Origin of the sequence: Streptomyces zinciresistens K42 (genome assembly GCF_000225525.1) — a bacterium.
Classification (GTDB): Bacteria; Actinomycetota; Actinomycetes; order Streptomycetales; family Streptomycetaceae; genus Streptomyces; species Streptomyces zinciresistens.
Map to the genome: position 1 here is coordinate 1 of NZ_AGBF01000036.1, position 49487 is coordinate 49487.

The 49487-nt window shown below is 72.0% G+C and carries 38 protein-coding genes and 1 pseudogene; 23 read left to right on the plus strand and 16 right to left on the minus strand.

From position 1 onward, the window contains the following. Window positions 1-163 precede the first annotated feature (163 nt). From SZN_RS13885 to SZN_RS13895, 3 genes are all read left to right on the plus strand, one after another. Window positions 164-1021, plus strand: a complete 858-nt coding sequence (locus SZN_RS13885) for a hypothetical protein (RefSeq protein WP_043730551.1) — start codon at window positions 164-166, stop codon at window positions 1019-1021. Further along, window positions 1018-2277: a type VII secretion-associated serine protease mycosin gene (gene mycP / locus SZN_RS13890; RefSeq protein WP_007495394.1), complete on the plus strand. Its 1260-nt coding sequence runs from the start codon at window positions 1018-1020 to the stop codon at window positions 2275-2277. Before SZN_RS13885 ends, mycP begins: the two co-directional genes overlap by 4 nt. 220 nt (window positions 2278-2497) lie before the next feature. Beyond that, window positions 2498-3229, plus strand: a complete 732-nt coding sequence (locus SZN_RS13895; RefSeq protein WP_043730556.1) for an SseB family protein — start codon at window positions 2498-2500, stop codon at window positions 3227-3229. Between the two features lies 1 nt (window position 3230). On the opposite strand, the gene SZN_RS13900 is transcribed toward SZN_RS13895, so the two are convergent. Then, window positions 3231-3602, minus strand: a complete 372-nt coding sequence (locus SZN_RS13900; protein WP_007495399.1) for a DUF1844 domain-containing protein — start codon at window positions 3600-3602, stop codon at window positions 3231-3233. A 337-nt stretch (window positions 3603-3939) separates the two neighbouring features. Between SZN_RS13900 and infC the strand changes: the two are divergent. The 10 genes and pseudogenes from infC to SZN_RS13950 all read left to right on the plus strand — a co-directional run bounded on the left by infC (window position 3940) and on the right by SZN_RS13950 (window position 14769). Then, a pseudogene (infC, locus tag SZN_RS13905) lies at window positions 3940-4636 on the plus strand (translation initiation factor IF-3). A gap of 110 nt (window positions 4637-4746) precedes the next feature. Then, window positions 4747-4941, plus strand: coding sequence for a 50S ribosomal protein L35 (gene rpmI / locus SZN_RS13910; RefSeq protein ID WP_003977225.1), 195 nt, complete (start codon window positions 4747-4749; stop codon window positions 4939-4941). A 100-nt stretch (window positions 4942-5041) separates the two neighbouring features. After that, the gene (rplT, locus tag SZN_RS13915) at window positions 5042-5425 is read left to right on the plus strand and encodes a 50S ribosomal protein L20 (RefSeq protein WP_007495403.1); all 384 of its coding nucleotides are present in this window, start codon (window positions 5042-5044) and stop codon (window positions 5423-5425) included. Window positions 5426-5528: 103 nt separating this feature from the next. After that, a complete protein-coding gene (locus SZN_RS13920; RefSeq protein WP_007495404.1) occupies window positions 5529-6377 on the plus strand; it encodes a TrmH family RNA methyltransferase in 849 nt (282 codons plus the stop codon). Between the two features lie 52 nt (window positions 6378-6429). Next, window positions 6430-7554 (plus strand): sensor histidine kinase, encoded by a 1125-nt coding sequence (locus tag SZN_RS13925; protein WP_007495405.1) that lies wholly within the window; start codon window positions 6430-6432, stop codon window positions 7552-7554. 136 nt (window positions 7555-7690) lie between these two features. Further along, complete coding sequence (gene pheS, locus SZN_RS13930) at window positions 7691-8812, plus strand: phenylalanine--tRNA ligase subunit alpha (protein ID WP_007495406.1); 1122 nt, start codon at window positions 7691-7693, stop codon at window positions 8810-8812. After that, window positions 8812-11325: a phenylalanine--tRNA ligase subunit beta gene (gene pheT, locus SZN_RS13935; RefSeq protein ID WP_007495407.1), complete on the plus strand. Its 2514-nt coding sequence runs from the start codon at window positions 8812-8814 to the stop codon at window positions 11323-11325. The genes pheS and pheT overlap by 1 nt, the downstream gene beginning before the upstream one ends. Window positions 11326-11482: 157 nt before the next feature. Further along, the gene (locus tag SZN_RS13940; protein ID WP_007495408.1) at window positions 11483-12559 is read left to right on the plus strand and encodes a PP2C family protein-serine/threonine phosphatase; all 1077 of its coding nucleotides are present in this window, start codon (window positions 11483-11485) and stop codon (window positions 12557-12559) included. 248 nt (window positions 12560-12807) lie between these two features. Next, the gene (locus SZN_RS13945; protein ID WP_007495409.1) at window positions 12808-14148 is read left to right on the plus strand and encodes an NsdA family TPR-like regulatory protein; all 1341 of its coding nucleotides are present in this window, start codon (window positions 12808-12810) and stop codon (window positions 14146-14148) included. 75 nt (window positions 14149-14223) lie between these two features. Next, a complete protein-coding gene (locus SZN_RS13950; RefSeq protein WP_043730526.1) occupies window positions 14224-14769 on the plus strand; it encodes an NUDIX domain-containing protein in 546 nt (181 codons plus the stop codon). Window positions 14770-14831: 62 nt separating this feature from the next. On the opposite strand, the gene SZN_RS13955 is transcribed toward SZN_RS13950, so the two are convergent. Next, complete coding sequence (locus tag SZN_RS13955; RefSeq protein WP_007495411.1) at window positions 14832-15089, minus strand: hypothetical protein; 258 nt, start codon at window positions 15087-15089, stop codon at window positions 14832-14834. A 194-nt stretch (window positions 15090-15283) separates the two neighbouring features. Beyond that, window positions 15284-16156 carry a 3-hydroxybutyryl-CoA dehydrogenase gene (locus SZN_RS13960; protein WP_078508573.1) on the minus strand — a complete coding sequence of 291 codons (873 nt, stop codon included), beginning with the start codon at window positions 16154-16156 and terminating at the stop codon, window positions 15284-15286. Between the two features lie 197 nt (window positions 16157-16353). Here SZN_RS13960 and SZN_RS13965 point away from each other — a divergent pair, with 197 nt between their 5' ends. The 3 genes from SZN_RS13965 to SZN_RS41370 all read left to right on the plus strand — a co-directional run bounded on the left by SZN_RS13965 (window position 16354) and on the right by SZN_RS41370 (window position 19106). Further along, the gene (locus tag SZN_RS13965) at window positions 16354-17616 is read left to right on the plus strand and encodes a glycoside hydrolase family 10-like protein (protein WP_007495414.1); all 1263 of its coding nucleotides are present in this window, start codon (window positions 16354-16356) and stop codon (window positions 17614-17616) included. A 150-nt stretch (window positions 17617-17766) separates the two neighbouring features. Further along, a complete protein-coding gene (locus SZN_RS43490) occupies window positions 17767-18006 on the plus strand; it encodes a helix-turn-helix domain-containing protein (protein ID WP_425274433.1) in 240 nt (79 codons plus the stop codon). Then, on the plus strand, window positions 17946-19106 hold the full coding sequence (locus SZN_RS41370; RefSeq protein ID WP_007495416.1) for a hypothetical protein: 1161 nt from the start codon (window positions 17946-17948) through the stop codon (window positions 19104-19106). Before SZN_RS43490 ends, SZN_RS41370 begins: the two co-directional genes overlap by 61 nt. Here the strand turns inward: SZN_RS41370 and SZN_RS38575 are convergent. Both SZN_RS38575 and SZN_RS13975 read right to left on the minus strand, forming a co-directional pair. Next, window positions 19019-19213, minus strand: a complete 195-nt coding sequence (locus tag SZN_RS38575; RefSeq protein ID WP_078508578.1) for a DUF1918 domain-containing protein — start codon at window positions 19211-19213, stop codon at window positions 19019-19021. The genes SZN_RS41370 and SZN_RS38575 overlap by 88 nt on opposite strands. An 88-nt stretch (window positions 19214-19301) precedes the next feature. Then, the gene (locus SZN_RS13975; RefSeq protein ID WP_043730531.1) at window positions 19302-20249 is read right to left on the minus strand and encodes a DMT family transporter; all 948 of its coding nucleotides are present in this window, start codon (window positions 20247-20249) and stop codon (window positions 19302-19304) included. Between SZN_RS13975 and SZN_RS13980 the strand changes: the two genes are divergently transcribed. From SZN_RS13980 to SZN_RS13990, 3 genes are all read left to right on the plus strand, one after another. Next, entirely contained in the window at window positions 20248-21705 is a 1458-nt protein-coding gene (locus SZN_RS13980; protein ID WP_007495423.1) for an aminotransferase-like domain-containing protein, read from the plus strand. The genes SZN_RS13975 and SZN_RS13980 overlap by 2 nt on opposite strands. Before the next feature lie 88 nt (window positions 21706-21793). Then, window positions 21794-22234 carry a GNAT family N-acetyltransferase gene (locus tag SZN_RS13985; protein ID WP_007495425.1) on the plus strand — a complete coding sequence of 147 codons (441 nt, stop codon included), beginning with the start codon at window positions 21794-21796 and terminating at the stop codon, window positions 22232-22234. A gap of 73 nt (window positions 22235-22307) precedes the next feature. Beyond that, the gene (locus SZN_RS13990) at window positions 22308-22901 is read left to right on the plus strand and encodes a histidine phosphatase family protein (protein ID WP_043730535.1); all 594 of its coding nucleotides are present in this window, start codon (window positions 22308-22310) and stop codon (window positions 22899-22901) included. On the opposite strand, the gene SZN_RS13995 is transcribed toward SZN_RS13990, so the two are convergent. Beyond that, window positions 22883-23335 (minus strand): DUF6314 family protein, encoded by a 453-nt coding sequence (locus SZN_RS13995; protein WP_007495429.1) that lies wholly within the window; start codon window positions 23333-23335, stop codon window positions 22883-22885. The two genes, SZN_RS13990 and SZN_RS13995, sit on opposite strands and share 19 nt — an antisense overlap. A 190-nt stretch (window positions 23336-23525) precedes the next feature. Then, window positions 23526-23729, minus strand: a complete 204-nt coding sequence (locus SZN_RS14000) for a DUF397 domain-containing protein (RefSeq protein WP_007495431.1) — start codon at window positions 23727-23729, stop codon at window positions 23526-23528. 553 nt (window positions 23730-24282) lie between these two features. On the opposite strand from SZN_RS14000, the gene SZN_RS14005 reads away from it, so the two are divergent. Further along, window positions 24283-25377 carry a barstar family protein gene (locus SZN_RS14005; RefSeq protein WP_007495433.1) on the plus strand — a complete coding sequence of 365 codons (1095 nt, stop codon included), beginning with the start codon at window positions 24283-24285 and terminating at the stop codon, window positions 25375-25377. 106 nt (window positions 25378-25483) lie between these two features. On the opposite strand, the gene SZN_RS14010 is transcribed toward SZN_RS14005, so the two are convergent. The 7 genes from SZN_RS14010 to SZN_RS14050 form a co-directional block, all read right to left on the minus strand. After that, the gene (locus SZN_RS14010; RefSeq protein ID WP_007495434.1) at window positions 25484-25882 is read right to left on the minus strand and encodes a DUF5958 family protein; all 399 of its coding nucleotides are present in this window, start codon (window positions 25880-25882) and stop codon (window positions 25484-25486) included. A 45-nt stretch (window positions 25883-25927) separates the two neighbouring features. Further along, window positions 25928-26305, minus strand: coding sequence for a hypothetical protein (locus SZN_RS14015; RefSeq protein ID WP_244313354.1), 378 nt, complete (start codon window positions 26303-26305; stop codon window positions 25928-25930). A 152-nt stretch (window positions 26306-26457) separates the two neighbouring features. Beyond that, complete coding sequence (locus SZN_RS42535) at window positions 26458-27387, minus strand: hypothetical protein (protein WP_007495436.1); 930 nt, start codon at window positions 27385-27387, stop codon at window positions 26458-26460. Between the two features lie 1115 nt (window positions 27388-28502). Beyond that, the gene (locus SZN_RS14035; protein ID WP_007495437.1) at window positions 28503-31544 is read right to left on the minus strand and encodes a pPIWI_RE module domain-containing protein; all 3042 of its coding nucleotides are present in this window, start codon (window positions 31542-31544) and stop codon (window positions 28503-28505) included. A gap of 81 nt (window positions 31545-31625) precedes the next feature. Then, on the minus strand, window positions 31626-35396 hold the full coding sequence (locus tag SZN_RS14040) for a pPIWI_RE_Z domain-containing protein (protein WP_007495438.1): 3771 nt from the start codon (window positions 35394-35396) through the stop codon (window positions 31626-31628). Then, window positions 35389-36657, minus strand: coding sequence for a pPIWI_RE_Y domain-containing protein (locus tag SZN_RS14045; protein ID WP_007495439.1), 1269 nt, complete (start codon window positions 36655-36657; stop codon window positions 35389-35391). The genes SZN_RS14040 and SZN_RS14045 overlap by 8 nt, the downstream gene beginning before the upstream one ends. Next, window positions 36650-38395: a PD-(D/E)XK nuclease family protein gene (locus tag SZN_RS14050; protein WP_244313355.1), complete on the minus strand. Its 1746-nt coding sequence runs from the start codon at window positions 38393-38395 to the stop codon at window positions 36650-36652. Before SZN_RS14050 ends, SZN_RS14045 begins: the two co-directional genes overlap by 8 nt. A gap of 182 nt (window positions 38396-38577) precedes the next feature. Here SZN_RS14050 and SZN_RS14055 point away from each other — a divergent pair, with 182 nt between their 5' ends. Continuing rightward, the gene (locus SZN_RS14055; protein WP_007495443.1) at window positions 38578-40059 is read left to right on the plus strand and encodes a serine/threonine-protein kinase; all 1482 of its coding nucleotides are present in this window, start codon (window positions 38578-38580) and stop codon (window positions 40057-40059) included. A 30-nt stretch (window positions 40060-40089) separates the two neighbouring features. On the opposite strand, the gene SZN_RS14060 is transcribed toward SZN_RS14055, so the two are convergent. Both SZN_RS14060 and SZN_RS14065 read right to left on the minus strand, forming a co-directional pair. After that, complete coding sequence (locus SZN_RS14060; RefSeq protein ID WP_043730547.1) at window positions 40090-42141, minus strand: N-6 DNA methylase; 2052 nt, start codon at window positions 42139-42141, stop codon at window positions 40090-40092. A gap of 179 nt (window positions 42142-42320) precedes the next feature. Beyond that, window positions 42321-43334, minus strand: a complete 1014-nt coding sequence (locus SZN_RS14065) for a serine/threonine-protein kinase (protein ID WP_007495447.1) — start codon at window positions 43332-43334, stop codon at window positions 42321-42323. Window positions 43335-43556: 222 nt separating this feature from the next. On the opposite strand from SZN_RS14065, the gene SZN_RS14070 reads away from it, so the two are divergent. After that, window positions 43557-48827 (plus strand): DEAD/DEAH box helicase, encoded by a 5271-nt coding sequence (locus tag SZN_RS14070; protein WP_007495449.1) that lies wholly within the window; start codon window positions 43557-43559, stop codon window positions 48825-48827. 124 nt (window positions 48828-48951) lie between these two features. Continuing rightward, on the plus strand, window positions 48952-49487 hold a 536-nt coding region (locus SZN_RS14075), incomplete at its 3' end, for a DEAD/DEAH box helicase family protein (RefSeq protein ID WP_007495451.1).

The following is a 49487-nucleotide window of genomic DNA, read 5'->3' on the forward strand; positions in this document are numbered from 1 at the left end:
CCGCGCTGCCACGCCGCCCGGTGTGGTGCCCGGCGGCAGCGGGCCGCCGTTCCCCGCCGCCCGCACCGGTTCCGCGCCGCCCGCCCCGCCCCGCCCCCGGCAGGCCCCCACCGTGGGAGGGGCGTCCCCCCACGGCCCGCACACGTTCGCCCCGGACCCGGCCCTGTCCTGGAACGCCCCCGTCACGCCCGGCGCCGGGCGCCCCGTCGTCTCGTTCGGACAGCCCGAGGGATACGACGAGCGGGCGCGACCGCGGCCCCTCGGGGTGCGTCTCCCGCCCCGGATCGCCCTGGCCGCCGCCTGCGGTGTGCTCGGGCTCGGCCTCATCGGCGGTGCGGTGACCGGGAGTTGGCTGGTCGGCGAGCCCGGCGGCGGCGCGGCGCGGGACACCTTCACCGCGGCCGGCAGCCTGTGGCACAACATCCCCGTCGACCGGCTGTTCCCGCCCACCGTGGCCGGCAACGGCGCCGGACCCGGCGGTGCCGACCGGTCGTGGACCAGGGTCGCCGTCGCCCCGGACACCGGCTGCGCGAACGCCTTCGACCCGCTCCTGCGCAAGGTGCTCGCCCCCGTGGGCTGCGGCCGCCTGCTGCGCGCGACCTACGTCGACGCCACCCAGAGCAACGTCACCACCGTCGGCCTGCTCTTCACCAAGGCCGACGCCGCGGGCATGCGCGCCCTCGGCGACCGCTTCACCACGGAGGGCCTGGACCGCCGTACCGACCTGGTGCCCCGCCCCTACGCCGCCGAGGGCACCGCCTCCGCCGGGTTCGGCGACGACCAGCGGGCGTCCTGGACCGTGTCCGTCCTCACCGACGCGCCCGTCGTGGTCTTCGCGGTCTCCGGCTGGGCCGACGACCGCAGGGCCGGCGAGCCCGAGCCCGCGCGGCAGGCCATGCGGTCCGGCGCCACCTCGGCCGTCGCCCAGGCCGGACTCGGCCACGAGGCGAAGGGCCTCGCCGACCGCGTCGAGCGCGCCCTGCGCAAGAACGTCGGCCCCGCACCGGAGAAGACGCCATGACCCCCCGAACGCGCCCCGGCGCCCACCACGGCGCGCGTCCCGGACCGGACAGCGCGCCGCCCACCGCCGTGCCCCGTGCGCGCAAGACCCGCACGCCCCGGCGCACCGCTCCGCTCGCCGCCCTCCTCGGCGCCTGCCTCGCCGTACTGCCCGCCACCGCCGCGCACGCCGACTCCATCCGCGCCCAGCAGTGGGCCCTGGAGGCGATGCGCACCCAGGAGGCGTGGCAGACCACCAGGGGCAAGGGCGTCACCGTCGCCGTCCTCGACACCGGTGTCGACGCCGAGCACCCCGACCTTGCCGGGAACGTCGTCCAGGGCAAGGACATGGTCGGCTTCGGAGCCCGGCGCGGCGACCGCGCCTGGGCCCGGCACGGCACCGCGATGGCCGGCATCATCGCCGGCCGCGGTCACGGCCCCGGCAACAGCGAGGGCGTCATCGGCGTCGCGCCCGAGGCCAGGATCCTCCCCGTCCGCGTCATCCTGGAGGACGGCGACCCCGCGCGCGCGAAGGCCCGCAGCACCCGCGGCAACGCCCTCGCCGACGGCATCCGCTGGGCCGCGGACAACGGCGCCGACGTCATCAACCTCTCCCTCGGTGACGACTCCAAGGCCGCCCACGCCGAGGCCGGCGAGGACGAGGCCGTCCAGTACGCCCTGCGCAAGGGCGCCGTCGTGGTCGCCTCGGCGGGCAACGGCGGCGAGAAGGGCGACCACATCTCCTACCCGGCCGCCTACCCCGGCGTCATCGCCGCGACGGCCGTCGACCGCTACGGCACCCGCGCCTCCTTCTCCACCCGCCGCTGGTACGCCACCGTCAGCGCCCCCGGCGTGAACGTCGTCATCGCCGACCCCGACCGCAAGTACTACGAGGGGTGGGGCACCAGCGCCGCCGCGGCCTTCGTCTCCGGCGCGGTCGCCCTGGTCAGGGCCGCCCGACCGGGCCTGAGCCCGGCCCAGATAAAGAAGCTCCTGGAGGACACGGCCCGCAACGCCCCCGCCGACGGGCGCGACGACTCCCGCGGCTACGGCTTCATCGACCCCGCGGCCGCCCTCAAGAAGGCCGCCGCGACCGAGCCGCGGGCCCTGAAGCCGGCCGCGTACGGCGACCGGTACTTCGGCGCCGGGCCCGACGGCGACGCCTCGGGCAACCGCGGCACCGCCTGGACCGCCTGGCTCGCGGGCGGCGCCGGCGGCCTCCTGCTGGTCGCGGCGGTCGCGGTCCTGCGGGGCCGCCGCAGCCGCTACGACCTGTAGCCGCACCCCGAAGCGCAGACAGGCCCCCCGGGCCGCCGCGCGATCTCCGAGGACGCCCCCCGCGTCACCCAGGCCCCCGCCCGCCCTCCGCCGGCGCGGCGGCGGTCCCGTCCACCCCGTCCCCCGCCGTGGACACCGCCACCCCCGCCACGGCCGCCGCCTCCACCGGGGCGATGCCCCGCTCCCGGGTCGTCCGGCCCCCCCGATAGGGTCGGTGACCGTGGCGAACAAGAACATTCCCGACTCCCCCTTCACCGACGACGACGGCTCCGCCGACCCGGCGCTGAGCGCCGCGCTCGCCGTCTGGGCCGGGGACCGCGCCGCCGAGGGAGCCGTCCTGGCGGCGCTCAGGGGCGCGCGGCTGCTCGTCCCGGTGGTCGCCGTGCTCGGCGAGGTCGAGGAGGACGGGAACGGACTGCGCCGCGAGAAGACCAGCGACATGGCCGTCCCCACCCTGAAGGCCGGCGACCGCACCGCGCTGCCCGCCTTCACCTCCACCGCCGCCCTGGCCCGCTGGGACCCGGCCGCCCGCCCCGTGGCCGTCCCCCTGCCCCAGGCCCTGCGGGCGGCGGCCCACGAGAAGGCGGACACGATCGTGCTCGACATGGCCGGTCCGGTGCCCTACGAGCTGACCGGCCGGGCCCTGCTCGCGCTCGCCGAGGGGCGTACGACCACCGATCCGCTGGCCGACCCGGCCGTCCGGGAGGCGGTCCGGGCCGCGGTGGCCGCCGAGCCGGCCGTGCTCAGCGCCCACCTGGGGCCGGGACAGGCCGACGGCACGCTCGCCCTCGTCCTGGACCCCGCAGCCGTACCCGCCCGGACCGCCCGCGCGGTGGCCGAGCGGCTCGCGGCCGACGAGACGCTGAGGGCCCGCCTGGTGCGCGGCCTCGACCTGGCACTGCTGCCGGCCGGGGCGACGCCGCCGGGCGAGCCCTTGTACGTACGCGGATGACTCAGCCGTAGACCGGGCCGGTGTACTTCTCGCCCGGACCCTTGCCCGGCTCGTCCGGCACCAGCGACGCCTCGCGGAAGGCCAGCTGGAGCGACTTCAGGCCGTCGCGCAGCGGTGCCGCGTGGAAGGAGCTGATCTCGGTCGCGCTCGCGTCGAGCAGCCCGGCCAGGGCGTGGACCAGCTTGCGGGCCTCGTCCAGGTCCTTGAACGCGTCGCCCTCCTCGGTCAGACCGAGCTTCACGGCCGCCGCGCTCATCAGGTTGACGGCGACCGTCACGATCACCTCGACCGCCGGGACCTCGGCGATGTCGCGGGTCATGGCGTCGAAGTCGGCGGGGGGCTCGGGGACGTCCGAGGGGGAGGTGTCACTCATGCCCCACACGATAGGCCCCGGTGCAGGCCGGTTCGCGCCACCCCCGGGGAGCTGCTAACCTTGTGTGACGACCGGCTGGAGATGTATGTGTCCAGCCCACAAGTGGAGGCTCCGATCTCCCACCCGACCGTCCTGCGGACGGCGGGTCACCCCGGTCAGGCGGCCACCATCGTTCCGTACGGACGATGGAGTCGCCCGAAAGCGCGCCCCGCGGTCATCGCGGCGGTGCTCCGGCAGTGTTGTGGAGCCCCGCCTGTGACCGTCCGGGGCGTTTTTTGTGCGCCGGCGCGGTGAGGTCTCAGGAAAACAGACGTACGCGGCGGTCCGCCAGACCGCCGTGTGGTGCTAACCGAGGAGGATCCATCAGCGCCGAGCCCCGCATCAACGACCGGATTCGCGTTCCCGAGGTGCGACTTGTCGGTCCCAGTGGCGAGCAGGTCGGCATCGTGCCGCTTGCCAAGGCACTGGAGCTTGCGCAGGAGTACGACCTGGACCTGGTCGAGGTCGCGGCGAACGCCCGTCCGCCGGTCTGCAAGCTCATGGACTACGGGAAGTTCAAGTACGAGTCGGCCATGAAGGCCCGTGAGGCGCGCAAGAACCAGGCGCACACGGTCATCAAGGAGATGAAGCTCCGGCCGAAGATCGACCCGCACGACTATGACACCAAGAAGGGTCACGTCGTCCGGTTCCTCAAGCAGGGCGACAAGGTCAAGATCACGATCATGTTCCGTGGTCGCGAGCAGTCCCGGCCCGAGCTGGGCTACCGACTGCTGCAGCGTCTCGCGGAGGACGTCCAGGACCTCGGTTTCGTCGAGTCGAACCCGAAGCAGGACGGCCGGAACATGATCATGGTTCTCGGTCCGCACAAGAAGAAGACCGAGGCGATGGCCGAGGCCCGCCAGGCGCAGGAAGCCCGCAAGGCGGACGCGAAGGCCAACCCCGGCAAGTCGCAGAACGCCGCGGAGGCCGACCACGCCGCGGACACCGAGGCCGTGGAGACCGAGGCACCTGCCGAGGCTTCCGCCGAGGCGTGATCCCGGGGGCGCGAGCCCTCAGGACGTCAACCGAAACAAGAGCGACGTTCCACCGTGCCCGGTTTCACGACCGGGCACCGGAACGCCACCTACGAGGAGAGAACGGCGCTATGCCGAAGAACAAGTCGCACAGCGGTGCCAGCAAGCGCTTCAAGATCACCGGCTCCGGCAAGGTGCTCCGTGAGCGCGCCGGCAAGCGCCACCTGCTCGAGCACAAGTCGTCCCGCGTGACGCGCCGCCTCACCGGCAACGCCGAGATGGCCCCGGGCGACGCCGCGAAGATCAAGAAGCTTCTCGGCAAGTGACGTCGGGCGCGGAGCACTTCGCGCCTGACCTTCGACCGGGACCCCATCGACACCGGGCCGTGTGAGTCCCACCACGGCCCCGCTACAAGGAGTTAAACAAGTGGCACGCGTCAAGCGGGCAGTCAACGCCCACAAGAAGCGCCGGGCGATCCTCGAGGCGGCCTCCGGCTACCGCGGTCAGCGTTCGCGCCTGTACCGCAAGGCCAAGGAGCAGGTCACCCACTCGCTGGTCTACAACTACAACGACCGCAAGAAGCGCAAGGGCGACTTCCGCCAGCTGTGGATCCAGCGCATCAACGCCGCTGCCCGCGCCAACGGCATCACGTACAACCGCTTCATCCAGGGTCTGAAGGCCGCCAACGTCGAGGTCGACCGCAAGATCCTCGCCGAGCTGGCCGTCAACGACGCGGGCGCGTTCGCCGCGCTGGTCGAGGTCGCCCAGAAGGCGCTGCCCAGCGACGTCAACGCGCCGAAGGCCGCGTGACGCCGGCTGCCCCTCCGGCAGACGTGACGGAAGGACCCGCAGGCCGCGACGGCCTGCGGGTCCTGCTGTGTTTCGCTGACCCTCAGAACCCAAGGTGACCGCCATGCCTTCCGCCAGCCCCGAGCTGATCCCGCCCCGTTCCTCCCGCGTCCTGGCCGCCCGGCGCCTCGCCCGGCGAGGCGCCCGCGGCAAGGAGCGGCTGTTCCTCGCGGAGGGCCCGCAGGCCGTACGGGAGGCGGCGGCCCACGGGTCCACGCTCGTCGAGCTGTTCACGACCGTCGAGGCGGCCGAGCGGTACGCCGACATCATCGGGGAGGCCCGCGCGGCCGGCGCCCGGGTCCACCCGGCCGCCGAGGACGTCGTCGCCGACATCTCCACCACCGTCACCCCCCAGGGGCTCGTCGGCGTCTGCCGGTTCGTCGACACCCCCTTCGAGCAGATCCTCGCCGCCCGGCCGAAGCTGGTCGCGGTCCTCGCCCATGTCCGCGACCCCGGCAACGCCGGCACCGTGCTGCGCTGCGCCGACGCCGCCGGCGCCGAGGCCGTCGTCCTGACCGACGCCTCCGTCGACCTCTACAACCCCAAGGCGGTCCGCGCGTCCGTCGGTTCGCTGTTCCATCTGCCGGTCGCCGTCGGGGTGCCCGTCGAGCGGGCCGTGAGCGCGCTCCGGGACGCCGGGGTGCGCGTCGTCGCCGCCGACGGCGCCGGGGACCGCGACCTCGACGACGAGCTCGACAAGGGCGGCATGGGCGGGCCGACGGCCTGGGTCTTCGGCAACGAGGCATGGGGGCTTCCCGAGGAGACCCGCGCCCTCGCCGACGCCGTCGTACGCGTCCCGATCCACGGGAGGGCCGAGAGCCTGAACCTCGCGACCGCCGCGGCCGTATGTCTCTACGCCTCGGCCCGTGCGCAGCGCGCCTCCGGAGGGTGCCGCACCGTCACCGAGAGCTAGTAGGGTGACCAGCTCGGGACCCCTCAGCCGTGGTGAGAGGTGGGGTACGGGGATGAGTGTCGGCGCGAGCAGCGCACCCGGGGCACATCAGGTGCGGGGGCCGTCCGGCGACCCGGCCGCGTCCGGCGTCGACCCCGACGACCTGCCCGACGGCCTCGTCGTCGCCGACGAACACGGTCTCGTCGTCCGCTTCAACGCCGCGGCGGAGCGCATCACGGCCGTCCGCGCCGCCGACGCCCTCGGCCGGCGCCTGGACAAGGCCCTGCCCCTGGAGGACCTGGAGGGCCGGCGCTGGTGGCAGCTGACCGACCCCTACGGCGGCCTCGCGATCCGGCGCCGCCAGCCCGAGCGCAACCTCCTGCTGCCCGGCGGCCGCGAGGTGCTGGTCTCCGCGCGCTACGTCCGGGCCGAGCCCGCCGGACCCGTCCGCCGCGTCGTCGTCTCGCTGCGCGACACCGAGGCCCGCCGCCGCACCGAACGCAGCCATGCCGAGCTGATCGCCACCGTGGCGCACGAACTGCGCTCCCCGCTCACCTCCGTCAAGGGCTTCACCGCGACCCTCCTCGCCAAGTGGGAGCGGTTCACCGACGACCAGAAGCGGCTGATGCTGGAGACCGTCGACGCCGACGCCGACCGCGTCACCCGGCTCATCACCGAGCTGCTCGACATCTCCCGCATCGACTCGGGCCGGCTGGAGGTGCGCCGCCAGCCCGTCGACATCGGCGCCGCCGTCGGACGGCACATCCAGGCGTACGTCGCCGCGGGGCAGCCCGCCGACCGGTTCCTGCTGCGCCTGGAGCAGCCCCTGCCCACCCTGTGGGCCGATCCCGACAAGATCGACCAGGTGCTCAGCAACCTCATCGAAAATGCGGTGCGGCACGGCGACGGAACGGTCACCATCGACATCACGGCCACGGCGTCCCCCCGCGAGGACGAGGACACCGGCACGTCGGTCACGGTGAGCGACGAGGGGCCCGGCATCCCGGAGGAGTCCATGAACCGCGTCTTCACCCGCTTCTGGCGGGGCAGCAAGCGCGGCGGCACCGGCCTCGGCCTCTACATCGTCAAGGGCATCGTCGAAGCCCACGGCGGCACCATCACCGTCGGCCGCGCCCCCGCCGGCGGCGCGCAGTTCCGATTTACGCTGCCCGTGGCGGCCCCGGCCTTCATGGCCTGACGCACCACGGGCGCATCCGCGTTCCACAACCCCGTTAGACTCGGCCTTTGGCACCTTTGTGTCCCAGAAACCGTGACGATCCGTCCACGAGTCGGTACGGGGACCATCCGCCAGCCAATCGGAAGCACGGGAAGAGATGTCGGCACCGAATAAGTCGTACGACCCTGTCGAGGTCGAGGCGTTGAAACCGGAAGAGATCGAGCGGATGCGGGACGAGGCGCTCGCCGCCTTCGCCGCCGCGGCCTCCCTCGACGCGCTCCAGGAGGCCAAGACCGCGCACGCCGGCGGCACCTCCCCGCTGTCCCTCGCCAACCGCGAGATCGGCGCCCTGCCCCCGCACGCCAAGGCCGACGCCGGCAAGCGTGTGGGCCAGGCCCGCGGCGCGGTGAACAAGGCGCTCGCCGTCCGGCAGGCCGAGCTGGAGGCCGAGCGCGACCAGCGGGTGCTCGTCGAGGAGGCCGTGGACGTCACGCTGCCCCACGACCGGGTGCCGCCCGGCGCCCGCCACCCGCTGACCACGCTCTCGGAGCGTATCGAGGACATCTTCGTGGCCATGGGCTACGAGGTCGCCGAGGGCCCCCAGGTCGAGGCCGAGTGGTTCAACTTCGACGCCCTGAACATCGGGCCGGACCACCCGGCCCGCGGCGAGGCCGACACCTTCTTCGTGCAGGGCCCCGACGGCGGCGCCGACTCCGGTGTCGTGCTGCGCACCCACACCTCGCCCGTGCAGATCCGCTCGCTGCTGGAGCGGGCGCTGCCGGTGTACGTGATCTGCCCCGGCCGGGTCTACCGCACCGACGAGCTGGACGCCACGCACACCCCCGTCTTCCACCAGGTCGAGCTGCTCGCCGTGGACGAGGGCCTGACCATGTCGGACCTCAAGGGCACCCTGGACCACATGGTCCAGTCCCTGTTCGGCGCGGGCATGAAGACCCGGCTGCGGCCCAACTTCTTCCCCTTCACCGAGCCCAGCGCCGAGATGGACATGCTCTGCTACGTCTGCAAGGGCGCGTCCGTCGGCAACCCCGACCGCCCCTGCCGCACCTGCTCCTCCGAGGGCTGGATCGAGCTCGGCGGCTGCGGCATGGTCAACCCCCGGGTGCTGACCGCCTGCGGAGTCGACCCCGAGCAGTACAGCGGCTTCGCCTTCGGGTTCGGCATCGAGCGGATGCTGATGTTCCGCCACAACGTCGAGGACATGCGAGACATGGTCGAGGGCGACGTCCGGTTCACCCGGCCGTTCGGGATGGAGATCTGATGCGGGTCCCGCTTTCCTGGCTGCGGGAGTACGTCGACCTGCCGGCGACGCAGACCGGCCGTGACGTCCAGGCCAGACTCATCTCCGCCGGCCTGGAGGTCGAGACCGTCGAGCACCTCGGCGCCGACCTCAAGGGCCCCCTGGTCGTCGGCCAGGTGCTGACCATCGAGGAGCTGGAGGGCTTCAAGAAGCCGATCCGCTTCTGCACGGTGGACGTCGGCGGCGCCAACGGCACCGGTGAGCCCCAGGAGATCGTCTGCGGCGCCCGCAACTTCTCCGCCGGCGACAAGGTCGTCGTGGTCCTGCCCGGCGCCACGCTGCCCGGCGGCTTCGCGATCGCCGCGCGCAAGACGTACGGCCGCACGTCCCACGGCATGATCTGCTCCAGCGACGAGCTGGGCATGGGCGACGACGGCACCAAGGGCATCATCGTGCTCCCGCCGGAGACCGAGGTCGGCAGGGACGCCGTCGAACTGCTGGAGCTGGTCGACGAGGTCCTGGACATCGCCGTCACCGCCAACCGCGGCGACTGCCTGTCCCTGCGCGGCGTCGCCCGCGAGACCGCCATCGCCTACGGCCTGCCGCTGCGCGACCCCGCGCTGCTCGACGTGCCCGGCCCCAACGCCTACGGCTACCCGGTGCGGGTCTCCGACCCGGCCGGCTGCGACCGCTTCACCGCCCGCACGGTGACCGGCCTCAGCCCCGAGGCGCGCTCGCCGATCTGGCTGCGGCGACGGCTCCAGAAGGTCGGCATGCGCCCGGTCTCGCTCGCCGTCGACGTCACCAACTACGTGATGATGGAGCTCGGCCAGCCGCTGCACGCCTACGACCGCGGCCTGGTCCGGGGCACCATCGGTGTGCGCCGCGCCGAGGAGGGCGAGAAGCTCGTCACCCTCGACGGCGTCGAGCGCGCGCTGCACCGCGAGGACCTGGTCATCACCGACGAGCGCGGCCCCATCGGCCTCGCGGGCGTGATGGGCGGCGCCGACACCGAGATCGCCGACCACGAGGACGTGGCGAACGCCTCGACCGAGGTCGTCATCGAGGCCGCCCACTTCGACCAGGTGTCGATCGCCCGTACGGCCCGGCGCCACCGGCTCTCCTCGGAGGCGTCCCGCCGCTTCGAGCGCGGCGTCGACCCGGCGGCGGCCGCCGCGGCCGCCCAGCGCACCGTCGACCTGCTGGTCCTGCTCGCGGGGGGCACCGCCGACGCGGGCGTCACCGAGGTCGTCGCGCCGTCCGCGCCGCACACCGTCAGCACCCCGGCCGACCACCCGGACAAGGTGGCCGGCGTCGTCTACGGCCGCGAGACGGTCGTACGCCGGCTCCAGGAGATCGGCTGCGACGTCTACGGGCAGGACGAGCTGCTCGTCACCGTCCCGTCCTGGCGGCCCGACCTCGCCGAACCGAACGACCTGGCCGAGGAGGTCATCCGCCTGGAGGGCTACGAGAACCTGCCCTCCACGCTGCCCAAGCCGCCCTCCGGCCGGGGCCTGACCCACCGCCAGCGGCTGCACCGCAGGGTCGGCCGCGCGCTGGCGGGGGCGGGCTACGTCGAGGCACCCACGTACCCCTTCGTCGGCGAGCAGGTCCTCGACCAGCTCGGCCTGGCGGCCGACGACCCGGCCCGCCGGACCGTCAGGCTGGTCAACCCGCTCAACGACGAGGAGCCCTCGCTGCGCACCTCGCTGCTGCCGGGCCTGCTCGGCGCGCTGCGGCGCAACGACGGCCGGGGCTCGCACGACCTGGCGCTGTTCGAGACCGGGCTCGTCTTCCTGCCCCGCGAGGAGCGCGGCGCCGCCGGGCACCTGCCGGTGGACCGGCGCCCGACCGACGAGGAGATCGCCGCGCTGGACGCGGTGCTGCCCGAGCAGCCGCGCCATGCGGCCGTCGTGCTCGCCGGGGCGCGGGAGCAGGCCGGCTGGTGGGGCGAGGGCCGCCCGGCCGGCTGGGCCGACGCGGTCGAGGCGGCGCGCGTCGTCGCCCGCGAGGCCGGGGCCGAACTGACCGTGCGCGGCGGGCAGTACGGGCCGTGGCACCCGGGCCGCTGCGCCGAACTGGTGGTCACCGCGGACGGTGCGGAGCGCGTCGTCGGCCACGCCGGCGAGCTGCACCCGAGGGTCCTCAAGGCGCTGGGCCTGCCCGCGCGCAGCTGCGCGATGGAGCTGGACCTGGACGCGCTGGAGGCGGCCGGCGACGGCACCCCGCAGGCGCCCGGCATCTCCACGTTCCCCGTGGCGACGCAGGATGTCGCGCTGGTCGTCGACAAGCCGGTCCCGGCCACCGAGGTCGAGGCCGCGCTGCGCGAGGGCGCGGGTGAACTCCTGGAGGCCATCCGGCTGTTCGACGTGTACGTCAACGACGAGCACCTCGGCGACGGCAAGAAGTCCCTGGCCTACGCGCTGCGTTTCCGCGCGGCGGACCGGACGCTGACCGTGGACGAGGCGTCGGCCGCCAGGGACGCCGCGGTGGCCCTCGCGGGCGAGCGGACCGGGGCGGTGCTGAGGGGGTAGCCGGGGAGCGCCCCGGGTGAAGCACGGAGGTCACCTCACTCGATGGGGTGACTTCTCGGGGTGATCTGGTACTTCCGGACCATCTCCCGACAGAATCGGACCGGCCTTTCGAGGCCGGTCCGTCTGCGTCGCCAGGGCCTATTGGGGGACCATCGGCATGTTCCGCATCACGCCTCGGCTTCCCCGCAAGGTGCTCGCGCTGGGGCTGCCCCTCGCCTGGGGAGCGATCGCCGTCCTCTACAAGATGACCTGCCCCCTCGCCCACCAGGACGGCCTGGGCGCCCGCCTCGTCACGAGCGCCGTCTTCTTCGCCGTGGGGACCGGGCTGATCCTGCACATGCGCTGGGCCCTGCTGCGGGAACTGCGGCAGGTGCGCGAGGTCGCCGGAGCCGCCCAGAGCGTGCTGCTGAGGCCGCTGCCGCCGCGGGTCGACGGGCTGAGCACCGCCGCGGCCCAGCTCTCCGCGGACCGCGGTGCCCGCATGGGCGGCGACCTGTACGACGTCATCGCCACCGAGCACGGCGTGCGGGTGGTCATGGGCGATGTGCGCGGCCACGGCATCGCCGCCCTCGGCACGGTCGCCGCCGTCCTCGGGAGCTTCCGCGAGGCGGCCCACGACGAGCCGGACCTCGGCCGGGTGCTGGGCCGGCTGGACCGCGCCCTGGCCCGTCACCTGCGCGAGCGGCACCGCGACGAGCACCCGGCGGCGGCGGGCCGCGAGCCCGACGACCCGGTCGCCGAGGAGTTCGTCACGGTCCTGCTGCTGGAGATCGGCCCCGGGGGCGGGGTCCTGGCCCTCAACTGCGGCCATCCCTGGCCGTATCTGCTCAGCGGGGCGAGCGTGGAGCCGCTGGCCCGCACCGACCCCCTGCCGCCGCTCGGCCCCTTCCCGCTCCCCACGGACCTGACCCCGCTGCCGTGCGGTTCGCTGCTGCCCGGCGACTCCCTCGTGCTGTACACGGACGGCGTCGAGGACGCACGGGACGCGCGCGGCCGGTTCTTCCCCCTCCGCGGCGCGCTCGCCGAGGCCGTACGGCACCAGCCGCTCTCTCCGCAGGCCGTCCTGCGCACCCTCTTCTCGGCCGTCCTGCGGCACCGCAGGGGCCGGCCCGCGGACGACATGGCGCTGATGGTCCTGCGCAACGACCGCCCGCGCCTGGCCTGCAACCTGCCGGGGGCGCACGGCACCGCGCGACCCGCCGCGAGGGACCCGCGGCCCACCGACCACCTGTGATGCGTCGCCGGCGGCCGTCCGTCCGGCCGCGGAGTGTCGGGCGGCCGGGCGGACGGCGCGGGAGCGGGCCGCCGCACTGTACGAGGGGGAGCCGGCGGCCCGGCCGGCCTCTTGCGAGGCAGGTAAGTCAACCGGACCGGAACTCTCCGCGACAGCGCGCGCACGCTGCGGATTCGCGCACTCCGTTCACACCCCGTGTGAACCGGTTCGCACTACTCTGTCGGCACCGAGCCACCCGGGGGGCCTCCATGCAGCCCAACACTCTGCTCGACGCGATCCTGGACGAGGCGGGGATCTCGCACGCGGGGCTGGCCGCACACGTCAACCAGGAGGGGCGGGCACGCGGACTCGCGCTGAGATACGAGCACACCGCCGTCGCACGGTGGTTGAAGGGCCAGCGGCCACGCGGCCAGGTCCCCGACCTGATCTGCGAGGTGCTCGCCGGCCGGCTGCACCGCACCGTCACGCTCGACGACATCGGCCTCGGCGTGCCCGGCGAGCAGCCCGCCGCCCACACCACCTCGCTGTCCGGCTTCGTCGAGCGCGCCACCGCCCTGTGGCGCTCCGACGAACAGCAGCGCCCCCACATCCTGGGCGCCCCCGCGGTCACCGGCACACCGGCCGTGATGCCCGTGTGGGAGTGGGAGAACCCGCCCGAGGACGTCGACGTCTCGCGCGGGGGCCGGCACCGGGTCACCCCGGGCGACATCGAGATGCTGCGCGCCGCGCGCGCCCACTACGAGCAGATGTACCGCAAGGCGGGCGGCGTGGCGACACGTTCACGCATCGTCGGATTCCTCAACGCCGAGGCCGCCCCGCTGCTGCGCGGGCGCTACACCGACGCCACGGGCCGCCAACTGCACCGCGCCACGGGCGGGTTGGTGGCGGTCGCCGGGATCTGCGCGTACGACTCCGACGCGCACGGCCTCGCCCAGCGCTACTTCCACCAGGCGCTGCGCCTCGCCAAGGCCAGCGGGGACCGCGGGCTCGGCGCGTACGTCATCGCCCTGCTCGTCAACCAGGCGCTGTTCATGCGGGAGTTCCGGCAGGCCGTCGCCTTCGCGGAGGCGGCGCTGCGGGCGGCAGGCAAGCACATCACCCCGGCGCTCGCCTCCGACCTGTACGCGATGCAGGCCAAGGCGTACGCCCACCTCGGCGACGGCACGAGCGCGCTCTCCTGCATCCGCCGTGCCGAGCAGGCCGCCGAACGCATCCGCCGGGGGTACGAGCCCGACGAGACGGGCTATGTCCAGCCCGGACTGGTCAACGTCCAGGTGGCGGAGGCGCTGCTGAGCCTCGGTGAGCTGGCGGCCGCCGGGGAGCATGCCGCGGCGGCCGTGGACAACCCCGCGCACGACCGGGGCCGGGTGCACCGGCTGGCCATGCTCAGCACGATCGAGCTGCGCCGGGGCAACGCCGACAAGGCGGTGGCCACCGCGGTGCAGATGGCCGAACAAGCCCGCGGCATGGAGTCCCAGCGGCTGCGCGACAGACTCCGGGCGGTGCGCGAACACCTGGTGCGCAGCGGCTGCGCGGGCACGGGTGAGGCGGCCGAGCTCATCGACGGAGCGCTGCGCGTACCGCTGTAGACCGCCGCCCGCTCCCCGGCGTCTTCTCGTCCCTGCTGCGATATTGCCACTTACCCAACGGAAGGTGGCAGAACCGTGCAGTGGACAAAGCAGAACGAACAAACTGTGTATGAAAACCGCTGGTTCACCGTCAATCTGGCAGACGTGGAGCTGCCCGACGGCCGGCACCTGGACCACTTCCTCATACGGCTGCGGCCGGTGGCGGTGGCCACCGTGGTCAACGAGGCCAACGAGGTCCTCCTGCTCTGGCGCCACCGCTTCATCACCGACAGCTGGGGCTGGGAACTGGCCGCGGGCGTCGTCGAGGACGGGGAGGACGTCGTGGCGGCCGCCGCCCGCGAACTGGAGGAGGAGACCGGCTGGCGGCCCGGACCCCTGCGCCATCTGATGAGCGTGGAGCCCTCCAACGGGCTCACCGACGCCCGCCACCACATCTACTGGGCCGACGGGGGCCGTTACACCGGGCACCCCGTCGACGACTTCGAGTCGGACCGCCGGGAGTGGGTGCCCCTCAAGCTCGTCCCCGACCTGGTCGCCCGGGGGGAGGTCCCGGCCGCCAACATGGCGGCCGCGTTACTGCTCCTGCACCATCTCAGGCTGGGGCAGGACCCCCGGCCCTGACACCGCCCGCACCCCGTCGGGCGGCACGGCCGGTGCCGCGGCGGGGCGAACGCCGCCCGCCGCTAACGTCCCACGGCCTGCCAGACGGCCAGGACCAGAGCGCCCACGGAGGTGAGGGCGGCGACCGCGGGCAGCGGCCATCGCGCGTGCTCCAGCGTCTTGATCCGGGTGTCCAGGTCGTCCAGCTCCTTGACGGTCTCCTCGGTGCGGTGCGTCAGCAGCGTCAGCCCGCCCTCCACCCGGGCGTGGGCGACGTCGAGGCGGCGCCGTAACTCTGCGAGTTCTCCGTTCACGACGGGATGCTCGGGATCGGTGGTCACGGGTCCGCCTCTTTCCGTAGTCGTCTCGACTCCTCGGCACGCGCAGGGAAAGTGAACTCGCCTGGTGGACGCCTGGGGAGAGTGTGCGAACGGCATATGCGGGCCCGGCGCGCACACGGTGTGCGAACGGCGCGGGCCCGGCACCTTCCCGGTGCCGGGCCCGCGTGAGATGGCCGGAATCTGACCGTCCGTAATCAGCCGTAGGTGTAGAAGCCGGAGCCGGTCTTGCGGCCGAGGCGGCCCGCGTCGACCATGCGCTGGAGCAGCGGGGGAGCGGCGTACAGCGGCTCCTTGAACTCGTCGTACATGCTCTGCGCCACGGAGGCGACCGTGTCCAGGCCGATCAGGTCGGAGAGCTTCAGCGGGCCCATCGGGTGCGCGCAGCCCAGCTCCATGCCGTTGTCGATGTCCTCGCGGCTGGCGATGCCCGTCTCGAACATCCGGATCGCGGAGAGCAGATACGGGATCAGCAGCGCGTTGACCACGAAGCCGGAGCGGTCCTGGGCGCGGATCGCGTGCTTGCCGAGCAGCTTCTCGGCGAAGGACTGGGCGCGGGCGAGCGTGCCCTCGGACGTGGTGAGCGCCGGGATCAGCTCGACGAGCTGCTGCACCGGGGCGGGGTTGAAGAAGTGGATCCCGATGACCTGGTCGGGGCGCGAGGTGGCGACGGCCAGCTTCACCAGCGGGATCGAGGAGGTGTTGGAGGCGAGGATCGCGTCCGGCCGGCTCACGACCTGGTCGAGCACCTGGAAGATCTCCGTCTTCACCTGCTCGTTCTCGACGACGGCCTCGATCACCAGGTCGCGGTCGGCGAATTCGCCGAGGTCGGTGGTGAAGGAGAGCCGGGCCTGCGTCGCGTCCCGCTCCTCCTCGCTGATCTTGCCCCGCTCGGCGGCCTTGGCCAGGGAGTTGTGCAGCCGGGTACGGCCGATCTCCAGGGCCTCGCCGGTGGTCTCGGCGACCCTCACGTCCAGGCCGGCGCGGGCGCACACCTCGGCGATGCCCGCTCCCATCTGGCCGCAGCCCACCACGCCGACGCGTGCAATATCTCCGGAGATGCCGGTCACATCGTCCCCTTCGCTGATCCGCGACTGCGGCAGGTCCGCCGTGGTCCGGCGCCTGCTCCAAACCTGCACGTTACCTTCGGCGCAGCGTGATCGATCGTTCGGGTGCCTCATGAAAAGCTGACGCCGGACCTGTCCGGTACGTACATGTACGTAACGAATAAGGGCTCTTGGTCACGGCACTCGGAGGTGGGAAGAAGATGCTGCACGGTACGTCGCCCCTGTCCCGGCGGACGTTCACGGCGACCGCGCTGTCGGCACTCGTGGCGTCAGGCGGCGCGACGGCGGCCGGCACCGCCTCGGCGGACGGGGGGAGCCGGGACGCGCGCCGGGCCGCCCGGGAGATGCGCGGGATGTGGCTGGCCACCGTGGCCAACCGCGACTGGCCCTCCCGGCAGGGTCTGAGCGCCCGGCGGCAGCGCGCCGAACTGCTCGCCCACCTGGACACGGCGGTGGAACGCCGGCTGAACACGGTCGTCTTCCAGGTGCGGCCCGCCGCCGACGCCCTGTGGCCCTCGCCGTACGAGCCCTGGTCGCAGGTGCTCACCGGCACGCAGGGCACGGACCCGGGCTGGGACCCGCTCGGCACGGCCGTGAAGGAGGCCCACGCCCGCGGTCTGCAACTGCACGCGTGGTTCAACCCGTACCGCGTGGCCAACCACACCGACCTCGGGCGGCTGACCGCCACCCACCCCGCCCGCACGCGTCCGGACTGGGTGGTCCCCTACGGCGGCAAGCTCTACTACAACCCCGGACTGCCCGACGTCCGCGCCTTCGTGCAGAAGGCGATGCTGCACGCGGTGGAGAAGTACGCCGTCGACGCGGTCCACTTCGACGACTACTTCTACCCCTATCCGGTGGCCGGCCAGACCTTCGATGACCGCGACGCCTTCGACATCCACGGCGGCGGCTTCCCGTCACGGGCCGCGTGGCGCCGGAACAACATCGACCGGCTGGTACGGGAGACGGCCGCCGCCGTGAAGCGGATCAGGCCCGGCGCGGTCCTCGGCATCAGCCCGTTCGGCGTGTGGCGCAACGCCGCCACCGACCCGCTCGGCTCGGCCACCCGGGCCGGCGTGCAGACGTACGACGACCTGCACGCCGACACCCGCAAGTGGGTCCGCGAGGGCTGGATCGACTACGTCTGTCCGCAGCTCTACTGGAACATCGGCCTCCCGGCCGCCGACTACGCGAAACTCGTGCCGTGGTGGGCGGAGGCCGTCCGGGGTACCGGGACCCGCCTCTATCTGGGCGAGGCGCTCTACAAGGCCGGTGACTCCGCACAACCCGCCGCCTGGCGGGACCCGGCCGAGCTGTCGAGGCATCTCACGCTGGCCGCCCGGTACCCGGAGGTGAAGGGCCACATCTTCTTCGCCGCCAAGGACGTTGCGACGGACCGGATCGGCGCGATGGCGCGCGTGGTCGCTGATCACTACCAGGCGCCTGCGGGGGTGCCGCGATGACGGCGGAGGCGCGATACGGACCGGGTCGTTCCTGCGGCGCGCCTGCCAAGCTCCCCGAACGGTACGGCGAGCCCTCGCTGCAACGCGCACAGGGAGAAGGGGCATCCGGTCGCCCCGCTGTCGCCGTACGCTCGAACCATGAGTGCCGGCATGGGCGAGCGTCTCCAAGAGGTGCGCAAGCGACGTGGCCTGACGCAACGTCAACTGGCGAGTGAGTCCGGCGTATCCCTGTCCTTGATCAGGAAGCCGGAGCAAGGGGATCGGACCGGGGCAATCGGCCCGGAGAGGCCGAGGACGCTCTGCGCTACGCCCACTCGGCGGCGGTGGCGATGGGACGGGAGTCCGCTCCGCGTGACGACTTCTTGCAGGCGTTCGGCCCGGTCACGGTGATGCTGAAGCGGGCCGAGAACGCGATGATCGTCGACATGCCGGACGTGGTGCTCAAGCTCTCGGCGCGCGTCCCGACCGCAGGTATGCGGCCCACATCCAGCAACCGCAACCGTCATCTCCTGGACGTGGCAGAGGCGCAGGCCCGTGCGCGGGACTACGTGAAGACGGTCGAGGTCCCCCAAGTGCCGCGTCGGGTGATCGGCCAGGTCCGTACGGGTGGGGTCATCGTGGCCCCGTACGCCACCACGTACGGGGGCGAAGGCGTGGTGCGGCTGACCGTGCAGCGCGACGGGTCCGCCGTGGGGCCGTTCGTCGGCGCGTCGGCGTTCATGTGGCTGCGTCGGCAGCGGCGGCATGTGCGCGAGTACCTGGGCGGTGAGCCCTGGCCGTCCGACGGCGTCAAGTGCGTGACGCCGCTCTCGCCCGAGGACATCGGGGACTGGCTGCCGATGTTCGCGAGCGGCCTCCAGACCAGGGGAGTCTTCCCGTGGGCGGAGACCTGCGACAACGGCTCGTACACCCTCTGGCTGCGTGACCTGGCCGTCACCTCGTGGGCCACGGTCGACTATGAACCGGGCCGGGAGGAGTTCGAGGTGTACCAGTCCGGCCCGCGCGACCTCTGGGATGAGGTCACCGTCGCGTACCTGCACCGGGACGCCGCGGGCAGGCCCGGGTGGGAACGGTTCGGGCTGACGGTCGACGGCGAGGCCGGTGAGCACACGCCGTGGCTCGACCATCCGAGCAGTCCCCTGCCCCCGATCGGCTGCCCGCGGCATCCCCGATCACTCCCCGGCCATGGTCGGCCGGGGGGTGCTCGGGGATGGGTATCTCCCCCGGTGGCGGCGCGGTCTGGGCCCGCCGCCGACCGCCGGCCGTATCGGGCACCGCCGTCCCGCCCCCGCCGTGCCGGGAGCGCAGCCGGCCCCACCCCCGCCGTATCCGGAGCGCGGCGATGCGTGTCAGCCGTGTCCGCCGCGCCGCGGTCCGTGTCCGGCGTGGGCCGGGTGACGCGTCAGCGCGTCAGGTTCCTGTGGCGGATCTCCGTGTCGGGGCCGGGGGAGCAGACGCCCTCGTGTCCGTCCTCGAAGCGGACGCGGTAGGGCGGGCTGCCCTCCTGGCCCATGACCTCGACGATCTCGCCGACCTTGTCGTGCTGTCCGACCACCCTGCCGTGCTGGACAAGCTGGTCGCCCTCGGTTGCGCGCATCTGTGGGCCTCCTCACCAGGAGCGGGAGCAGCGGTCCGTGGCCTCGGGCCCACGGCGCGGAGCGGTGCCGGCGGGCGGCTCGGCCCGCTCAGCCACGCGCCCGCTGCGTCACGGCGATGCACACGAGCACCGCCGCCGCCGTGAGGGGGGCGGCCACTGTCAGGTGCTCACCCAGCAGCAGCACCGACCACACCAGTGTGAGCAGGGGCTGAGCCAACTGCAACTGGCTGGCCTTGGGGATGCCGATGGCCGCCATGCCCCGGTACCAGACGACCAGACCGAGGAACTGCGAGCCCGCCGCGACCCACAGCAGACCGGTCACCGCGTGCCAGGTCGGCTGGACCGGCTCGAACGACAGCGCCACCACCGCGGCCGGGACGCCGAACGGCAGGCACAGCACCAGCGCCCAGCCGATCACCTGCCAGCCCGGCATCACCCGGGCCAGCCGGCCGCCCTCGGTGTAGCCGGCCGCGCACACCACCAGCGCGCCGAAGAGATAAAGGTCGGCGGCGGTCAGGGCGCCGCCGCTCTGCTGCACGGTGAAGGCGACCACGGCGGCGGCGCCCGCGAACGCCGCCAGCCAGAAGGTGCGCGAGGGGCGGCTGCCGACCCGCAGGGCCGAGAACAGGGCCGTCGTCAGCGGGAGCAGGCCCACCACCACGGCGGCGTGCGCCGTGGTGGACGTCCGCAGTGCGAGCGTCGTGAGCAGGGGGAAGCCGAGCACCACGCCACCGGCGACCACCGCGAGTCCCGCCCAGTGGCGGCGCGCGGGCAGCGGCACCCGCAGCGCGAGCAGGCAGCCGCCCGCGATCAGCGCGGCCAGCACGCTGCGCACGGCGACCAGGGACCACGGGCCGAAGCCCTCCAGCCCCCAGGCGGTGGCGGGGAAGGTGAGGGAGAAGGCCGCGACCCCGAGCGCGGCCTGGAGGGTGCCGCGCACGGTCGGCGCCGCCCTCGGCGCGGCCGTGTCCGGTGGGGCCGCCGCGGTGGTGACTGCTATCGGGTTCGAAGCGGTAGCGCTATTCTCGGTCCTCATGTACGAGCGTAGCAGTGTCGGCGACCTGGCGAACCAGCTGCGAAGAGAGCTGGACCGCTACTCCCCGGGTGGGAAGCTCCCGTCCAGCCGGGCCCTGGTCGAGCGGTTCCGGGTGAGCCCGGTGACCGTCTCCCGCGCCCTCGCGCAACTCGCCGCCGAGGGCCTGGTCGTCACCCGGCCCGGCGCCGGCGCCTTCCGCGCCGAGCCGCACGCGCCGGCGCCCGCCGTCGCGGACACCTCCTGGCAGGAGGTGGCGCTGAGCGCGGACGGCGCGGCCGACCTGGTCCCCCGCTCGGTGGACGCCTCCGGGGTGCTGGTCTCGCTGGCCGTACCGCCGCCCGGAGTCATCGAGTTCAACGGCGGCTATCTCCACCAGTCCCTCCAGCCGGAGCGCGCCATGGCCGCCGCGCTGTCCCGGGCGGGCCGCAGACCCGGAGCCTGGGGGCGGCCGCCCATGGAGGGCCTGCCGGAACTGCGGGAGTGGTTCGCGCGCGGTATCGGCGGGCCCGGCGGAGCCGTCACGGCGGCCGAGGTACTGATCACCGCGGGCGGCCAGTCGGCCCTGACCACCGCGCTGCGGGCCCTCGCGCCGCCCGGCGCCCCGGTCCTCGTGGAGTCGCCCACCTATCCGGGCATGCTGGCCATCGCCCGCTCGGCGGGACTGCGCCCGGTGCCCGTGCCGGTCGACGCCGACGGGGTGCGCCCGGCCCTGCTCGCCGACGCCTTCCGGGCGACCGGCGCGCGGGCCTTCGTCTGCCAGCCGCTGTTCCAGAACCCGACCGGCGCCACGCTCGCCCCCGCCCGGCGCGGCGAGGTGCTGCGCATCGCGCGCGACGCGGGCGCGTTCGTCGTCGAGGACGACTTCGTACGGCGGCTGGTGCACGAGGACGCGGGACCGCTGCCGCGTCCGCTCGCCGCCGAGGACCCCGACGGCGTGGTCGTGCACGTCTGCTCGCTGACCAAGGCGACCTCGCCCAGCTTCCGGGTGAGCGCGCTGGCGGCCCGCGGTCCGGTCCTGGAGCGGCTGCGCGCGATCCAGGTCGTCGACACCTTCTTCGTGCCGCGGCCGTTGCAGGAGGCCGCGGTGGAACTGGTCGGCTCGCCGGCCTGGCCGCGCCATCTGCGGTCGGTGTCCGCCGAGTTGAGGGCCCGCCGGGACGCGATGACCGCCGCGCTGCGCCTGCGCCTGCCCGAACTCGCCCTGCCGCACGTGCCGTCCGGCGGCTACCACCTCTGGCTGCGCCTGCCCGACGGCGCCGACGAGGCCGCGCTGACCTCCGCAGCACTGCGCGCGGGCGTCGCGCTCACCCCCGGGCGGCCGTACTTCAGCGCCGAACCCCCGGCCGGACACGTGCGGTTGAGCTTCGCGGCGGTCGCGGGAACGGGGGAGATCCAGGAGGGGGTACGGCGGCTGCGGACCGCGTGCGACGAGGTGTTCCGGCCATCCCGGAGGTGACCGCGACACGGCCGCCGCCCGGTGGACACGGTTCGGCGCCCGCTCAAAACGGTTCGACGCCCGCCCCCGGCCCTGCGACGCTCGCGGCATGACCGACACGGCTCCGCCCCTCGCCGAGGGCTACGAGATCTCCACCGACACCGGACGCGTCGACCGCGCGCGCGTGCACCGCTGGCTCGCCACCGACGCGTACTGGGCGCTCGGGCGGCCGAGGGAGAAGCAGGACGCGGCCCTCGACGGCTCGCTCACCTTCGGGGTGTACGAGACGCTCTCCGGCGAACAGGTGGCCTGCGCCCGGGTCGTCACCGACCTGGCTACCTTCGCCTGGCTGTGCGACGTGTACGTCGACCCGTCGGTGCGCGGCAAGGGGATCGGCAGCGCCCTCGTGGGGGCCGTCCGCGAGCACCTGAGGCCGTACGGGATCCGGCGGATCCTGCTCGCCACCCACGACGCGCACGGCGTCTACGAGAGACTCGGGTTCGCGCCGCTGGAGAAGCCCGATCAGTGGATGGCCCTGTACTTCCAGTAAGCGCTTGCGCACCTACGGTCACCGGCGAAGAATGTCTCTTGACCTGGTCACTTCCGCGTCCCACCATCACCGCATGTCGCTACGGGTCACGTTCGTCGCGGCCGCGCGCAGCTCCTCGCTGCTCGCGGAGCGGTTCGAGGACGACCGGCCGCTGGACCAGGCCGGCTGGGACGAGGTGCAGCGCGCCGCGCACGACCTGCTGCCCCTGGCGGCCGCCGACCTGCGCTACTGCTCGCCGACGCCCCGCAGCCGCGCCACCGGCGACGCCCTCGGCTATGCGCCACTGGTCCAACTCGCCCTGCGCGACTGTGACATGGGCCGCTGGCGAGGGCTCACGCTGGGCGAGGCGATGGCCCGCGAGCCCGCGACCGTGGACGTCTGGCTCGCCGACCCGCGCGGCACTCCGCACGGCGGCGAGTCGCTGATCGCGTTCATCTCCCGGGTCGGCGGCTGGCTGGACACCCGGCCGGTGGCGGACGGCGACCGGATCGTCGCCGTGGCCGAGCCGTCCGTGATCCGCGCCGCGCTGGTGTACGCCCTGAAGGTGCCGCCGTCGACCTACTGGAACCTCGACGTGCGCCCCCTGTCGGCGACCACCGTCAGCGGACGCTCGGGCCGCTGGAACCTGCGCTTCGAGGGGGCGCCCGTTCAGCGCTCGCGGGCGTAGTCCGTGGTGAGGAGGAGGTCCTTGGCCGGGCCGCCCACCCGCCACACGGTCCGCCAGCGGCCGGCGTCCAGGACGGTGAACTCGCCCCGGTAGAGGTCCGCCGCGCAGGGGTGGCCGGCGACGTGGTGCCCGCGGGTCAGGTCCAGGTCGTGGAAGGGGCGGCCGTCGGCGAAGCACACCTGTGCCGTGCCCGGCCCGGCTCCCGGCAGGAAGCGCAGGGTCCGCTCGGCCGGGCGCGCGGCGCCCCGCCAGGCGAAGGTGCCGCGCTCGTGGTGCAGCAGGGCGCCGCCGGGTCCGTCCTCCAGCGGGCCGAAGGCGGTCGTGCCGGTGAACGTGCCCGCGTCGCCGCTCACGAGATCCCGCACGGACCGCTCGACCCGCCAGTTTCCGGCCAGATACGCCAGCACGTCCGCCACCGGCCAGAACTCGCCCATCCGCTTCCCGCCTCCCTCGGTGCCGCGCTGCCGCGGTGTGGCGCCCCGGACGGCCCGGCCCCGCCGCCCGGCCCGTCGACGCCTTCGACCCCGCCTGCCTATTCTGCCGTGCGCGGCGATGACCGACACCCGCTTGCCTACGCGCCGTGACCTCCTCCGCGCAGAGCTGGACGAGCCTCGGGCGGGTGGGTCAGAACCCGTCGCGCCCGAGGTCCGCGACGAACCCGGCCCACGCGTCCTGCGTGAACGCGAGCTGCGGACCGGCGCCCCGCTCCTTGGAGTCCCGTACGCGGACGGCGGTCCGGCCGGCGGCGACCTCGACGCACGCACCCCCTTCGCCGCTGCTGTAGGTGCTCTTGAACCAGTCCAGCCGTGTGGGCTGTTCGGCGTTCATCGGTCTCCCGGCATCTCCTCGATCAGGGTCGCGGACTCAGTCATGTTGAGCGTTTGTCCTCGGATGCTTCCGTACCGCGCGCCGTACCGTCCGCCCCACCCCCGGTGGGACCCCCCGAACCGCCCGCCTGCGCCACCACCCCGTACCACCGCCCGCTTCCGTCGCACCGGGGGCGAACCGCCGAACGTCCGGCCAGGTCACGGCCGTGCACCCGGACGCCCCTCCCTCCGCACCGGGACAGTCGCCCTCGTACCGCCCCACGTCCTCCACACCGTAGAACCATTCCGTCGCCCTCGGTGAGGTGATCCGGCAAACCGTCACCGTCACCGGTGAACCGACCGCCACCACCCACCGCTTCCGCCCCGCCTTCCCCACGAGCAGACACGGTGCCCACGCCGCCGAACGCCGGCTCGCCCCCTCGGACGCCGCCGCTGTGACTGAGCGCTTCAGATGGCGCCATCCGCCAGATCGAGCGCTCAGCCTCCATCCGGCCCGGAACCGTCCACCGTGACCGACCTCGAAAAGAGCCTCACGGACTACCCCTGGTCTGGGCATGATTCCCACCGTGCATGTGGATAGGGGCCATCGCGGCCAGGGACGGTACGCGCTGACGGAGACAGGAAGCGGCCACGTCTGGGGCGTCTGCGCCGAGGTGGAGGGATTGTTCCGGGAACCTCTGCGCGGGACGTACGAGCTGTTCGGCTGGGTTCCGGATGGAGCTGAGGTCCCGCGCGGCTGGGTCGGTAGCAGGGTGTGGCTGGTGCCGGAGGACAGGACGCTCGATGCCTGGCTGCTGGAGGACGCGGAGAGTCTCGGGCAGTACCCGGGGACGGACGGTCTTGTGCTCACCGGTCTGGACGACTACGTGGGCCCGCCCGAGGGGCACAGGGGGCCTGTCCGGCTGCACGATGGGTACCGGTGGCTGGGTTCCTGCCGGGAGTTCGCCCGCGTCCTGCCGCCCGAGCAAGTGGAACCTCCTCTCGCTTTGCGGGGGCTTGCCCCGAGTGATCGGCTACGGCGGGCACTGGCTACGGGCACCCGGCACACGCTGGACCAGGAGGAGGTCTGGCTTGAGATACGGGACGACCGGGGCGAACTGCTCACCGATCGGCAGCTGCGCCCCAAAGTCCGTACGTGGCAGCCGTCCTCCCGCGGGACGGAGCTGGTTGATCTGGAACTCGACGGATACCTCGCACCTGTACCGGGATACGCCCGGCCAGTATGGGAGCGCTGGCTTGCCGGCCCGCCGGACACCCCTGGTGCTTGGGCAGGGCTTGAGACCCGCCAGCGTGGGGCCTGGCTCGATCTCGTCCGGGAGCGGGGCTGTCGGCTCAAGCACCAGGACCGGTCCGGACACGCGTACGAGCTGGATGGCCGGCACATCACGGACGAACCGGGCCTCTACCTGGCACTCGGCGAGGCCGTCAACGGGCCGGGCGGCTACTTCGGCGGCTGCTTGGACGCGCTCGTGGACTGTCTGCGCGGCAACTTCGGCTATACCGCTCCCGCGACCTTGGTCTGGCGGGACGCTGCGACTGCACGCGAGCACCTGTCCCGCGTCCTGGCGCCAGAGGGTAAGCAATATGACCTAGTCGCCCGGGTGATCGAAGTTCTGACCGAGGGCGGGATGCGCGTGACCCTCACGTGAACTGGCCGAGCTGCCGCGGTAGTGACTTCAACGCTGCTGCCGGTCCGTTGGGCTACGTACGCGCCTGATATGGGAGCCCCGCTGGGCGCTGATGCCGACGGAGGGATCAGTCAGCGGCGGACAGCTTATGCCACCAGTGACTGCAACCGTTTGAGCAGTAGCGCTCGCGGCGTCGTCCGTCGGCGATTGCGAGCACCGCGACCAGCAGCCGGAAGGCCTTCCGGCGTTCGTCGCGGGGAGTCAGAGAGACGATCTTCCCCAGTTGATCGTCTATCCGACCACGCGTGATCAGCACCGCCGGCGTGTGCGTCGGGCGCAGACCGGCACGGTGGATGCTCTGCGGTCCGTCCTCGGCGACGGCACGTGCCTGGACACAGTGGTGGCGCAGAAACAGCAGGGCCTCGGACTGCTCCTCTGGGGCGAGTGCGTCGAACCATGCGATGCCCTGTGACATCGGGCGGAGCCCCTGGGCAAGCTCGTTGAGTATGACGTCGCGTTCGGTCATGCCGGTCTCCTATCGGGCAAGCGGCGCTTCGCCTCGGAGTCGAGGTCAGTGGAACCAGGTAACGAGTCGCACATGCTCTGCTCCATGGAGTTCGCTGAGTGTCCGCATCACGCTCCAGACCGGCCCCCAGTGGGTTTCGTCTCCGGCGACCGCTTCTCGGCTTCGCGTGCCGGAGCTGTCTGTTTCCTGCCAGTCGGTCGAGGCGAGCTCGGCCCACGTGATCCATGTCGTGCCGTGGGTGTCAGGAGATCCGCCGTAGGCGGCGTACTCGGTTTGGAGCCCCTCGGATGCGTCGCTCGAAAAGCCCCGGCTTTCGGCCAGAGGGCGGAAGCCGAAGTGGTTCCGGATGCCGAAGAGGCAGGCGAGGGCGTCGTAGGCGTTGCCGTTGTTGAGTAGGAAGAGGTCGATGGCGGCGTGCCACACGGAGTCCTCGTCGTAGGGGCCCAGAGGCGGGCACCTGGCCGGCACTCGATCATCCCGCTGACTTCGGTAGACATGTACGCATGCTGCCCGCACGGCCCGTGACTCGGCACCTGCTTTTCCTACGACCCGCTTCGCCAAGTGCGCAGGTGCCGCTATCCGCCATCAGGTGTGAGGGCCTCGCGGGCTGAGGCCCAGATGCGTTCGAACTCGGCCGCTGTGATTTCGGTGGCGGACTGGGTGTCCTGCCAGCAGTCCAGGCTGCCTTCGGCAAGGATGCCGTACTTGTGCTCGTAGACGGCCATCGCTGTTTGGTCACGCTGGTCGCGGAGGTCCAGGACCTCGCTCAGGGCGGTTGCAGTGACGGGCTGCAGGGTGGGGCCTTGCAGGTCGACGTGACGAAGTGCCCAGCTCTCGTTGTCGAGCTCGAAGTAGGACCAGGTGTCGAGCTCGTCGTAGTAGGAGCGGATCCATCGGGTGGCGTTGATGTGGCTACTCCTTGGGGGCGGAGGGTCGGGGGACCACTGCGGTGGGGGCCAGAGGTGCTCCTGAGCGCGCGGCAGCGGTGCACCCGCGTCGATCTGCCGCGCGAGAGAATCGGCGTGTTCGATCAGCAATCGTCGCAGTTCAGCGTAGTGGGGCAGAGGGTCGGGCCGGGTGAGCTGGAACCAGGTGGTATGGCGTCGGTTCGCCCAGGCGCGTTGGACGTGCTCCGGCTTGCCGGCCTCGATGAGGCGAGGTGCGAAAAGATGTTCGCCCTGGGTGATGCGTGTCCAGATGAAGATCGAGGCGTCCTGGCGCTTGCGGTCGTCGAGCACCGGCTGGACAGGGCCTGGGGTTGGCGGCAGGCGGCTGATGAGGCCCTGCCACTCGCCGCGGCTGAGGTGCCAGTCTTCGAGGACGGCGCGGCGGTAGTGGTAGTCGGTGGGGGCTGTGTCGGCGGCCAACTGCTCGGCGAGGTTGTGCAGGGCGTCTTCGAAGGCGGCGGGGCCTTGCCGGGACCGGGCCCAGCGGCGCGCATCGCTGGCCGGATTCAACTGCATCCGGCTGGGCGAGATTCCGAGGAACTCGGCGGCTTCGTCCATGGAGCCGCCCGCGACCCAGCGGACAAGCCGGATGGCCGCAGTCCGTCGCAGGATCTTGGGGGTGACGTCTTTCAGGTGACTGAAATGCTCTTCGAACCATTGGGGTTCGAGGAATGCCGGGATGTGCTCGGGCCGGTAGTCGCGCTGCGGGACATGCCTGACAGGCCATGGGGCCGCTGGTGCGGCCGAGAGTGCGGGTCAGTGGCGCCGCAGTTCGCTCCATGCGTACTGAGCAGGAGCTTTCCCAGCGCGTGAACTGGCGGGCCCAGATGCTTCTGGAGATTCCGTTCCTGGAGGAGGCGTTGATCAGGTCGGCCAGTGTGCTGCGTAGATCGTGTGCTTCCAGGAGCATGTGGGAGGCATGGAGGAGGGCTGCGCAAACCGCCGCATCGCGTGGTGGTGCCAGCAGGAGGCGGTTGCGTTCGCCGGAGGTGTTGCCCGCAGCATGGATGGTGCGGAAGTGCCTGTTCACCCGGGCGGCGAGGCCGTCGTCGATGAGGGAACGGGAGTGGGGCCATGACGAGCTGACCAGTGCGGTCACGAGCCTGAGGTCGGTGAAGTACCGAGAGGCTTCCCGGAAGGTCGGTCGGGGGCGAGGAAGCTGAGGATGTGTTCCTGGAAGCCGAGAAGCTTGTCGGTGGGGCGGAACCTCGCAGAGTGGGATTGCGCGGTATCCAGTCTGGCGCCGCAGGCCGGCGTGATCCGCTTGACGGGAGAAGGGATGGTGGCCCGCCTCCGGCACTGGGCGGGGTGCAGGACGCTGTCGTTCGCCCTGTGGATCAACAGGTCGGCTTCGTCCGCCGAGTCGCGGCATTTCAGGCATTCGTGTCTGAGGTAGAGCCTGTGGTCCAGGCAGGCGAAGACGACGGGGAGGTGCCACGTCTTTTGCCAGGCTCCTCCGAGCTGTTGGTCAAGAGGGGAGCCGTTACGTGACCGACGTCGCGGCCAGACCCGAACTGGGCACGGTCACCCCAGTGTTCCGCCTTCCTCCGCTGACCGCGCACACAAGTAGAGAAGGGTGCATGCAGGGGCTGTCGTCGGTCTCTCAGAACACAGGTCCTGTGGATACCGGTGTCCTCCGTCGTCATGGCACCGCGTAGGTGTCGATCCCGTCGTCACTCGTGGTCAGTCTCGGCCTCGTCGTCCGGCGTCGTGGACAGTCCGGCCGCGTCGGCGAGATCTGGGTCCTCCATGCTCTGGTTTCCAGCAGGTGTGTCCGACCCCTCGTTCGAAGTCCGGTCGCCGTCGGCGAGTGTCGGGAGGACATATGCCTGGGCCAGCCCCGCGAGGTGGAGTGGGAGGGGGAGAGAGAGGGCAGCGGCGTAGTCCGGGGCCTGGCGGAGCTGGTGCACGGCGAGGGCCAGCGCCTCGGGGCCGTCGGGTTTTTCCGGTACGGGGGCAGCCGGATCGTCATCTTCGTGGCAGCCCAGTACCGCGATCTCCACCAGGGTCGGGTTCCAGGCGCTGGTGCCCGCCTGCGAGGTGAGGTTGCCTGCTGCGTTGACCCGGGTGGCGAGGCGGTCGAGTGCGGGAGAGATCGCATGGGTTCCGGGGCGTTCGGTGGTGCTGTAGAAGATTCGCTCGCGCGATGAAGCCCTGTAGTGCTGCTGGGGATCCTGTGCCCAGAAGCCGGCCGGCTGTCCGTGGGGCTTGCCCGGGTCGGCCAGCCCCCACCACTGGGCGCTCTCGCGACCGCCGCATCCGCGCACGCGTACGAGGCGCAGTTCGTCGTCCAGTCGTCCTGCTGGGGCGTGGCCGGTCTTGATCAGATCGCGTTCGGTCTGGCCGTCCTGGAGCCAGGGCCAGTGCAGTCGGCTGTTCTGAGCGTGGGTGATCAGTGCGGTGGGTTGCCCTCGGAGGGAGTGCAGCACGCGTTGGAGGAATGCCGCGGTCTCCCTGCGCTGTTGGGCGAGGTTGCTGCGCCACTGCTTGCCGGTGACCCTAGGCGCATCGGGACGTGCGTCATCGTCTGGAGTCCCGGGTTCCGTGAACGCTTCGGGGTCGATCTCCGCCTGTTTCACCAGACCGAGGAGGAACTGCGGGTAGGGCACCCATTCCCCCGCGGTGTCATCCCAGCCGCGTACGGCTGCAAGGCCTTCCCCGGCCGCGAGCGGGGTGACGAGGACGGCCACAGGCAGGTGCTTGGGCAACCGGGTCGGACCGTCCTTACGACGTTTCACCATCCACACCGCCGCGTATTGCAGCGAGTCCGGAAGATCGTCACCGAGGGTGTGCTGGGGCAGGACGCGGACGCCGAGCTGGCGCAGTCCGTCGAGCCACGAGCTGCACGTGCGGTGGTCGAGGCTTTCCGCATTGTCGATCTGCCGGTCGGTGGACGGGGTGACGACGAACTGAGTCAACAGGCCCGCGTCGGCGCACCCGAGGCGGATGGCGAACTTGGGGTCCGTCGACGCCGGGCGGAATGTGCTGCGGTGTGCGACTTCCACGAGGGCGAGTTCGGGGCGGAAGGGGTCCGCGCCGTCCGTGCGGAGCCATGCGCGCAGGGCGCGGCGCCGTCCGACGACGGCAGCCGCGAGCGCCGCGCCTTTGCCCTTGACGGCCGGGTCGGGCACGAGCCTGTCGCCCAGTCCGTCGGCGAGGGGCAGGCAGCGCAGCCTGAGTGTGACCTCCGCCGTCCGCCACTCCAGGACGACCGGTGCTCCGGGCGTGGCCTCGTCGAAGTCCCGGTCCGTGACGTGGGCGGCACTGGCGCCGCCGTCGCCGTCGAGGCCCAGGGCCTTGGCGAACTGTTCCACTGCCTCGCTGCGTACCTCGGGCGACTGCCACAGCAGCCGGGCCTCCACCATGGGCGGGCCGGCCTGTTCCGGCCCGTGGGAGGCGATCCGGGCCTGTGCCGCGAGTGCCACGCGCCGTGCCCGGGTCTCGCGCAGCAGCTCGGTCTTCTTGGCCTCGTCGGTCTTGGGCTTGGGCCGCCGGTTCTCCGGAGCGCCGATGCCCTTGCCGCGTCCGCGCGTGAGGTCGGGTACCCGGGCCAGTGTTTCAGGGAGGGCCTGCTCGGCCCATTCGGTGAGCTGGGCCCGCTGGTTGGGCATGAAGCCGGTGCCGATCTCGTGCTTGCCCATTCTGGTGCTGTGGACCACGGCGGCGCGGACGCCGCGGCCCTCACCGATCCAGGAAGCCGGTTCGGTGAGGAGCTGTTCGGGGTCGGGGAAGTTGCCGGCGAGGCTGAGTCCGCGCAGGATGCCGGCGGTGTCGTTCTCCGACCAGACGAAGGTGTCGGCGGCCCGGTCGCGACGCAGGCGTGCCAGTGCGTAGCGTTCGGTGGCCGGTGCGCCCGGCAGCCAGGGGATGGTGGGCCGCAGGTAGACCGTAGTGGCCTCCCGGTAGGGCAGGTTGAGGCGTTTGGTGGTGGTCCGAGGGTGGGTCGCCCAGCGGCGTACACCCCAGTGCAGGTGGAGCCGCGGCCTGGGGTCGAAGGGCGTGGTGTGCAGGGAGATGTTCAGGAGGACGGAGAACCACCACTCCTTGCGTTTGACGGTCCGGCACAGAGGCTGCGACATGAGTTCCGCGCCCTGGTCCCGAGGCCCGCGGGGCAGCGCTCGGAACCGCAGCTCTCCGCCCTCGAACGGGAAGGGATCGAGGGTCAGGATGCGGCGTGCCAGGGCGTCGGTGGCGAGTTGGAACTGGCGCGGTTCCGGGGCGGCTGTGCCGCCTCCGGTGGTCGGAGTGGTGAGGAGTTCGACGCCTGTGACCGGCTGCCACTCGGGCAGGTTCTGCTTCAGCTCGGTGCTGCTCGCGAGCAACAGTGAGCGGAACCGGGGATCCTGTGCGGAGTCCTTGGGGCCGAGGGTACGCAGCCAGGCATCGAGGAGTTGCTGCATGGAACGGCCCGGAAGGGGGTCGGGCGCCGAGGCCGGTACATACATCCAGAAGTCCTCGGCGGCCCGCGGCCCCGGTTCCACGGGGATCCGCGGCCGGGGGCGGACGATCACGTCGGGGGCGAGGGTCTGGAGCACGCCGTCGAGTCGGCGGGTGGGCAGCGTCAGCTGCCGCTTCTCCTCGTCCCGCCCGTGGTTGTGCAGTTCGAGGAGTCCGGCATGCCAGTGCTCGGGGAAGGGAAGTGCGTGGAAGTCCTCGGTCCAGGGGGTGCCCTCCTCGGCCAGGTGGTAGGCGGATCGGCGGATGTTCTTGTACATATCGGTTCTCCCTGCGATGTCCATACGTAGGCGCTGAGGTTGCTCGCCAACAGTGCTGCTCAGGGCGGTGGTTGACGTATTTCAGTCGATCGGTCGCGGGCCGGGTGACGTCCCCATGGCGCACAGTGCTTCGTACAGCGGGCGGTAGAGGAGCTTGACGAGTGCGGCGTCGGCGGGATCGGTGCGCGCGCCGTACTCGACGGTGCCGGTGACCTTGTCGGTGTGGGCGAAGTACGGCGCCAGAACGTCCCGCAGCCTGACCAGCAGTCCGGGGTCGCCTGCGCGGCGTGGACGCCGGCCCTGGCCGGTGAAGGGGGCCTGTGCCGCGGCGAGTTGCGGTGCGAAGGCCGCGTCGACGAACACGACGCGGGCGGGTACGCCACCGCGGACGAGGCGCCCGATGACCTGCCAGATGGTGACGAGTTGGTCCCAGACGAAGGACTTCTTCTCGTCATCGGAGAGCGAGGAGTAGATGTAGGGCCGTGACAGTACGTGCCGCCACACGCCGCGTGCGGTGGTCCTGAAAGCACTGCCTGCCGCGTTCAAGTCCCCGGCCTGGGTGACCATGTCGCTGAACGTTCCTTCGTCCGGCAGCTCCAGCTGACCGCGTACGAACCGCGTCGCCCAGTCGTTGATGGCGAAGACCGCCAGGGACAGGTCGTCAGGGCGGGGATGCGGGCGGACCAGGAAGAACACCGTTCCGAACGCCGCCACCTTCTCCTCGCCGGGCCGTTGGGGGGCGGTGAGGATGTTGTGTCCTCGCTCCACGGCGAGGAGGGGCGCCACGAGCAGTTCGGCGTCCGGGTCGTCGGCGAAGGACGCGAGGTCCCCACGCCGGACCGCTCCCGCACCTGATCCCGTGCCCGGCGCCTGGCTCCCCGTCGGCGCCGTCCCGTCGACAGCGGCCTCCAGTTCGGCGTCGTCGGCGGCCAGGACTCGTACCCGGCCACGCCAGCGCGGGATCTCGTTCAGGGCGGTGGCGGCCACTTTGGCTTCCGCGTAGCTGCCCACCAGGAGCAGGGCACGTTTGCGGCGCTGGTCGGGGATTCGGGCGAGTTCGCTCTGGAGAGGGGAGGAATTGCCGTCGCTCCGGGATCGGGCGAGCCGGTCGATCATCAGGCGCAGGACGTCCTCGCGCTGGTCGGGGTCCTGGCCGGAGAGCCGGATCGGCTGTCCTGCGGTGTCGTACAGGAACTCGGTGCGGAACACGGTCTTCCGGATGGCGTCGAGAGCCTTGGGCTGCGGTTTCAGTACGGCGCGGACAGGTGCGAGGACGTGGGCCCGGGTAGAGGTGCCGGCCCAACTGGTGCCCGACATCAACAGCACGTGTGGGCCGGCTTTGCCGAGGCCTGGGTCGGCGCCGAGCTGGGGAAGACCCAGGAGCAGTTCCCGGCCCACGCCCGCGCAACGGAAGAAGCGCAGGGTGCCGGTACGGTGTCCGTCCTTGTTGCGGGCGGCGGCCCGTTCGTCCACCAGGTACTGGAAGCCCAGGACGTTGCCCATGGGCGCTTCGGGCAGCAGTGGCGCGTAGTCGAGGGGCGGGCGGCGGGTCAGCTCGTGGGCCGCGGAGTCCAGCCGTAGCGCTGCCTCCACCTGAGGCCACAGGAACGTCACCCGGTCCAGGCGTTGGTGCAAGGCGGCGAGGATGAGGGTGAATTCCAGCCGCCGTGCGTTGAGTTCACGCCACTCCTCGGTGAGTGGTACGTCCTCGGGAGCAGGCTCCTTGCCTCGCTTGGCAGCGGGCATGGGGCGCTGTTCCGGGCCCGGCGCTCCGACGAGGAAGGAGTCGAGGAGCGCGCGGACTCGGCGTCGTGTCCGCTTCTCATCGAGGGTGTGCAGGACGTCGTGGGCTAGGGCTGTGAGCTCGTCGGCGGGAGTTCCGTAGGGGCCGCGTCCGCCGAGCGGATCGTCGCGGAACGTGTCGAAGAACCCGGTGATCTCGGTGCGTCGATGCGCCCACGGAGCGTCGGGGATGTGGTAGTCGCCATCGGCCCCGAGCCCTTCCTCGTCCTCGTAGAGGGCGCTCTCGTCCTCGACATCCCCTTCGTTCGTGCTGTCCGGCCACCCGGCGGCCTGGCTTCGCGTCAGCGGGTACCAGGCGTGCAGCAGCTTCTCCTGGAGGGTCCAGGCACTGAAGTAGTCGATCTGCGCCCAGTCCCGCATCGCTCCGTCGTCGATGAGCATGGCGTACAGCCGGTTCGCGGCGGATCCGACGACGTCCAGGGCGGCGGACCACCGTTCCACGTCCTGGTCGGAGAGCTGCAGCCTTCCCTGCCGGGCGAGTTCGGCGATCTCGTGGGTCTGCAGCTGGTCGAGCCAAGAGTCGGAGACACCCTTGGTGACGAGCGTGGCCGACGGGGCGAACATCTGGTCGAGCTGCATCTGTACGCGGTCGGCCTCGTCGACGACGACGATGTCGCTGCGCAGGCAGGCCAGCTCCAGATAGCGCAGGCGCTCGGCGTTGAGCTGACGCGGAACCGCCGTCTGGACGAGACTGGCCGGGTTGGCCACCCAGATCAGCGCGTCCACGAGGTCACGCGCGGCGGAGTGCCGGGGGCAGACGCTCCACAGCGGGCAGGCGTGCGGGGTGCCCAGGTCCTCCTCGTCGCTGTCGGTGTCATCCGTGGCGTCCTCCCCGTCGACGGCGCCTCGGGCTCGTTCGAGCTCGCGTACCGCGCGCTCGGCCGCGGGCTCCTCGGCGGTCTCCTGGCGCCGAGCGGGGTGAAGGGCACCGCACGGCGCGTCGGTGTAGCGCAGGGGCTCGGACGTGTCGAGTGCGCGCAAAGCGTCCAGTGGGCAGGCGGTGCTGAGGTGGGCGAAGACGGGACCGGTGTGCGCCAGCAGGGAGTGTTCTCCCCGTGCGGCGAGTCTGCGGTGCAGCCGCTGGGTGTGCTGCGGCCGCGTCGTGCCCCCCTGTACCAGGGAGGCGCTCAGACCGAGCGTGCGGAACAGCTCGGTCAGCGTCAGCTGTTCCGCCACGTCGCCGACGACGAGTGTGATGCGCAGGCCGTTGTGGTACGCCCAGACGGCGAGCAGGGTCATCAAGGTCGACTTGCCGGCGCCGACCATGCCGACGAGGTGGGTGAGCCGGTCGAGCGGCAGCGCGGACGCCTCTTCGAAGTCTGTCCCGTCCGGGGTACGGGTGTCGAGGTCGAGTTGGGCGAGACGCTGCTCCCAGTTCCCCGCCTTGAGCCCGCGCCGCTGCTCCTCCGTGTCCATCCACCGTGCGACGTCCGCGAGTTCGTCGAGTGGCACGTCGAGGGGGCCTGCGGTGGCCGGGCGTTCGGCGGTGAGGGGGTGGCCGGGGAAGGGGTCCCGCACGAGATCGGCGGGGACCGTGACGGAAGTGCGCCGGTGGCGGCGGTCCATGAAGCGGTGTTCGCCCGCCTCCGCCGGGGGAAGCACCTTCGTGGCGAAGCCGGGGAGGTTCGCGAGCGCGTCGTCGTAGGTGGTGAAGCGGTCGGCCGCCACCTTGAGGGGGACCCGATGGGCGGGCTCCCCGGCCGCCGGGACGCGGTACGCGCGCAGCCGTTCGGGCAGTTCCAGGTAGGCGTCCAGGCTCTGCTGCCACATCCGGCCGCGGCGCATCGGCCAGAGCAGGTGCCGGGCCGCGGCCAGCGCGACCTGTTCGGTGGTGCCATTGGGGAGCTTCGAGGCCCGCGCGAAGGCGAGGCCGTAGCCGCCGAGGAGCGTCCACGCCCCGTCGGCAGCGTGACCGGGCGCCACGGTCTCCATCAGCCGCAGAGCGAGCTCGACCTGGCAGAGCAGAGCGGGCCGCGTCCCGGCGTGTTCTTCGGGCCAAGGCCTCAGCGTGGCGACGACCGGCTGGTACCAGCTGCTGCGGTCACGCATGGTCTGCTCCCTTCTTCCCGGTGCGGTCGGTCGCCGCGGTCTGGTTTCCGGACCGGGACGACGCTGTGCCTGCCCCGTCGTGCCCCCTGGCCGGAGGCACGGTGTGCAGGGGCGCGATGGACGCGTCCGGCCCGCGTTCGCCGGACAGCCGCAGCCGCGCGGCCCGTTTCAGCTGGTCGTCCGTCAGCAGCCGAAGACCGCCCGCCCCCGCGCCCCGCTCCTTGGCGTACATGGCCAGGTAGTCACGGCGGGCGCGCACCCGGAATTCGGGCACCACCCAACAGGCTTCGTCGTACGGGGGCTCGGGGCGGACGGCGGTGGCGGCGCGTCCGAGGAAGGCGGGGTGTGCCCAGTCCTTGACGTCGACGGCCCACACGTGACCGTCGGGGAAGGTGATGCGAAGGTCGTACGCGTCGAAGCCAGGCCACATCTCGACGGTGAGGCCCAGGGCGCGTAGCTCGCCCTCCAGAAAGACCTCGGCGCGTCCGGGCCCGGTGACGAACTGCCGCAGAGGTTTCCGCAGTTGACGCAGCTCGCCCACCTCGAACGCGACGAGTTCCCGGCCGTGCGGTGGGGGACCTTGGTGTCGGCACTGGTCGCGCTCGCACCACCACTCGGTGTCGGACACTGGATGGAGCAGGGTCAGGCAGCGATGACAGCACAGGTACGCGCCGTCCCGGCGGAACCCGAGCGGGACGGGGGCGTAGATCTCTTCGACGAGGAAGCGCACCGGGTCGAGGAAGAGGTCGGTGCTCACCTCGGCCCAGTCCGCCTCGGTGAGGACGGGCTGATTCACCAGGAGGCGACGGAAGGCCGTGTACGACTCGGGCGATGACATGGCCCGGCAGGCGCGCAGCGCCTCGTGGATCACCAGGCGGTCGTACTGCCGTCCGGTGCTGTCGCCATGCCCCTGCACGGTGAGCTCGTGGCAGAGCTGCGAGGGCTCCCCGGAATCCTCGTCGATCAGCCGGTCCGCGGTGTCGAACAGGTCGGTGGGCAGTCGGTCCAGGGGCCAGCTGCCCAGGGGGCGAGCGCGGGCCCAGCGCATCATCTCGGGCACACCTGCCGGGGGCTTGGCGCCGTTGCGCAGGCACTGGAGTACCAGGGCGTCCAGGGCCCGCTGCGCGCCCGCCGGGTAGGGCAGAGTGAAGGAGTCGAGGCGGTCGACGGCCGCCAGGTGCAGTACGGCGGTGGCCACGTCCCGCAGGAGGACGACATCGGGGTTGGACAGCCAGTCCGGTACGAGCTGTTGGTCAGGCATGGGGCGTGGCGTCTCCTCGCGGCGAGGTCTGCGTGTCGGGGCTCGGCGTGCGCGGATGGTCGGTGACGTAGGCGGTGCCGGGCCGACACCAGGTCCGGGCCTGACAGCCGTGGCAGTGGCGTCCGGTCCTCGGTTCGTAGGTGGTGTCGTCCAGGAGTGGCTGGGCGAGTTCGGCGATGACGGCCCGGGCTTCGTCGACGTTCTCGGCGCGGCCGGGGTCGATGGGTTCGAGCCGACTCTCCCCGTGGCCTTCACGTAGGTGCTCCAGTTCGACCCAGGAGTGGCTCGGGTCGTCGCCGAGCGCTCCCGCATGGAACAGCAGCACACCCAGGGCGAGTTGGGGATAGGTGCGGAGCAGGGAATCGCGTTCCCACAGCGGGCGGGCCGACGTCTTGGTCTCGCGCCAGATCCACCGGCCGCGGTGGGTGTACACCAGGTCGGGTACGGCGAGGACGACGATGTCGAGTTCGGGCACGTAGGCCGTGACCCGATGCTGCACGAGCACCCGCTCGTCAGCGTCAAGTCCGTTGAGGGGGCACAGGAGCCGGTGTTCCGCGAGCATCCCGGCAGCCTCGCGTGCGGAGGTGTCGTCGAGTCCGGCCCTGGCCCGTACCGCCGTCGGCTCGGGGATCTCGCGGTCCCGGCAGCCGCGCACCGGGCGTTCGGCGTGTTGTGCGTCGAGCCAGGCGTCGACGGCTCGGCCGCGCTGTGCTCCCCGGTCCTCGGCCGAGAGGTCGTTGAGGTGCAGGCGCCGCACCAGGTGGTACTGGGCGGGGCACTCGGCGTGCAGCCGCAGGTCCCAGACGGAGAGGGAGCGGCGTGGGCGTGCGAGAGCCGGAGGGTGCCCGCCCCACAGCCGCGGGGTGCGTTTCAGATCCGTGCAGCCGTCGATGGCCTTGCAGTCGACACAGCTCTCCCCGGGCCGCACGCCGAGTTGGGTGGCAGCCGTGACGAAGGCAGGCACGGCGTCGTCCCTGAACCGCTGCCTCGCCTCGGCGGGGTCTTCGGAGAGCAGCTCCTCCACGGACCCGTCGGCGCACCCGACGTCGAAGACGCGGACCAATCGGGGCAGGCTGGTGCTCTCGGTCGCGGTGGGCGGAGGCTGGGCGCGTTGCCTGCGGCGAGGCGTGGGCGCGCCGAAGGCCATCACCTGCACCACGGCCCCGAGCTCCGCGTCGGGGCGGCCGGTCTTGGCCCGGCCCATGGAAGGCAGCCACAGGTCGCGCACCTTTCCGTCGGAGGAGGCGTACATGCGGCCCCAGAGGGTGTGCTCGTACTGCCGGGCGCCACGGGCGTCGGGAGCGTCCGTGCGGGGAGTGCGCCACGTCCATGGCTGCTTCACCGGCTTGGTCTCAGGCAGCCCGGCCTCGACGGCGGCTGCCTGTTCGCGGGTACGGGCGGCCACGTAGCGTTCCAGGGCGTGGGCGGTCCAGGCCAGGTGGGAGGGGTGGACCGGGCCACCCCATCCCCGGAAGGGACCGCGGGTGCCCCGGAGTTCCTCGCGTACCCGCTCCACCGACCATCCATCGTGTTCCAGCAGGTCGAGGGCGGTGAACAGCGGGCCGAATGCGAACTCCTCGCGGGGTGGCCGCCGGAACGGCACGGCCGGGTCGGCGACGAGCAGGGGCCGCATGGCGGTGCGTCGGTGGGTGGGACAGGCCGCGTCGTCGGGCCGGGCCATCCGGGGGCTCGCCCTGATCAACCAGTCGTGGCCGACGACGCCGGGTGGGTTCTGCACGGTGACCCCCGTGGCAGGCGGTATGGGCAGGAGGGTGCCCAGAGCAACGGGAGTCCGAGGACGTCCGGGCACCACTAGAGCATGGCATAAATCTGTGAACTGAGTCCATGGATGGCTCGTGTCCAGAATCTTTCACGCTACGCTGGTGGGTCTGATGCGCAGTGGTGCGAAGGGGCACAGTGGTGGACGCGGATACGTACAAGCCCGGCGTGGGTGATCTGGTCGACGGGCGCTACGAGTTGAAGGACTCTCTGGGCAAGGGCGGGATGGCCCAGGTCTGGCGGGCCCGAGAGGTGTCCGGGGGGCGGGAGGTGGCGGTGAAGTTCCTGCGCCACGACTCCGAGGCCCTGTACTGCCTCGACCCGTATGAGCGTGAGGCCGAACTCGCCGTCAGGAACGCCCGGTTCCGGCGCGAGGCCAACCTCCTGGGCACGCTCGATCATCCGGGAATCACCGAACTCTACGGGAGCGGATCGCACCTGGGCGTCCCCTACATCGCCATGCGCCTGGTGACCGGAGTGAGTCTGCGGACGTTCCTCGACGAGCACAGCCCCCTGCCTCTGGCGACGGCGGTTGCCGTCGCCATCCAGGTGGCAGGGGCGTTGGCCTGCGCACACACGCTCCCGGTCGTACACCGGGACCTCAAGCCCGCGAACATCATGATCGATGAAGAGGGGTGGGTCGTCCTCATCGACTTCGGCATCGCCAAGCCGCTGCACGCCGACGCCACCCGTTACACGGCGCACGGTTCGACGCTTGGCACCCGCGGTTATCTGGCGCCGGAGCAGCTCCTGGAGCGCGAGCCCACCACGCGCACGGATGTCTACTGCTTCGGCTGCATCTTCTACGAACTCCTCACCGGGCGGCCCCCGTTCCCGCTCGGCCCGGAGTCCGGCCTGACCGACAAGCACCTCAACGAGGTGCCGCTGCCACCGAGCACGTACGCCGCGGGCATCCCGGAGCCGATCGGCGATCTCGTACTGCGGATGCTCGCCAAGAAGCCCGAGCAGCGCCCGGCCGTTGACGAGGTCCTGGAGGTCCTCGACCCGTTCGCCCCGGGGGTCGGCGATCCCGAGCCCCGGCCCCGCACCCACCCCGACCCCACCGCCCCCATGCGTCGGCCGCCGGATCGGGCTGTTCGTCCGCGCCCGGTTGCTCTCACGCTGCCTGTCGCGTCCGCACCGGCCGATGAGTGGCTGGACGCCCGCGTGGTGGAACAGTTCTGCGCGCAGGCCGAGTCGGAGATCGCGTCCGGTGAGCCGGGCGACGCGACCGACCGGCTGCACGGTCTGACAGAACGGGTCCGCAAGGAGTGGGGTGAGCGGCGCCCTCTGGTGCGTCGCGTGTGGCAGGGGGCCGCGGACGGATTCCGTCTCTCCGGCAACTTCGGCGCTGCGGCCCGCCTCTACCAGGCCGTCGACAACGATCTCATTCACGGGGACGGCCCGGCCGAGCGGGCCGATCGCGCGCTGCTCCGCCTGCGCCTGGCTGAGTGCCGGCTCACCTTCGGGGAACTGGAAGCGGCCATCGCGACGGTTGACGCGGCGGGCCGCACCGCCGCCGGACTGCCACCGGAACTCGCGGCCCGTGTCGAGGCCGTACGCCACGCGGTCGACGCCCAGCTCACGGCCCGCCTGGCCGAGCCCAGGCGCAGGGAGGCGTGATGCGCCGACTGGTGTGGGTGAGCCGGTGTGCTACGCCTGGTGGGCCAGGCGTCCGGCAGCCAGTTCGTCGCCCAGGTCGCGGACAAGGCTGGTGCCGAGGTCGGCTGCGCGGCGCAACAGCCGTTCGAAGGCGGTGAGTTCGCGAAACGCCTCTCCGTAGCGCCGCTGTTCTCCGAGGGGAACCTGGCGGATCTGAAGCCGGCGGACGTCGATGCGGGAGGAGTTCGTGGTGTGGGTGCCGGCCTGCCGGGCGTTGGCGGGAGCCCGCAGTGAACCGGCGAGGAACCAGGCGTCGAGCTGTTCGGGCTGTACCCGCACGGCATGCAGTTGTGGGCCGAGGGCGGTCGGCGGCCCCTCGTGGACCCAGGCCGAGAAGGCACGGGCGACGCCCACCACCACGATGTCCCCGGGTTCGGCGATCACGGCCTCGCCGACCGCCGCGGTGCCGGGAGCGAGCCAGCTGCGGGGTTCGCCGTCCACCAGAAGATCGGGGACGGTGAGGAGGGGGATGCCGTCGTCGGACGGCGGGCCGGCGTGGATTGATTCCTCTGGCGGCTGCTGACCACCGCGCAGGGTGAGCGCCCCGGCCCGGGCGAGCTCGCCGACTGTTGTTGCCGTCGGTGTGTCCGCCGCGGCCGTGGCGAGGTCGAGCGCCGCGAGCAGCCTGGCCGACTTGTTCACGTTCGCGGTGAGCCCAGTGAACTCCCGCCAGGATTCGGTCAGCCGGGGTGCCGTGTCCGCCGGGGACGGGGCAATGTGGCGTCCAGGGGTCAGGTCGACCTCGTCGTTGAGGAGTTCGATGACGGGCACCTGTCGTGCGTAGGTAGCTGCCTGTGGGGAGTCCGTCTCTTCGACGGCCTCGCGCACGAAAGCGCTGATCGCCGCCCAGTCGGGGGTCCACTTCTCCTCCGGGTCCCGGGGGAAGCGCGAGGCCGCGTCGGCGACCAGCAGCCGATCGCTCACCGGTGTGCCTTCCCCGTGGGCGGGCATCCGCAGCACCCACAGGTGCAGGGAGACGCTGTGCGGTGCGGCACAGCCCGGCGGCAACGCGACGACGGCCCGCAGTTGCCCGGTGCGCAGCAGCGAGCCGCGGATGCGGCGGCCGGCCTTCCTGGCCGCGACCGCGGGCGGCAGCACCAGTACCGCGGCGCCGCCTGGCCGCAGCTGGGCCAGGCAGTGCTGCACCCAGGCGAGTTCGGGCTCGGTGCGCGGGGGAAGGCCGTGGCTCCAGCGGGCGTCGGTGGCCAACTCCTCGTATCCCCAGTCCCGTTCGTTGAAGGGCGGGTTGCACAGGACGATGTCGGTGGGGGTGCCGGAGAACGGGTCGTCGCGCAGGGAGTCCGCAGCCCGTACGGCGACTTGCGCCCACTCCTTCTCTCGGTGGCCCTCGCTCTCGGCGAGGGCGATGCGGGAGTCCGCCAGCGAGGCGAGGACGGCGTCCCGGTCACTGCCGAGCAGCGTGAGTGCCTCGGCGCCGGATGCCCTCGCGGCTTCGGCCCCGGCCAGGAGGAGATGCCCGGGGCCGCACGCAGGGTCCATGACCGTGGTGCCGCCGGAGCTGCCTGGGCTGTCGCCCGCCGCGCCGCCCGCCGCCCTGAGGGCGAGCTGCGCCATGAGGGATGCCAGCGGTGCCGGGGTCGTGGCGATCTGGCGCACATGGACGTCGAGCCAGCGGCGCAGCAGAAACGCGAACGTCTCCGTGCCCCCTTCACGCTGTCCGAGATCCACGGCCCGTTCGATCAGCTCCCGTGTGTCGGGACGAATCTCTTCGCCTTCGTCGCTCACCCGCCCGGAGAGGAGCCGTCCTACCTCGGCGATCGCGGCCCCTGTCTCGTCACGCCCGCCGAGCGCCTCGAAACCGGGCCAGAGCCATTCCCTCTCGGCGGACTTGTTCAACTTCTTGTTGTCGCGCAGCCAGCCCTCGATGTCGGTCAAGGAGAACTGAGGGTTGGCGTCGGTGCCGGCGATCCGCTCGGGGAAGGACGGATGCCGCCGCCGCCAGTTGCTCACCGCGGCTCGTCCGACACCCGCAAGACGGGCGATTTCGGCCAAGGTCACCGGTACGGCGCGAGACGTGGACATCTACACTCCCAGGGCATTTCTGGTGGAGGGGGGACTTTTCCCTCGGTAGCGGGTGTGTGATCAAGCCACCCTTCCTCCGAACTGCATCCGTCAGCGTACATGACCATTGACTTTGTTCACAGATGTGTGATGGCAGGTTTTGGGGTGTATGTCGCGTTCCGGTCGGTGGGGCGCGAGGGTCAGTGCGACGGCCGGCCGTGCCGCCCGGGCGTCGCCCCTGTCCGCCCCGATCGGCCGTTCCGCCCCGATGCCGCCCATGCCCGCACCGGCCGGGCCTCCGGCCCCATCGGGTGGGTGAAGGGCCGCAGCGGGTCGACCTCGGCCCACGGGACGAGTGCCTGTTCGGGGGTGCGGCGCTCGGGCAGCCACACGGCGAGGCGCCGCCACACCTCGCCGGCGTGGGCGGGCCGCTCGCCGGGGTCCTTGGCCAGCAACTGGAGTACCAGGTCCTCCAGTTCGGAGGGGATGCCCGCGCGGAGCCTGCCGGGTGGTACGGGCGGCCGCTCCACGATCATGCCGGGCAGCATCAGTTCGGACTCGTGGGTGAAGACCGGCTCGCCCGTCAGCATCGCGTACAGCAGACAGCCCAGCGCGTACAGATCGGTGCGGGGGTCGACCGGCTTGCCCCGCACCTGTTCCGGCGCCATGCACTCCAGACTGCCGGGGCGCTCGCCGGTCGTGGTGAGGCCGGTGGTGTCCGGGTCGAGGAAGGCGGCGACGCCGAAGTCCAGGACCTTGACCACGCCGTCCGTGCGGATCACGACGTTGCTGCCCTTGAGGTCGCGGTGCACGACGTCGCGGGCGTGCACCGAGCCCAGGACGGAGGCGATCTGGACGCCGATCGACGCGGTCTCCTCGATGGAGAGCGGGCCCTCCTCGGCGATCCGGTCGTCGAGCGGGGGCCCGATCACGTACTGCATGACGAGAAAGCGGGTGCCGTTCTCCTCGCCGAGGTCGTAGACGGTGGCGAGGCCCGCGTGGTCGAGTCGCGCGACGGCCTGCGCCTCCCGGCGGAACCTTTCGGCGTCGCGGGCGCGCTGCTCCTTCGTGAGTCCCGGATCGACGTTCATGGTCTTCAATGCCACGTCGCGGCCCAGGTTCTCGTCGTGGGCGAGCCAGACGACTCCCATGCCGCCCCGGCCGATGAGGCGCTTGATCCGGTAGCGACCGGCGATCAGTGTTCCGGTGTCCATTCGCGCTGCGGCCCGTCCCCTCCGTGCCCTGCCGCGCCCTGCCCGGGCTGGTGTCAGGGAGAGTGTGACACGGCGGTGCCTCGAATGCCGCCCGCGCGACGCTTTATTCGTTGACTGAGTTCACATGCTCTGTTCTCATGGGGTGAAGACGGGGCGGTTCGTCCCGTGCGCCTCACCCACTACGGTGAGGCGTGGATTACGTCGGGAGCTAGTGAGGATCACGTGGACGTCTTCGAGGTGCACCGTCGGCTCATCCGGGACTACAAGGAGTACACGTCCGGATCGGTGGTGATCGACGACCCGCGGATCGGCGAGAAGGTGTCCAAGTCCCTTGCCGACGGAGACCAGTGGCCCGACCCCTGGCTCTCGCTCAACCCGAGCTTCGCGAGCGGCGGTACCGTCGACCACCTCGCCGACGACCTCGGCCTGCTCCACCCCGAGTGCAAGAGGATCTTCCGCACCGGCAAGGACAAGCGGGGTGCGACGATCCGTCCCATCCGCTTCCACCGGCATCAGCGTGACGCCATCGAGGCCGCCGACTCGAAGGACTCGTACGTCCTGACGACCGGCACCGGCTCCGGAAAGAGCCTCGGCTACATCGTGCCCATCGTCAGCCGGATCCTGAGCGAGAAGCGGCCCGGAGACCCCCCGGGCATCAAGGCGATCATCGTCTACCCGATGAACGCGCTGGCCAACAGCCAGCGGGGCGAGCTGAGGAAGTTCCTCACCGCCGGATACGGCGAGGGCGACGAGCCCGTCACGTACGCCCGTTACACGGGCCAGGAGAAGCAGTCCGAGAAGGACGCGGTCCTCGACACCCCCCCGGACATCCTGCTCACCAACTACGTGATGCTGGAGCTGATGCTCACCCGCCCCGAGGAGCGCAAGCGGCTCATCGGCCGGGCCAAGGGCCTGCGCTTCCTCGTCCTGGACGAACTGCACACCTACCGCGGCCGTCAGGGCGCCGACGTCGCCCTGCTGGTCCGGCGTGTGCGCGAGGCGTGCGAGTCGCCTGCCCTGCAGTGCGTCGGCACATCCGCCACCATGTCCACCAAGGGCACCCCCGCCGCCCGCCGCCGTGAGGTCGCCGAGGTCGCGTCCACGCTGTTCGACACGGAGATCTTCCCGGAGCGGGTGGTGGGCGAGACCCTGGTCCGCGCGACCGGCGACACGCCCCCCACGCGTACCGAACTCGCTGCCCGCGTCAGGGAGAACAACCCTCCGCTGGAGTACGACGCACTCAAGGCCGACCCGCTGGCCCGCTGGGTCGAGACCGCCTTCGGCCTCGCCGAGACGGCCGACGAGGACGGCACCCGCCTGCTGGTGCGAGCCAAGCCCACCACCGTGGAGCTCGCCGCGCGCGCCCTGCGCGAGGACGCCTTCGAGATCCCGCGCGACGCACCCGAGGACGAGCCGTACACCGCCTGTGCCAAGGCCATCCGGTCCACCCTCCGGGCCGGCACGCAGGTCCGCGACGCCGACGACCGCGCGCTGTTCGCGTTCCGCCTCCACCAGTTCCTCTCCAAGGGCGGCTCGGCGTATGTCTCCCTGGAGCCGGCGGACAGCCGCCACATCACCCGCACTTACCAGCAGCGGGTGCCCGGAGAGCCGGAGAAGCTTCTGCTGCCGCTGTCCTTCTGCCGCGAGTGCGGCCAGGAGTACCTCACCGTGGCCCGCGAGCAGAGCGACGACGGCAAGGTCTCCTTCCGCACCCGTGAGGACGCGGATGACGAGCAGGGCTATCTCTACCTCTCGGCCGCCAACCCGTGGCCCGAGCGTGTCACGGACGCGATCGACCAGCGCCGCTTCCCCGACAGCTGGCTCACCCTCGACCCGAAGAAGGGCACGCCCGTCCTCACCGCGAGCCGCAAGAAGCGCGCCCCGCAGCCCGTGTGGGTGAGGCCCGACGGCACTGCGGTGAACAAGGACGGGGACGGCCTGTACGCCGCCTATGTGCCCGCCCCGTTCCTGTTCTGCCTGGAGTGCGGGGTCAGCTACGAGGAAGTGCGGGAGCGGGATTTCGCCAAGCTGATGACGCTCGACCAGGAGGGCCGGTCCACGGCCACGTCCGTCGTCAGCGCTTCCATCGTGCGCCATCTGAAGAGTCTGCCGGAGAAGGAACTCGGCGATGACGCACGCAAGTTGCTCACCTTCGTCGACAACCGGCAGGACGCCAGCCTCCAGTCCGGGCACTTCAACGACTTCGTGATGGTCACCCAGCTGCGGGGCGCGCTGTACCGCGCGATGCTGAAGGCGGGGGAGAAGGGGCTGCGCTGGAAGCGGCTGGGCGAGGAGGTCGTCGAGGCGCTGGGGCTGGCCCCGCACGAGTACGCCAACAACCCCACCGAGGTGGAGGCGCTCGCCGAGGAGACGCGGGACGCGCTGGCCCAGGTGGCCGAGTACCGGCTCTTCCTGGACCTGGAGCGCGGCTGGCGGGTCACCATGCCCAACCTGGAGCAGACCGGTCTGCTCGGCCTGGAGTACGCGGGGCTCGACCAGATCGCCGAGGACGAGGAGCGCTGGCAGCGGGCGGCGGGGCCGCTGCGCACCGCCACTCCCGCCACCCGGCTCGATCTCGCCCGGGTCCTCATGGACGAGCTGCGCCGCCAGCGGGCCGTGGACACCCCGTACTTCACCGAGGCGAAGTTCAACGAGCTCCGCAAGGAGTCGGCGAAGCTCAACGACGCCTGGGGGATCGCCGACACCGAGGCGGCGCCCCCCACGCCGACCGTCGCCCTGCCGCGCGCGGGGCGGCCCGGCCGTAGCCGCAGCGAGAAGAACCTCACCGGCCGCGGCGCTTTCGGCCGCCACGTCCGCAAGCCGGACACCTTCCCGGGCTGGGACCACGACCTGTCCCTCGACGACGCCCAGAAAGTGATCCGCGACCTGCTCGAAATCCTCGCCGACGGCGGTGTCCTGAGCCGGATCACCCAGGGCCGGGGCGAGGACCCCGGCTACCAGATCCACCACCCGGTGATCCGCTGGCACGCCCGCGACGACGAGTACGGCACGGTGGACCGGCTGCGCCGCACCTACCGCACCGGCCGGGGCCCCCGCGTGAACGCCTTCTTCAAGGGGCTCTACAAGGAGGTCGCGTCCACCTTCGCCGGACTGCACGCCGCCGAGCACACCGCCCAGGTCCACCCCGACGTCCGCGAGGAGCGGGAGAAGCTGTTCAGCAAGGGGTTGCCGCTGCCCCTGCTGTACTGCTCGCCCACGATGGAGCTCGGCGTCGACATCGCCAGCCTCAACGCCGTCAACCTCCGCAACGTCCCGCCGACCCCAGCGAACTACGCCCAGCGCTCCGGCCGCGCGGGCCGCTCCGGCCAGCCCGCGCTGGTCACCACGTACTGCGCGACCGGCAACAGCCACGACCAGTACTACTTCACCCGCTCCGACCAGATGGTCGCGGGCACCGTCGCGGCTCCCCGCCTCGACCTGGCCAACGAGGACCTGCTCGCCTCCCACGTGCACGCCATCTGGCTCGCCGAGACCCGCCTGGAACTCGGCCGCACCATGACCAGGATCCTCGACACCGACGGCAAGACCCCCTCGCTGGAGCTGCTTCCCGAGGTGCGGGAGCAGATCGACAGGCCGGCCGCCCAGCAGCGAGCGCTCGTCCGGGCCCGCACCGTCCTCGCGGGCTGCGTCGACGCCCTGCGCGAGACGTCCTGGTGGCACGACCAGTGGCTGGAGGACACCGTCACCAAGGCCCCCGGGCGTTTCGACGAGAAGTGCGGACGCTGGCGGAACCTCTACCGCAAGGCCCTGGAGGAGCGGGAGATCCAGCACGACAACATCCGCAACCGCACGGCGACCGGCCGCTCCCAGGCCCAGGCCGTCCGCCGCCGCGCCCAGGCGGAGAACCAGATCGCCCTCCTGGAGAACAGGCAGGGCGGCGAGCGCACGGTGATGTCCGACTTCTATCCGTACCGCTACTTCGCCTCCGAGGGCTTCCTGCCCGGCTACTCCTTCCCCCGGCTGCCGCTCGCCGCCTACATCCCCGGCACCGGCCGCACCAGCCGCGGCTACGACGGCGACTACCTCCAGCGGTCCCGCTTCATCGCGATCCGCGAGTTCGGGCCGGGTGCGCTGATCTACCACGAGGGCAGCCGGTTCAAGGTGGACCGCGTGCAGCTGCCCCCGGACACCAGCGGCGAACTGACCACCGAGAGCGCCAAGGTGTGCCAGGGCTGCGGCTATCTGTCCCCCGAGGATCGGCGCGAGGACACCTGCCTGGGCTGCAACAGCTCGTTCGGCGATCCCCGCACCGGGCTGCTGCACCTGCACACCGTCTTCACCCACCGCCGCGACCGGATCTCCTCCGACGAGGAGGAGCGCCAGCGCACGGGCTACGCGGTGGAGATCTCCTACCGTTTCAAGCAGCACGAGGACGGCCGGGACGGTTCGCTGCGCGCCGAGGCGAAGGCCGCGGCCGGCCGCCTCCTCGCCGAACTGGTCTACGGCGACAGCGCCACCGTCCGGCTCACCAACCTGGGCTACCGCCGCTCGGTCGCCAAGGGCGACATCGGCTTCTGGCTCGACCCGGCCACCGGCCAGTGGCTGGCCGGCTCCACCGGCAGGCCGAGCACGAGCGGGCCCGGCCGGGAGACCCCGGTGGAGGACGAGGGCCTCGCCGACGCGGAGAAGGTCGTGCGCAAGGTCCCCGTCATCCCCTACGTCCAGGACACCCGCAACATCCTCGTCCTCAAGCTCGCGGCCCCCGTCGACAAGGACACCGCGATCACCCTCCAGTACGCGCTGGAGCGGGGCATCGAGGCCGAGTTCCAGCTGGAGGACTCCGAGCTGGACACCGAGGAGCTGCCGCCGCACGACGGTCCCCGCGAGCGGCTGCTGTTCATCGAGAGCGCCGAGGGCGGCGCGGGCGTCCTGCGCCGCCTCCAGGCCGAGCCCGACGCGCTCGCCCGCGCCGCCCGCCGTGCCCTGGTGATCGCGCACTTCGACCAGGTCGGGCGCGACCGGGGAGCCGAGAAGCGCAACGGCGACCCATGCGAGAAGGGCTGCTACGACTGCCTGCTCTCCTTCGGCAACCAGCGCCACCACCGGATGATCGACCGCCACCTGGTGAAGCAGCTGCTGATGGACTTCGCGGGCGGCGAGGTCGGCTCCAGCCACGCGGGCCGCACCCGCGACGAGCAGGCCGACGCGCTCATCGAGGGCGCCGACTCCTCCCTGGAGGAGCGGTTCGTCGCCCACCTCAGGACCCACGGCCACCGCCTGCCCGACCATCAGCAGGTCCGGCTGAGCGCGGCCCTGTCCAAGCCGGACTTCGTCTACGACACCTCCTTCGGCCCCGTCGCGGTCTTCGTCGACGGCCCGCACCACGACCACGCGGAGACGACGCTGCGCGACGAGGAGGCCGCCGAGCGGCTGAAGGAGATCGGCTGGGAGGTCATCCGCATCCGCTACGACGACGACTGGTCGAAGGCCGTCGCCGACTACCCTTCGGTGTTCGGTGAGGCGCGCCGCTGATCTGCTGATCCCAGGGACCGGGACGGACCCCTTCGGCCCGCCCCGGTCTCACGGCTCGCACGCGATCCGCCCGGTCACCGCCCCGCCCGAACGACTCCTACCGCCCCGACTCCGGAAGGCCCGCATGACCACCGCCGCCCAGCCGACCAGGCAGTACGCCGTCGGCTCCCTCGTCCACGCCCGGGGCCGTGAGTGGGTCGTGCTGCCCGACTCCACAGCCGAGCTGCTCGTCCTGCGCCCGCTCGGCGGCGCCGACGACGACATCGCGGGCGTCCTGCCGGGCCTGGAGACCGTGGTCCAGGCTACTTTCGCCCTGCCCACCCCTTCCGACCTGGGCGATCAGCAGGCGGCCGGGCTGCTGCGCACCGCCCTGCGTATCGGCTTCCGCTCCGGCGCGGGCCCCTTCCGGTCCCTCGCCTCGATCGCCGTCGACCCGCGCCCCTACCAGCTGGTTCCGCTGCTGATGGCGCTGCGTCAGGACACCGTCCGGCTGCTGATCGCCGACGACGTCGGTATCGGCAAGACGGTGGAGGCCGGGCTGATCGCCGCCGAGTTGCTGGCGCAGGGCGACGCCCGCGGTCTGGTCGTGCTGTGCTCGCCCGCCCTGGCCGAGCAGTGGCGGGCCGAGCTGTACGGCAAGTTCGGCGTCGACGCCCGTCT

Bases quoted from the DNA above. Each gene is read 5' to 3' on its own strand.
- SZN_RS14065 (WP_007495447.1), bottom strand. From the start codon at position 43,334: ATGGACACCGGAACACTGATCGCCGGTCGCTACCGGATCAAGCGCCTC.
- mycP (WP_007495394.1), top strand. From the start codon at position 1,018: ATGACCCCCCGAACGCGCCCCGGCGCCCACCACGGCGCGCGTCCCGGA.
- pheS (WP_007495406.1), top strand. From the start codon at position 7,691: ATGTCGGCACCGAATAAGTCGTACGACCCTGTCGAGGTCGAGGCGTTG.
- SZN_RS43490 (WP_425274433.1), top strand. From the start codon at position 17,767: ATGGGCGAGCGTCTCCAAGAGGTGCGCAAGCGACGTGGCCTGACGCAA.
- SZN_RS14000 (WP_007495431.1), bottom strand. From the start codon at position 23,729: ATGAACGCCGAACAGCCCACACGGCTGGACTGGTTCAAGAGCACCTAC.
- SZN_RS13995 (WP_007495429.1), bottom strand. From the start codon at position 23,335: ATGGGCGAGTTCTGGCCGGTGGCGGACGTGCTGGCGTATCTGGCCGGA.
- SZN_RS14035 (WP_007495437.1), bottom strand. From the start codon at position 31,544: ATGTACAAGAACATCCGCCGATCCGCCTACCACCTGGCCGAGGAGGGC.
- SZN_RS13965 (WP_007495414.1), top strand. From the start codon at position 16,354: ATGCTGCACGGTACGTCGCCCCTGTCCCGGCGGACGTTCACGGCGACC.
- SZN_RS13990 (WP_043730535.1), top strand. From the start codon at position 22,308: ATGTCGCTACGGGTCACGTTCGTCGCGGCCGCGCGCAGCTCCTCGCTG.
- SZN_RS14060 (WP_043730547.1), bottom strand. From the start codon at position 42,141: ATGTCCACGTCTCGCGCCGTACCGGTGACCTTGGCCGAAATCGCCCGT.
- SZN_RS13975 (WP_043730531.1), bottom strand. From the start codon at position 20,249: ATGAGGACCGAGAATAGCGCTACCGCTTCGAACCCGATAGCAGTCACC.
- SZN_RS13945 (WP_007495409.1), top strand. From the start codon at position 12,808: ATGCAGCCCAACACTCTGCTCGACGCGATCCTGGACGAGGCGGGGATC.
- SZN_RS14005 (WP_007495433.1), top strand. From the start codon at position 24,283: ATGATTCCCACCGTGCATGTGGATAGGGGCCATCGCGGCCAGGGACGG.
- SZN_RS13980 (WP_007495423.1), top strand. From the start codon at position 20,248: ATGTACGAGCGTAGCAGTGTCGGCGACCTGGCGAACCAGCTGCGAAGA.
- SZN_RS13940 (WP_007495408.1), top strand. From the start codon at position 11,483: ATGTTCCGCATCACGCCTCGGCTTCCCCGCAAGGTGCTCGCGCTGGGG.
- rpmI (WP_003977225.1), top strand. From the start codon at position 4,747: ATGCCGAAGAACAAGTCGCACAGCGGTGCCAGCAAGCGCTTCAAGATC.
- SZN_RS13985 (WP_007495425.1), top strand. From the start codon at position 21,794: ATGACCGACACGGCTCCGCCCCTCGCCGAGGGCTACGAGATCTCCACC.
- SZN_RS13920 (WP_007495404.1), top strand. From the start codon at position 5,529: ATGCCTTCCGCCAGCCCCGAGCTGATCCCGCCCCGTTCCTCCCGCGTC.
- SZN_RS14040 (WP_007495438.1), bottom strand. From the start codon at position 35,396: ATGCGTGACCGCAGCAGCTGGTACCAGCCGGTCGTCGCCACGCTGAGG.
- SZN_RS41370 (WP_007495416.1), top strand. From the start codon at position 17,946: ATGGGACGGGAGTCCGCTCCGCGTGACGACTTCTTGCAGGCGTTCGGC.
- SZN_RS38575 (WP_078508578.1), bottom strand. From the start codon at position 19,213: ATGCGCGCAACCGAGGGCGACCAGCTTGTCCAGCACGGCAGGGTGGTC.
- SZN_RS14045 (WP_007495439.1), bottom strand. From the start codon at position 36,657: ATGCCTGACCAACAGCTCGTACCGGACTGGCTGTCCAACCCCGATGTC.
- SZN_RS14010 (WP_007495434.1), bottom strand. From the start codon at position 25,882: ATGACCGAACGCGACGTCATACTCAACGAGCTTGCCCAGGGGCTCCGC.
- SZN_RS13900 (WP_007495399.1), bottom strand. From the start codon at position 3,602: ATGAGTGACACCTCCCCCTCGGACGTCCCCGAGCCCCCCGCCGACTTC.
- SZN_RS42535 (WP_007495436.1), bottom strand. From the start codon at position 27,387: ATGGACGAAGCCGCCGAGTTCCTCGGAATCTCGCCCAGCCGGATGCAG.
- pheT (WP_007495407.1), top strand. From the start codon at position 8,812: ATGCGGGTCCCGCTTTCCTGGCTGCGGGAGTACGTCGACCTGCCGGCG.
- SZN_RS13925 (WP_007495405.1), top strand. From the start codon at position 6,430: ATGAGTGTCGGCGCGAGCAGCGCACCCGGGGCACATCAGGTGCGGGGG.